Origin of the sequence: Methanobrevibacter sp. TLL-48-HuF1 (assembly GCF_023617305.1) — an archaeon.
Taxonomy (GTDB): Archaea; Methanobacteriota; Methanobacteria; order Methanobacteriales; family Methanobacteriaceae; genus Methanocatella; species Methanocatella intestini.
In genome coordinates this window covers 960858-1018528 of sequence record NZ_CP081485.1, presented here as the reverse complement: position 1 = coordinate 1018528, position 57671 = coordinate 960858, and the positions used below count along the sequence as shown (strand labels likewise).

Sequence of the window (57671 nt, the reverse complement as noted above, 5' to 3'; positions counted from 1 at the left end):
GTCTATTGTTAATAATGTACCATTTGTATATAGGTAAATATAGCTATTTGGAAGCTCTTTTCTAGCATATTCGGCATAATTATAGATTTCTTTATCAAGCAATGGTTCATTATTGGAATGGAGTGCAATAGCTCCATCATAATTAATTTCTTTTAGCTCTTTGATTATTTTTTCAAACAGTTCTTTAGGCATTTTTTTATATTCTCTAGGGTCTTGATTCTTGTTAACAGGACAAAAAGAGCATGTTCCGTTACATCTGTTAACAGTTTCAATTTCTATATTGTTAAATAATGGATTAGGAGTTGTTTTCATAAAATTATCAATTAAATTATAGATGTTCTGAAATATTTCTTCATCTTTTTGTTTGGTTTTTAAATTATAATCTGTTTCTTCAGTATTTTCAACTTTTGAAACTTTTTTATTTGTTGATGGTTTTTTTAATTTATTTATTAATTTTTTAATATTGTTTGAAAACATAATCTTTAACCCCTTTTGTTTAATGCTTTTGTTTTTGAGGTATTTTTATTTTTTGTGGAATGTCGATTTATTAAAAACTTTAAATATTATGTATAATAAAATACTGTTCATGAATAACTCATTCTTTGGACGATTTAAAAAAAATGATAATCAGGTTATTGAAGAACAACCTCCAGTTTGGGAGGATAGGATTTTTTGGGTAGAAACCTTGCAAAAGATTGCATTTCCAGTATTAAACAATCTTAAAAAGGAGTCTCTTAAGAAAAACATGTCTATTGAATCATTTAGCTCTGAAAGCAATAAATTTGCTCATCTTGGGGCATTTTCAAATGTTTTTAATGGAATTGCGCCGTGGTTAGAATTGGGACCTGATGAATCTGAAGAAGGTAAAATTCGTGAAAAGTATATTGTATTAACTTTAAAAGCTATTAGTAATGCAGTAAATCCAAATAGTAAAGATTATATTCTTTTTACAGAGCCTAAACAATCTTTAATGAGCATGGCTTTATTTGCTCAAGGTTTACTTAGGTCCAAAACTCAAATATGGAATAATTTACCAATGGATGTTCAAGCTAGAGTTATTTACGAACTTAAAAATACAAGGATAATTGCACCATTTGAAAATCACTGGCTGCTATTTACTTCCATGATTGAAGCTACTCTTTTAGAATTTACTGGTGAATGTGATAGGGAACGTTTAACTTATAGTATTCGTAAATTTAGAGATGAATGGTATCTTGGAGATGCAATTTATGCAGACGGTCCTGAATTTGATGTAAATTACTATAACAGTATTTTTATTCATCCTATGCTTAATGATATTTTAAAAGTAATGAGAAAATATGGTATTAACGAAGGAGAGTTATTGGATGTTCAATTAATGAGATCCAGCAGATATGCATCTCAATTAGAACGTATAATTTCTCCAGAAGGTACATACCCTCTTTTAGGAAAATCAATGGCTTATCGTACAGGAATTTTCCATTTATTAGCTCAAGCAGCATTATTTAAAATATTGCCAAGAAATATGGAAACATCACAGGTTAGGTCAGCTTTAACTAAAGTGTTAAGAACTCAATTTGGAGGCCATCAAAACTTTGATAATAAGGGATGGTTAACTATTGGATTAAATGGCTGCCAAGCTGAAATTGCTGAAAAGGATATCAATACAGGCAGTCTTTATGGATGTTGTGCAATATTTTTACCTTTAGGTTTATCTTTCAATGATTCATTTTGGGTAGGTCCTTTTGAAGAATGGACTACTTTAAAAGCTTGGAATGGTAATCCAGTAGAACCTGATCAATCAATTGATTTCTAATTTTTCTTTTTTTCTCTTTTTATTGTTTTTAAAGACTAAATAAATTTCCATAATTGTAAAGCTTAATGTCTTCAGGTACTTCTTTTATTATATTTTTAGTGTCGAATATAATTGCTTTTTCCATGTTTTCTTTGATTAAATCGTAATCAAGGTCTTTAAACTCATCATGGTCACATAATATTAAAATAAGGTTTGCATCTTTGGTAGCCTGCTTTAAATCAACATATTCTTCATTGGCTACATGGGGATCACAGATGCTTATTTCATAGTTGTCTTCTTTTAATTTAGCTATTATCTCATATGCCGGACTTTCCCTGTCATCACCAGTGTTTCCTTTATATGCAACTCCTAAAACTGCTATTTTGCCATTTGGTGTTATTTTTTTAACATTTTCATATACAAATTCGGGCATTGAGTTGTTGGTGTCTCTGGCTAGTTTTATTATTTTTGCATATTCCGGTGCTTTTGAATAAATGAAATAAGGGTCAATAGCTAGGCAGTGTCCTCCAACTCCAGGTCCTGGTGAGTGCAGGTTTACTCTTGGATGTTTATTTGCCATTTCAATTACATCCAATGCATTTACTCCTATTTTAGTACATATTTTTGTAAGTTCATTAGCTAGTGCAATGTTAACGTCTCTAAAAGTATTTTCCATACATTTGGATAATTCTGCAGTTTTTGCTTCTGTTTTCATTAATGCACCTTCAACAAACTGACCATAAACTTCACTGGCTTTAATTGAGCATTCAGGGGTTATTCCACCTACAATACGATCATTATGTACTAATTCATACATGATTTTTCCTGGAAGGACTCTCTCAGGGCAATGGGCAAGGTATAAGTCTTTTCCTATTGTGTAACCGGCTTTTTCAAAAATAGGTTTAACATAATCATCCATAGACATTGGAGCTATTGTAGATTCAACAATTACAGTATTTCCTTTTTCCAAATAAGGAAGTATGGATTCACATGCACTGATAACATAACTTAAATCACATGTGTAATTTTCAGCAATGTATGGTGTTGGCACAGTTATTATAAATGCATCAGCTTTTACAGGTGTTGTTGAAGCAGAATATACGCCTTTTTCAACAGCTTTTTTAATTATTTCACCAATTCCAGGTTCTTCAATATGAATTTTTCCCTGATTTAAAGTTTCAACAACCTTTTCATTAACATCTACTCCAACAACTTCACAGTGATTTTTTGTAAAAAGTGCAGCTGTTGGCAATCCGATGTAGCCTTGTCCAATAATACAAATTTTCATAAATAAAAAGCCCCTTTTATTTTTCAAATAATTAAATATATTATGTTTATTAATATAAATAATATTTAGTTTTTATTAAATAAAAATAGGGATAATTATGAAAGTTTTAATTACAGGATCTAATGGGATGTTAGGTCATGATTTGACAGATGTTTTAAATGACAAACATGAACTTATACTTACAACATCTAAAACATTGGACATTACTGATAAAGAGCATACAGTTGAATTTATAAAAGAAAATAAACCTGATATAGTTATAAATTCTGCAGCATACACCAATGTTGACGGATGTGAAGAAAACCAGAAACTGGCTTTCAGTGTAAATGGGGAAGGTGTAAGGAATTTGGCTATTGGATGCAGGGAAGCTGACTGTCCATTAGTCCATATCAGTACAGATTATGTTTTCAATGGCAAAAATGACACTCCATGGGTTGAAGATGATGAAATTGGTCCTATAAGTGTTTATGGAAAAAGTAAACTTGAAGGTGAAGAGGCTATTCAGGAAATACTCGATAAATTTTTTATTGTTCGTACAGCATGGTTATATGGAATTAATGGAGGCAATTTCCCAAAAACAATGCTGGAACTGGCTAAAACACATGATGAATTAACAGTAGTTTATGATGAAGTAGGAACTCCGACATACACTCTGGATTTAGCAGAAGCCATTGGAAAATTAATAGAAACTGATTATTATGGTATTTATCATATTACAAACTCCGGAAGCTGTTCATGGTGTGAATTTGCAAAATATATCTTTGAAGTAGCAGAAGTGGATGTAAAAGTCACTCCGGTAACAGCTAGTGAATTTGCAAGACCTGCACCAAGACCTAGCTATTCAGTTTTAAATAATAAAAGATGGGTCGATAATGGTTTTGAACCTTTAAGAAGCTATAAAGAAGCTATTAAAGATTATCTGTTTTGTTTAAAAAAATAAAAGAGAATTAGTTAATTCTCTTAAGATATTTTTATTGTGTTTCCTGTTTGGAAGTCGTTCCAGTAGGAAGTTATGATGTATTCACCGGCCATCAGTCTGATTCCTAATTTGGCAATACCGTTATTGTCTGTGAGTTTGTGGTAAAATACTCCGTTTACATTAAATGATACATTTTGGTTAGCTATTGGTTTGCCTTGACCGTCTAATGTTTGTGCAGTGAAGCTGCTTCCGTCCAGGTATTTCATGTTTAAGTTTTTAGTAATTAATGTCGGCAATACATTGACTTTGTTTCCTATACTTAATCCGTCAACCATTGTGGTTATTATGTATTCTCCAGGTCTTAAAGAGATTCCCAGGCTTGCAATACCGTTTTCATCTGTTTTTTTGTGGTAGAATACACCGTTGATGTTAAAGGTTACTTCCTTGTTTGCAGCTAATGATCCGTCCTTGTTGTAGATGGTTGTCTGGAATCTGGAAGCATTCAAATAGTATTTAGTTAAATCATTTTGAACAATCAGTGATTTTACAGTAATATTATTACCTGACTGCTCACCAGTAACAAGGTTAATTGCTGTTATAACATATTTGCCGGGATTTAAGTTAATACCCATCATAGCTATTCCTTTATCATTGGTGGTTTTAGTGTAAAAGACACCATTGATATTAAACTGAATATCTTTGTTTTTAAGAGGATTTCCCTGTGAATCAGTAAATATAGCATAATACTGAGTATTGTTTCTAAACATTTTAACAACGTCCAATCCTTTAACTGTCGGTTCAATAGTAACTTTCGCCTGCCTGGTTATCGGAGTATAGTTTAATAATCCTTTAAAGTTAACAGTTACTGTGTATATTCCACTGTCCAAGCTCAATCCTAAACTTACAACACCTTTTTCATCTGTTGTTTTAGTATAGGTTTTTCCGTTAATTGTTATTTCAATTGCAGCATCTCTTATAGGATTTCCCTGTTTATCAGTTAAAGTAGCTATAAATCTTGTACCGTCATGATAAATCATTTTAACATCAGGAGCATTTAAAATAACATTATACTCAACAGATTTGATTTCAAAAGTTCCGTTGTCAGTAGCTCGAGAAATTTTATCAGTTCCTTTATATGTTGCAGAATATGTGTATTTGCCCTCTGGAAGTTTATCAAAGCTTCTAAAACCAACACCATCAGTTATTACTATTTTATAGAACTCTTTATTAAGCTCTAAAGTTACATTACCTGTAATTGGTCTTCCATCTTCTGTTTTAAGAGTTGCACTAAATATTATTTCATTTTCACCTATTTCAACATTAACTTTCAATATACTTCTTGTTTGATTGATTACAAGTATTTTAGTTGTATTGGAACTTAAATAATTATTATCTCCATTATAATATGCATTTATGGTGTATGATCCACTTGTTAATGGTGAAATTAACCATGATGCATTACCGTTGCTGATGGTTTTATTTCTTGGTGAATATAATCCTAAAATTCTAAATGTAACATTACCTGTAGCATCATCATTTACTACTGCATATATTCTAATATTTTGGCCTTCTATGATTTCTGAAGTTATAATGTTTATATTTGAAGGTGCTTTAGCTATTTTAAATTCTTTGGTGTCAGAGGAGCCTTGGTAAATATTGTTTCCGTTGTAGGTTGCTTTAACATTTTTATTTCCTGCATTGACTTTATTGAATGTAACTTTGGCTACTCCGTTTACTATTTCAACAGTTTTTGAGTCATGGTCAATAGTAAAAGTAACGTTTCCATTTGCACCGCTTGTAATGTTGGCTGTTATAGTAATGGATTCACCATAGATACTGTCTTTAATTGTATTGATTGTAATGGAGGATAATGAGTTTTTAATATTGAATTCAACTTCTTTTGTGTTATTGGTATAGTTGGAATCTCCTGAGTAAATTACTTTTAATGTATGTTTTCCTAAGGTTAAATTAGCTATTTCAACACTTGCAGTTCCATTTTTCAATGTTTTACTGTAAGTTTTACCATCTATAACAAATAATATAGTTCCTGTTGCATTGGCAGGTAATTTAACAGTAATTACTTCAGTTTCTCCGGCTAAAATGTCTTTAATGTCAATATTTAAATCTGCTGGTTTTACAATAATTTTGTTTTTGGCTGTAATTCCATTGAATGTTGCTTTAAGGATATATTCTCCTGCTTTTAAATTTAAATTAAGATAACCTAAACCTTTAGAATTTGTCATTACTGTGTAATTTTTGTTATCTATGTTTATTTCAACTTTTGTATAGGTGTAAGGATTTCCTTGTTTGTCTGTTAAATTAAAGTGATATATTGAGTTATCCTGCTCTTTGATTGTTAAATTCTCACCAGTTAATATAAAATCAATGCTTGTTATGTTTATTGTGGTATTCCAGCTTGCAGATTCAAACTGTTTATCTCCAAGGTATAAAACATAAATGTAATTGCTTCCTTTTGTGAAATTAACATTAAATACAGCTGTTCCGTTTGTGAGAGTTAATTTATAGAATTCTTTATTGATATAAACTCCAACTTCGCCGGTACAGGTGTTGGGATTAGTTTTTACATTGATGATTCCGGTTAAATCATTGTTATATGTAATATTTACAGTTAGATTGCATGAATCTCTTAGAACTTTAAATGTTGTTGTTGCAGTTGATGGGGCGTATTTGGAGTCTCCGGGATAATAAACAGTTACATTATAACTTCCGCTAGTTAAATTGTGTAGTGTAATGTTTGTTACTTCTGATTTTAAAAATATTGTAGTATTTATGCCATTTACACAGAGTATAGCTTCTCCGCGAAGATTGCTTGGATTTACAGTTATTGTAGCTGTTGCATCTTCTCCAGCTTTAACATCATCTACATTTATTGTTAAATTAGTGTTAAATTTACTTACTTTAAAAATTGTACTTGCATTGCTGCTTTCATAGTATTTTGAATCCCATAAAACAACTGTAAGGTTATATTCTCCAACAGCAAAGTTTTTAAGTGGAATTGTAGTTTTTCCGGCATAAATGTAAATTATTTGTTTAAGTTCTCCATTGATGTAAAAGTAACCTTGTGTTTGGGAACCTTCAGGTTCAAGATTTATAATTAGTTCTCCGTTTTGCCCGATTTTAACTTCAGGTGCAGTAATATTTAATGTAGTTGGATGTTTATTTACAGTATAATTGCAGTAATAGAAGACTTTAGCATAATCTGAGTCGCCTTCGTAAATTATTTTAATACTATAAGTTCCAGGTGTTAAATTAGTGAGTGTTAAATTAGCTAATCCATTAGTTAAGTTTATGGAATATTTTTTATCGTTAATAATGACTGTTACATTTCCAGTTGGGATGTGTGTGTAGTTTCCGTTTACTTTAATTTTAAATATTGCATCTTCACCGTAGATAATGTTGTTATTGAAATCCACATCTATTTTTGAAGTTTCTTTTCCAACATCAAGAATTATTTCTTCTGTGTGTCCTCCTAAATTAGCATAAACTTTGTATTGGCCTTTTTGAGAAGTGTAATTATATTCTAATACGGTGGTTCCATTTATTAAAGGTTTAGTTATATTTACTTCTTTTCCATCAATTATAGTGGTAAATGTAACATTCATTTCAGGAAGTAAGTTATAATCTGTAAATAGTTTTCCATTAGCTAGTTTTAAATCTACTTTAAGTTGAATAGTATCTCCAATTTTTAAAGATTTATATTCTGGTTTAAATGTGAATATAAGATAATTGCCTATTTCAGTGTTTGAATCTTTTGGATAAGGATTAGTATTTGTACAAAAATAGTTGTAATCCATATTTATAGTACCTTCATTAAATAGGAATGCATATGGGTCTGTTGGGGTAATGTAGTAAACATGTGTTTTTACAGTTAAATGTTTTGTATTTATGAATATATTGTAAAATGCATTTAAAGTACCTTTATTATAAATATTAAATGCTCCTGAAAGATAATAGAAATCGTTATCTCCATTAATGTTGTTGTCAAAGATTGTTTTATTAATTGTTAAAATACCTGAATTTTCTATTGCGCCATAAAAAACTTTATTTGCATAGTTTTTTATTGAGTAAATTTTATTGTTTTTTATTATAGAATTGGTTATTAATAAGTTACCTGTTTCATCGTTATGTATTGCTCTATATCCAGTTATATTGTGGATTATAGTTTTGTTTAAGGTCATATTTCCAGTATTTTCAATTGCAGATCCGTAGATCTTAGTATTGCCTATTGATGTTTTACTTATTGATGAATTTAAAAGATACATGTTCCCTGCATTATATATTCCTCCACCTGCAGTATATGTTATGGCACCACTTTGTGTTGCTTCGGAAGTTGTTATCATAATATTTGTGGCATTTAAATCTCCTATATTATATATTCCTCCTCCATTGTTTCTTGTTTTTGAGTTGCTAATGTTTGTATTTATTATAATTAATTTCTCAGTATTTAATATGGAACCACCATTTCCAATTGAAGTCAAATTATTAAAATTTGAATTTTCAATAGTTCCAATTCCTGAGTTATAGATTGCCCCCCCAGTTTTTGTTTTTACATTGTTAAATGATGTATTTTTAATTTTAAAGTTTCCAATATTATATATAATTCCTTTATCACTTCCAAACCATCCAAAAGATCCAAAATAATCTGTAGGTGCAATATAAGAACTAAAATAACCCTGATTATTAGTAATATCCATGATATTTCTGAAACTTGAATTTTCAATTATCATTATATTTGAATTATGAATTATTGATCCATCTACACTTTTTATAGCTTTTTCCCTATATGACTGATATATATAATTATTTAATGTTTGATAAGTGGTATCATTTATTATCTGATTTATTTGAAGTTTTGTTTTATTTTCAAAAGAAGTATTAGTAATATTTATTTTTCCATTGTTTTTAATAGCTCTAAATTCAATATTTGTAAATTTTGAGTCGGCCATGGACAGTATACCATTTTCAGTATTATAAATTATTCCTATCCAGGTTATATTCTTATTTTTCATTATTATTTGATTTGGAATGTAAATATTATTAAATTTACAATTTGTTATATGTAATGTTCCTGCATTATAAATTAATCCATTATTTGTATTTTTGTTTAAATTAGTTACTTTGGGGTGTTGGTAGATAGAATCAGTGTTAAATAATGTATTAGTTAAATTTAGCATCCCAGTATTATTGATTGCTCTTCCAAGGATATTTTTAAATGTACAATTTATTAAATTAACTTTTCCTTCTGTATTTATGCTGTAACCTGTGGTATTTGTGATTGTTAAATTTACAAAAGTAACTTCTGCATTATTTGTTATATTGAAGAGGCTTTCTTTTTCAAATCCATTAAGAGTAACATTATTTCCAATTATTGTAACGGATTTATTTATTATAATACTTTCATTGGTGTCATGGATTATGTTAAAATTAGATAGGTATATTGTTCCTTTATTTTCAACTAACTCTAATGCCTTTTTAATAGAATTTATGGAATTTGTCCAGCTAATATTGGATTTGATTGTATTGTCTATAATTATGTTGTTATTTGTTAAATTTATTAATTGTAAATTGTTTAATTTTTCAAAAACAAGAGTATTGGAATATATTCCAAATGCATACACTTTTAAAATACTTTTATCTTGCACATGGTATGGAAAAGTTATATCGAATGTGTAATTTCCAGGTGTGGTATAATGTTGGTAAGGAGGTAGGTTTAATTCGCTTAGGTTTTTTTGTTTTATGATGGTGTCATTTTCATAAATTATTAAAGAAGTTTTGTTAAATTCGTCTTCACCCATTGTAAATTTGCCGGTTACATGAATATTTACAGTTATATTTCCCGTTTTGTTAAAATCATTTGTGTTATTAACTGTTATTGTAAGTTCAATAGACGAATATCTTGGACCGATAAATATGTTGTCTCCAATTTTATCTTCGGGTTTGATTTTAAAAAGTGCATTTTCTGAGTTATAATCATTTTTAACAATATTTTTGCTATTCTGATTCGATTCATCAATATCTGTCGAGCTGTCCTCTTCATAAATTTCAACATTGTTGATGTTAGGTTGATTTAAAGTGGCAGTTGAATTATCCTCAGCATTAACTGTGGTTAATGCTATAAAAAATAATCCTAGAATCAACAATATTAAAATTATTTTTTTTCTATTTTTCACAAAATTCCTCTCCTTATTATTTATATTAAATATATTAACAACTTATACTATAAATTTTATTTGATTTATAATCAGCACATATTGTTCCATAAATTTTATGAGATTGTTTATTTTTTTTTTAAATTATTAAATATATTTTACGTATATTGTTATTTTAGGTAATTTATAACTATATTTATATACTATGTTGATAAATAATTCAATTAGTTAAGACTTATTTAATAAATATCCAGTTATATTTACATTTGTTTTTTTTAAAGATGATTGGTATTGAATAATTTATTGAGTTTACTTAACTAGCATAATTTAATTGGGGGATTTAATATTAAATCAAACTATAAATATATTTTAATCGCTTGTTTAGTGATGATTTGTAGTATTGGTGCTGTTAGTGCAACTGATTTAAATGATAATTCTACTGTTGAAGTTACTTCAAGTGTAGATGATTGTATTTCAGTTGATGAAGCATCAATTATTGATGTTGGACAAAATCAGGAGGTGGCTAGTACAAGTGCAGCTACTTGGGATGAGTTAAAAACAGCTTGTCAAAGTAGTGGTGATAAAGTTATTACTTTAACTGGTCAGTCTTATAATGCAAATAGTCAAATTGTTTTTGGAAATAGTGCTACTATAATAGGTAGTTCTGATACTTATATCACAACTAATAATCCTAATCTTATTCCATTTTTTAATTCTAATTCTAATCTTAATATTACATTTTTAAATGTGAATTTTAAAGATAGTAATTGTAAAATTTTTATCCAGTCTGCTGGAAATAATGAATTAAATAACTGTATTTTTTCAAATATTACTACTGGTGCTGGTAAAACTTCTGTAGTTTATAATACTCAAGGCTTAATGAATCTTGACAACTGTACTTTTACTAATTGTCATACACAATATGGTACTATAACTAATTATGGTAGTAATGTTCGTATGAATGTGGATAATTGTAATTTTGTAAATAATAATGCAAGTGTAGAACCTGGAGCTATTAATAACTGTGGTATTTTAAATGTAACCAATTCAATGTTTGTTGGTAATAATGCTACTTGGTGGGCTGGAGCAATTCACACTCATTCTAATGCTCAAACTCGTATTAGTGGTTCTAAATTTATAAAAAATCATGCAGGATGGAATGGTGGAGCATTATTTACTTACAGTAAACTTGAAGTATATAATTCCACTTTTGATGAAAATATATGTGATACTACTACTGGTGGTGGAGCTATAGGATCTTATAATTTCGGATCTTCTTATAATATCACTATTGAAAATTGCAGTTTCAAAAATAATAAAAATACTGCAGTTGATGGAAATGGTGGAGCAATTACTGCATTAAATGGGGGATATTTAAATGTCCATGGTTCTAATTTCACTAATAATTCAGCAGGAAATGGATTAGCTATTTGTGCATTTAATGCAAACTATCCTAATGCTACTGGTGGAGTTCCATTTTTACAAGTGTATAATAATACTTTTAATAATCATTGGTCTAATATTACTGAAAACACCGTACAAATTTCTGCTGGTAATTACACGTTTGAAAATAATACTTTTATTAATTGTAATCAAACCATTAGAGGTGTAAATAATACTTTTATTAATTGCACTCCAGAAGATTCTAATTTATTAAAATCTTTAAATATTCAATCAATTAGATTAAACCAACCAATTGTAGCAAACCCTGATGATAATGTTACAAGCCCTCAATGGGCTATGACAGGGCATGATGCTCAAAATTCCGGACAATCTCCATATAATGGTATTAAATCTTTAAAAGTTCTTTGGAGCAATTCATTAGCTTTAATTTCAAGCCCTATTATAGATGAAGAGGGTAATATTTATGTTGTTTATGGCAATACTATTTCTTCTTTTTATAATAATGGTACTTCAAGATGGAAGGTTAATTCATGGATGCCTGCAGGTATAGCTCTTTATAATGATTATATTATTGCACCTGAATCTGGAAATAAATTAACTATTGTTAATAAAACCACTGGAAAGGAAGTTTCAGGCAATATTTGGCAATTATCAAGTGCTTTCACTCCTATTGTGGATTCAGAAGGTAATATATATGTTTCACATGAATATCCTTATAATGGTCCAGGGTCAGTGTCTGGTAGTCATTGGGTAGGAGTAGCTAGTTATAATAATGATACTACATCTCCTTCTTATGGGTATGCTTTTTCAGCAAGCTTGATAAAATTATCTAAAAATCCTAGTTATGGTAAGCCTGGAACTCTTTCAGCTCCTGTTTTAGACAAACTTGGTAATGTTTGGGTAAATACTATTGAAGGTATTATTGGTGCAAATATTAAATCTGGAGATAATATAGTTAAGATTTCAAATGCCGGTACTAGTGGACGTCCAGTTGTTGGAGACAATAATGTAGTATATTGTTTTGGTAATAATAATGTAATTTTTGCTTTAAATGCTGGAGGTATTATATGGAATACTACAGTTCCAGATGGAATTGGTAAAGTATTAGCTATTGATAATGAAAATAATGTATTATATACTGTAAATGCTAAAGGCATGGTATATAAAATTGATAGTTTAACTGGTAATATCTCTGAGTTTTATGATATTGAAAGCACAGTTTCTTCAGCAATTATGGTTGGTGCTGATGGTACATTATATTTAGGTGATGATAAAGGAACTTTCTGGATAATTGGTAGTGATGGTAAAGTATTAGATAGCTACAATTTTGGATCTGCTATTGTAGGTATACCTGCTATGGATAAAACTGGAAACATTTATATTGGTACTAAAAATACATTTTATGTATTAACATCCAAAATGGAGTCTAATATTTCAGTTGATGTACAAAATATTAATGTAGGTGACAATGCTACTATTATAGCTACTTTACCAGCTAATGCTACTGGAAATGTGACTTTTACAGTTAATAACAAAGAATATATTGTAGCTATTGAAAATGGTTCTGCTAAATTAAATGTTGAAAACTTACTTTCTGGAACTTATGAGGTACTTGTTAGATTTATGGGAGATAATAATTACTTACCTGGTGAAAATAATGCTTCTTTTATAGTATCTAAAATACCTACAAATATGATAATTGCTGTAGATGATATTAAAGTTGGTGAAGATGCTGTTATTAACATAACTCTTCCTAATGAAATTTCTAATGAATTGGTTAGTGTAACTATTGACGGTAAATCCTATACTGTTCTTATCAATAATGGTAAAGGTTCTTTAACTTTATCTAATTTGGTAGCTAATTCTTATCCAATTACAGCTAAATATGATGGAAATTACAAATATACTGAAGGTGAAAACAGTACTACTTTAACTGTTGCTAAAATGCCTTCAGCTGTAAATGTCACAGCTAATAACATCAAATTTGGTGAAGATGCTGTTATTAACATTGCTGTTCCTAATGTAGCTTTAGGTGTAGCTACTGTTGTTGTTAATGGTAAATCTTATAATGTAGCTATTGTTGATGAAAAAGGTGTCTTAATTATTTCTAACTTAGCTGCTAATGATTATGATGTAAAAGCAGTTTACTTAGGTGATAATAAATACTTATCAAGTGAAAATACCACTAAATTCACTGTTTCTAAAGTAGGTTCTTTTGTAAATGTTGCTGTTAGTGATATTAAAGTGGGTGATGAGGCTGTTATTAATATAGCTGTTCCTGATGATGCTACTGGAAATGTAACTGTAAACATTAATGGTAAATCTTATAATGTAACAACTAAATATGGTATGGCTTCTATTAAAGTAGCTGGTTTAGCTAATGGAACTTATGATGTAAAAGCAGTTTATTTAGGTGATAATAAATACTTATCAAGTGAAAATACTACTAAATTTACTGTTTCTAAAGTGTCTGATTATAATATGACTGTTGATATTGCAGATATTATTAAAGGTGAAAATGCTACAATTACTGTTACTGTTCCTAAAGACGGAACCGGTAGTGTAGTTGTAACAATAAACGGTACAGATTACAAAGGATCAGTCACTAACGGTACTGCTAAAGTTATTATTCCTGGTTTAGATGAAGGAACCTACAAAGTAGTAACCTTCTACACAGGAGATGCTAAATACGACTCCATGATAGTTAACGGAACAATAACAGTTAATAAAAACACTAAAACCACCTTAACAATGGACGATGTTGTAAAATACTTCAAAGGTGCTCAAAATCTCACAGCTAAACTTGTTGACGCATTTGGAAACCCAATAGCTAACGCAACTGTTTACTTCACAGTAAACGGCAAAGTTTATGCTAAAACAACTGATAAAAACGGCACAGCTTCCATGGGTATCGGATTAGTTCCTAACGAATACAAAGTAAATGCTGTATTTAACGGAACCAAAGACCATGATAAAGCAACAGCTAATGCAACAGTAACTATTAAAAACACTGTCTTTGGAAACGACACTACATTATACTTCTGTAACGGAACAAAATATGTAGCTAAATTCTTAGACAGCAACGGAAAAGCATTAGCAAACACAACTGTTAAATTCAACATTAACGGTGTGTTCTACACTCGCGTAACTGATGAAAACGGTACAGCTAGTTTAGGCATCAGATTAAATCCAAAATCATATGTTATAACAGCTTACAACCCGGCAACCGGTGAAGAAAGAGCTAACAACATAACTGTCATGCCAACTTTAGTAACTAAAGATCTCTCTATGAAGTACCTAGACGGCAGCAATTTCACTGCTTTAACTTTAGATGGTCAAGGTAAACCATTAGCTAACCAAAATGTATCATTTAACGTAAATGGTGTCTTCTATCACAAAGTTACTAATAAAGATGGTATTGCAAGCTTAGGAATCAGATTAATGAGCGGCGAATACATCATAACTTCCTACTGGAACGACTTCCAAACAGGAAACACAATAAAAATCAGTCCTTAAAGAGAATTCCCAATTCTCTTACTTTTTTTCTTTTTTTATACTTCTTTTATTTATAATCACAATTTTATTTTTAATAGGTATTTTAATTAATTAGAAAAAATATAATTTTAAACATTATAAAATTTATTAAAAGGGATATTTATGAAAGGAATTGTACTAGCTGGAGGATCTGGAACCCGTCTTTATCCAATTACAAAAGCAATATCTAAGCAATTAGTACCTTTATATGATAAACCAATGATTTATTATCCTATTTCTGTATTGATGCTTGCTGGAATCAAAGATATTCTAATAATATCTACTCCTAGAGATTTGCCAATGTTTAAAGAGCTTTTAGGTGATGGCAGTAGCTTAGGAATTAATTTCAGCTATGAAGTTCAAGAAGAACCTAACGGTCTTGCAGAAGCATTTATTGTTGGGGAAGATTTCATTGGTGATGATGATGTTGCTTTAATTTTAGGAGATAACATTTTCCATGGTCACAGATTTACTGAAATACTGGAAAGAGCAACCAAATTGGAAGAAGGAGCAGTAATATTTGGATATTATACAAACAATCCTGAAGCTTTCGGTGTAGTTGAGTTTGACGATGACTGGAATGTGCTTTCAGTTGAAGAAAAACCTGAAAAACCTAAATCTAATTATATAGTGCCGGGGCTTTATTTTTATGACAATGATGTAGTTGAAATAGCTAAGAATGTAAAACCTTCTGAAAGGGGAGAACTTGAAATCACTTCAGTTAATGAAGAATATCTCAATCGTGGAAAACTTAAAGTTGAACTTCTTGGAAGAGGAATGGCATGGTTGGATACTGGAACTCACACTGGTCTTTTAGAAGCATCTAATTTCATTGAAACCATACAAAAAAGACAGGGACTTTATATTGCATGTCTTGAAGAAATAGCGTATAATAAAGGTTATATTACTAAAGAAGAGCTTTTAAAAACCGCTGAAGAACTTAAAAAAACAGATTATGGACAATATTTATTTAATTTAGTTAAAGATGATTAATATGGGAAATTTTAAATTTACAAAAACTGATATTGAAGGAATGTTTGTAGTTGAACCTGCAGTCTATGGAGACAATCGCGGATACTTCATGGAAACATATAATGAAAAGGATTTCAAAGATGCAGGTTATGATTTAACTTTTGTACAGGATAACCAGTCACAGTCATTTAAAGGAGTACTTAGAGGACTTCACTTACAGTTAAAATATCCTCAGGGAAAATTAGTCCGTGTTATTAAAGGGGAAGTTTTTGATGTTGGAGTAGACCTCAGAGCAGATTCACCAACTTATGGAAAATGGTATGGGGAAATATTGTCAGCTGAAAATAAAAAACAGTTATATATACCTCCTAAATTTGCTCATGGATTTGTAGTATTGTCTGATGAAGCTGAATTTGTATACAAATGTACTGAATTTTACCATGGTGAAGATGAAGGCGGAATTATGTGGAATGACCCGGACATAGCTGTTGAATGGCCATTAGACGGAATTGATGAAATCACATTATCTGATAAGGATAAAAAATGGAAAACTCTAAAGGAATCACAAATCAGGTATTAGGTGCATTATTATGACAAAAATATTAATTACTGGTGGGGCAGGGTTTATTGGAAGTAACTTTGTAAAATATATGATTGATAAGTATCCTGATTATGAATTTACTAATTTGGATGCCTTAACATACTGCGGTAACCTTGAAAACTTAAAAGATATTGAAGATAAGGACAATTATGCTTTTGTTAAAGGGGATATCAGAGATAAGGAAGTTGTCAATAAATTAGTTAAAGATTCTGATTATGTTATTAATTTTGCAGCTGAAAGCCATGTGGACAGAAGTATAAGCGATCCGGTAATATTTATTAAATCAAATGTTTTAGGAACTCAGGTATTGCTTAATGCTGCCAAGGAATATGGTGTGGAAAAATATGTGCAGATTTCTACTGATGAAGTTTATGGAACATTAGGGGAAACAGGTTATTTTACAGAAACTACTCCTTTACAACCTAACAGCCCTTATTCTGCTTCAAAAGCCAGTGCAGATTTGGTTGTAAGAGCATATTATGAAACATTTAACTTGCCGGTTAATATAACACGCTGCTCTAATAATTATGGTCCTTATCAGTTCCCGGAAAAATTAATTCCTTTAATGATTTCAAATGCTCTGGAAGATAAAAAATTGCCGATTTATGGTGATGGTAAAAACATACGTGACTGGTTACATGTATATGACCATTGTACGGCAATAGATTTAGTTTTACATGGCGGAAAACTTGGTGAAGTTTATAATATTGGGGGACATAACGAAAGACAAAACATTCAAATTGTAAAATTAATATTGGAAGCTTTAGGTAAAGATGAGTCCTTAATTGAGTTTGTAGATGACAGATTAGGTCATGACAGACGTTATGCTATTGACTCAACTAAAATTAGGGAAAATCTCGGATGGGAGCCAAAATACACTTTTGAAACAGGTATTAAAGAAACTATCCAATGGTATTTGGACAATCCCGACTGGATGGACCAGGTTAAAAGTGGAGAATATCAGGAATACTATAAAAAAATGTATCTTAAATAAGGTGGAAATTTGCCTCAAATTTCAGTAGTTGTACCGGTTTATAATGTGGAAAAATATCTCAGGGAGTGTTTGGATAGCTTAGCTAATCAGACATTTGAAGATTTTGAAGTAATCTGTGTAAATGACGGATCTGACGATTCTTCAATTGATATTTTAGAGGAATATGCATCTGAAGATGAAAGATTTAAAATAGTTTCTCAGAAAAATAAAGGATTAAGCGGTGCAAGAAATACTGGAATGAATTATATTAAAGGCAGATATCTGCTATTTTTAGATTCTGATGACTGGTTAGAGTTAAATGCCCTTGAATTATTATATAATCAGACAAATAGTCTGGACTCTGAAATGGTGATTTTCCCATACAGATATTTTAATCAGGAAACTAAGCAATATGAGGAAAATGACTTTACAAAATTAAACATGTTTGATTCATCAGTTGACAATAAGAATTTTAACTATAAAAACATCCCTGAAATTGTATTTAGAATTCCTCATGAATCTATTAAATTATATGATGTCAAAACACTAAAGAAACTGGCTGTTAGATTTCCGGAAGGACTTAATTATGAAGATGCCTATTTCTTTTACAAAATCTTTTTTAAATTAAATAAAGTTTCAATTATCAGAACTCCAATTTATAATTACAGAATAAGAAATGATTCAATCTGCACAACAGGCACTGAAAAATCCTTTGATATATTTAAGATTTTAACTTCCATAGAAAATTTCTTAAAAGAAGATGAAATCTATGAAAGTTTTAAGGATGAATTTATTTTATTTGCAGTTATTAATCTCAAATTTGTTTATTTAAGATTGGATGAACGATTTAGAGACAGATATCTTGAAAAAATAAAGGAAAATTATGAATTTTTTTCCCTAAATCAGGTTAACAAGAATCATTTAGCTACCTGGCATTTTGATGACAGGGTATTTTATCAGGCAATAGATGTTTCAAACAATGGAATCGAGTTCGAATTAAATTATAAGAAATTGTACTATGAATTTTTAGCTAATCATTATGAAGGTGTAATAGAACAGTTGCGTCATGAAAATCAAGTTTTAGCACAAGAAAACAATGATTTAAAAGAACAGTCAGCTGATACTTCTATTAAAAGTAAATTTAAGAAAATCGTGAAATTATGAGTTATAAATTAAGTGTCATTATTCCTGTTTTCAATGCTGAGGATTATATTAAAGAATGTTTGGATTCTGTTGTTGACCAAAGCTTAGGAATAGACAATATTGAAGTTATAATAGTCAATGATAATTCCTGTGACAGTACGTTAGATATAATCAGCCAATATACTGATAAATATCCCTCTTTTAAATTAATTTCAAATAAAAGTAATCTGGGCCCCGGTGAAAGCAGAAATATGGCTCTTAAGGAAGTTAGCTCAGATTATGTAACTTACTTGGATGCAGATGATTTTATATCACAAAATGCATATGAAGATGCATTATCTAAAATAAATGAATTTAATGCAGATTTATTGATTTATAATTGGGAAACATACACTGGAAGCGATTATGTTGAACCGATAAATATCCACCAGCAAAATACTTTGGAAAATAAATTAATAACTGATATTAAGCAGAATCCTAAGCTATTTTTATCAACAGCTCCATGGAATAAGATTTATCATAGAAGCTTATTTAAATATCTGAAATTCTCCAAAGGTTTTTATGAAGACAATATTGTAGCTATTTTAGCTTTAATCAATGCTAAAAGGATATTTTTATCAAAAGATTCCATTTATTACTATAGAAAGAATTCTGATTCAACTACTGAAAACATTACAGTTGATAGTTCTATTCATCTTTCAAATTCAATAAAAGAAATATTTGATTTAAGATATGAATATCCGGAGTTTTTAAATTATCTTAAATTGCTTAACATTAATTTTATTTATGATATTCTATTTTGGACTTATTATTACAACTGGGCACTGGCTGATGAGCTTAAAATAATTAATAAACTTAAATCAGTTATTATTCCACTTAAAAAAGAAGACATTGACAGATTTAAACAACTTTTCCCAGATAAACTTAGCTATGAAAAGGATATTTTGGATTTGGATAAGTATGATGCTGAAACATTTTTAGCCAAATATAAATATTTTAACAGATTAAATAAAGTAAATTCACAAGCCAGTTTATATGTTGATACGGGAAAGGGTTTTAATGAATCTGATAAAGTAGCTATTGATTATTCGCCTTTAAAAAAGAATAATCTTGAATTCAGCCTGGAAAACTTTGGTAATATCTCTAAACTACGTTTTGACCCGCTGGAAGGCAGTTTTATTAAGTGTAGGATAACTAATAATTTACCGATAAGTGATGCAAATTGTGATAACTCAGTTGATGATGATTATCAAATATTTACTAATTTGGACCCTTGTTATGTTTTAGATGCTGATTTTAGTGATATTTCAAGTATTCAAATTAATTTTGATTTGGAAATCTTAACTAATAATGATATTGCTAATTTATTTAGACAAAAGGACAATATTATAAATGATTTGCAGGTAAAACCTAAAAAAAGGAAATTTAGCTTTTTCAATAAAAAGGAGTAATTTTCAATGTCTGATATTTCATATTCAAAATTTTTAATTAAATCCAAATTCAATCCAAAAAAAGCAAAAAAATACATGGAAAGCTATGATAAGATAATGGAATCAGGATTATTTGATAAAAATTATTATCTTAAGGCATATCCTCACATTGCTAAATCAGGAATGGATCCTTTAGTTCATTATTTATTTTATGGATATAAGGAAGATAAAAATCCTTCTGCTCAGTTTAATTTAAAAAGATATTTGGAAGAATATCCTGAAATTAAAAGAAAGGGTTTAAATCCTTTAGTTCATTATATTGACAATGATCATGAAGGTTTTACTTTAGAAGAAAATCCTTTTATTGCACGCAGAAAGAAAATATTGGATACCAACTCTTTATTTTTAGCTAATTATAGCTTTGATAGCGAACCTTTAGTTTCAATTATAATTCTAAACAGAAACGGTTTAGGACATTTGCAAAGATTATTTGCAGATTTTGATAAAAAAACAAATTATTCAAACTATGAAATTATTGTAGTGGATAATGCATCATGCGATGAGTCTGTTGAATATCTGCATTCCTTGGATTTGCCGGTTACAGTTATTGAAAACAGTGAAAATGTCAGCTTTTCAAAAGGAAACAATGATGCAGCTAAAATAGCTAATGGGGAGTATTTACTTTTATTGAATAATGATATTGAACCGACATATGGATGGCTTAATGAAATGGTTGGAACAGCCTTAAATAATGAAAATGTCGGATCTATTGGAGCTAAATTAGTATTTCCTTACTATGAAGATATGAAAAGTCAGGGTAAATCCTTTTCAATCCAGCATGCAGGTGTAAAATTTAGAGAAGAAAGAACTCCCTATATTTATGGCCCATATCATGAGCATATGTATTCAACAATGCTTTTTTCAGATGAGTTAAATCATCAAAAAGAAGTAATTTCAAATACTGCAGCATGTTTATTAGTTCCAAAAGATGTTTATTTTGAATTGAACGGGTTAGATGAACAGTATATTTACGGATATGAGGATATTGACTTCGCATTTAAGTTATACAAAGCAGGTTATAAAACAATTTACAATCCTGCAGTGTTATTGTTCCATCATGAATCTGCAACCAGACATGAAGATGATGACAGGAAAAATCAGCTGAATTATCAGAATATAATGCATTTTGTCGATAAGTGGGGAGACTTTATTTTTAAGGAAATTTTAAAGGATAAAATTGAGGCAAATAAGTTTTTCACAAATAAAAAACTGGATTTCTCGATTATAAGTAAAAATAATGATTTGATAAAAAAAGTAGTTTCCAAATTAAACAATGAATGCTATAATGTTAAATTGATTCCCAATATTGATGATTTGGATATTGGTCAGGACTGTGATATTTTAATATCAACTGAAAAGGAATATGATATTAAAAATGTAAGTTCAAGACTTAATTTAATAAAAATTTTAATATCTGATGAAAATAATAATGATTATGACATGGTTTTAAGTGAAAATGACTTTGAATTTAATCTTTTAGATAAAATTAAGGAAAAATATTTGTGATACTATGAGTTATGAGGAAATTTATGAAACATATCAGGAAGTTGCAAAGGAGCACATTAACAGGGATTTATTTAATCATTCCTCAGAAGATGCAGCCAAAACAATTGAAGATATTAAAAATAACAAAATAGCTATTTATACAGCTTTCACAGGGGATTATGATACTTTAAAAGAACCTGAAGTAATTGATGAAAACTGTGATTACATATGTTTTACAGATAATCCTAATCTGGAATCTGACACATGGAAAATTATTCAAATGGATGAAAGCACTTTAGATAACAATAGAAAAGCCAAACAGTACAAATTACTTCCTCATAAATATTTAAAAGATTATAAATACAGTTTTTGGTTAGATGGAACATTCAGAATAAAAGGAAGCATTAGGGAATATATCTACAAAAACATCAAAGCTTCCTCTCCAATGCTTTGTGTAGTTCACACAGAAAGGGATTGTGTTTACGAGGAATATGAAGCTTCTAAAATAATTCCAAGATATCCTCGTGCAGTAATGGAAGAACAGATTAATTATTATAAAAATCAGGGATTTCCAAAAAAATATGGATTGGGGGTAATGGGAGCTATTTTTAGAAAACACAATGATCCTGCAATCATTAAAGTCATGGAAGATTGGTGGGAGGAAAATATTAGGTTTACAAATCAGGATCAGCTAAGTTTTGCATATGTGTGCTGGAAAAATGATTTTCATCCGTCAGTTAGCTTAATTTATTACTGGGACAATGAATACTGGGCTAAAGATAAAGGTGATTATCACCATAAGGTAGTATTTTCAATGCCAATAACCAGTGATAACCTGAGAGCTAAAATAGGGGCTCAGGTAGAAAATATGGATTTTGGAGATACAATTGAACTTTCAAAAGAAGAAATGTATCTTTTAATCAATGATGTAAAAGGAATGGCAGGTTATAGAATAGATACTGCAGGCAGAGTGGGATATCTGCAAAATGAATACAATACTTTTTTAAATTCCAATTCTTTAAAGCTTACAAAACCATTAAGGGTAGCCGGTGATGTAGCTAGAAAAGTTAAGAATAATCATATCTTTGAATTCGTTAAACATAAACATGCAGAAGAAAATATCCATATTTATGATACTATAAAACATTTTGGCATTTTTGATGAAGCAGAATACAAAAAATTACACGGTGAGGTTGGAGATGCTGTTTTACACTTTATAGAGGAAGGTTCAAAAACAGACCATATTGATGATAAATTAAAATATATCAATCCGATATTTGATTTATATTATTATATCAGCTCAAATAATATTTCATCTGATGAAGACCCGCTTATTCATTATATAACTAAAGGGTTTAATAAAAAATTAGCTATTAATAGAAATTATCCTAATTTTGTCGAGTATTTGCATGGAAATTTACACGAGCAGTTAGATGCTTTTGTCACTAAAAGGATAAAAGAAAAACTGGCTGATGAGAGTTATATTTCAGATTCAAAAATTTTAATTGATTATATTCATACAAATCATGAATTTAAAACAGATACAATTAAAGTGGGAGTATTTTTAGAGGATAATTTTGATAATATGAATGCATGTCCATTTATAAGGATTCATTCATTGTTTAAAGAGTTAAGCAAAAGCGGAGACTATCATTTCTTTGTTTATGGTCAGGAAATTTTACCTTTAATTGATGTAAACCAAATAATCAAATCAAAAATCTTCGATGTAATTGTAATTCAAAGAGTAAATCCATATTCTACTAAAATAGCTAAAAAAGCTAAACAGCATGGAATTAAATTGGTTTATGAAACTGATGATGACTTTTTAGATATCAACCCATCTAATCCGTCATTTAATTATATTCAAGGTAATTTATCAAATATTAAAAAACTGGTTTCTGCAGCTGATGAAATAGTTGTAAGTACTTCAGAGCTTAAAAGACGTTTTGATAACCTGAATTTGTCAGGCAATGTAACAATCATTAGAAATTACTATCTTGATAATGTATTGCCGTTGAAAGGATTTTCATATAAAGGTAATAATTATGTAAAAATAGGTTACTTTGGAACAATGACTCATAATAATGATTTGGAGCTTATTCATAATGTTATATTAAGATTAAAGGATATTTTTTCTAAAAAAGGCATTCAGGTCGATTTGGAAATCATTGGAGCATCTATTGATGAAAATGCAGACTGGTTCAATGTTAAAAAAATACCATATTATCCGATGTCAATGGCTACATTCATGAAATGGATATCTGCTAGGGCAAACTGGGACATTGGAATAATTCCATTAGTTAACACAGAATTCAATAAATGTAAAAGTGAGTTAAAATACATTGAATTTACAGCTCTTGGAGTTCCAGTAGTAGCTAGTGATGTTGATGTATATAAGAATACTATTGAAGATGGAGTAACTGGATTTTTAGCCAATAGTGAAGATGAATGGGTAAATAAATTATCCCGATTAATTGAAGACCCAACGCTTAGACATGGAATATTAAACAATGCACGTGATGATATTTTGAAAAACTATGATTTAAGATCCCGTGCAAAACAGTGGGATGAAATTTTTAAGAGGGGATCCTGATAAAAAAGTTTTTTATTAATGGAAAATTGATATTATTTCGTAAAATTGTTTTAATTTCTTAAATAAAAGTTATATACAAAAAATATGATTTAAATGATAGACAATATAAACTTTTAGAAATACTTTCTCAAAATAATGAAAATATTATAAATAAAGAATATAGGGAATTATTTGGAGTATCAAGATTCACAGCAGCAAGAGATTTAAGAAGATTGGTTGAATTAAATTTGATTCAAAAATATGAGATTAGTGGCAAAGAAGTTATTTATTCAATTAAATAATTCTTAGGAATGATATGTTGATTAAAGTAAAAGGTTGGTTTATTATTTTTAAGTTTCTTTAAGTATCTGTAATATGATACACTCATGACACACTTAAATATTTTTTTTAAGTTTTATTATATTTGAATGGGGCTTTTATTATTGTGTGTTGTGTTGTGTTTTTTATTATTTTTTTGAAGTTTTCTTTCAGTATTTCACTTTGATGAATCATGGCACACTAAAATTCAAATCTTTTTTTTCAATCTCTGTTTTATATTTTTAGTTTTATACTTAAACCAGCCTTTTGTAGTTTGCAGATTAGCTACCTGCTGGGTTTTATGAGCCAATTCAACTTCCAGCTGGTGGATTCTATTTCTAAATAGCTGATAATCACCCATGAGACTGTAGGCTTCATCCAGATTTCTGGCTCTTATCTGAGTTATTATACTTTTAATTGCATTATTTTCAGGAGTCGGATTAATGTCATCCATTTCGTCAAATAATTTAAGGGACTTACTTACCAGCTCCTTCTTATCTTCAAAGTCAATTGTTTCACTTAAAGCCACATCACTAATCCAGCAGCTTAAATGCTGATTAAAAATAGTGTCGTAATATTTGCATGCATTGTTTTTCTTAAGTACATCTACTGTATTATTATATCCTTCAATTAATCCATCCAAATAATGCATTCCTTTAGATAAACTTGTTGAGCTGTTGTCACCGGTTCTTAATCTGAAATTATAAACAATATCATTTATAAAGACTATTTTTGAGGCATTTACGAAAGCATCAATCATAAAAGTTAAATCTTCAGCAAAAACTCCCTCTGGGAAAGTTATGTTATTTTCATTAAGGAATTCTTTTGGAAATATCATTCTCCAGATATTATTTATTGAAAAAAAGCGTAAATCTTCATCAATTGAATTTAAAACAACATCCTGTGTAATCCAGTCTTCAGGGACTATTTTTTGTTCTCCAAATGTTTGGAATTTACCGATAGCTACATCACATGAATTTTTAGTAACTGCATCGTATAATTTTTCAACACTTTCAGGCAGGTAATTGTCGTCATGATCAATAAACATTATATATTCTGCTGTGGAATTAGCTATTCCTATGTTTCTGGCTCTTCCTGGAGTTCCTGTTTTTTTACCTGATTCAAAGGTTTTTATATTTTCATATTTTTCACAATAGCTGTTTATTAACTCCTGAGTGTTGTCAGTAGAGTAATCATCAACAATAATCAGTTCTATATTTTCAAATCCGATGCTTTGGTTCATAATTGAAGCTATTGTTGAATCCAAAAATTCCACGCTATTGTATGTTGGAATAATTACAGTGACTTTATAAGACATAAATTTATTTTTATGTTAAGGTATTATATAATATATTATGAATTTGTCTAAATCCATTAAAAACAGTCCTTTAGCTTACATAGCTATGAAATCAAAAGCCAGCCCTAAAAAGATTTCAATGTATAAAAAAATTTATTCAAGGATTAAAAACCTGGAATTAATTGATAAAGACAAATATGTAGCTGTTCATGACGATTGCAAGGTTCAGAATATGGATGTTAATTTGCATTATCTGTATTATGGAGTTAAAGATGATTTGGCTACTCAGCAGTCATATATAACTGATGTATTTAATCTGGAATTTTATAAAAGCAAATATGAGGTTGAAAATCCTATTTTTGATTATGTTCTGGATGGTTTTTTTAAAAACAATCAGATTAATGTTTTTGACAATAATTATGTTAATACACTTGAAACTCCTATCTTCACTCAGTATTATAACGGTCAAAACACTAAACTCCATTTGGAAGTTAAAGATAATTGCTATATAACTGATAAACGTACTTTAATTCCATATATTCAGCTTGAAAAACCTATTGATTCAGATAAAATTAGAATTGGTGTTTTCACAAATGATCCTTTTGAAAATTTAGCTCCATGTCCATATATAAGACTTCATGGTCCATTTAATAAGCTAAGCAAATCTGATAAATACACATTTTTCATGTATGGTATGGATAGCTATGTTATGATGGATATAGACAATATTTTAAGGTCTAAACTATTTGACATTGTTGTTGTACAAAGAATTTTACCGTTTCTGGATTTATTATTGGCCAGATGCAAAAAATATGGCATTAAAGTTGTTTATGAAACTGACGATGATTTGTTGGGAGTTGAAAAAAACAGCCCTTCTTTTGAGTATGTTGACCGGGTCAGAAGTCAGATAACTAATTTCATTGATAATGCAGATGCAATAACTGTTACTACTCCTAATTTGGCTTCTAAATTTGATTCAAATAAAACTACGATAATACATAATTATTATGTAAATACAGTTTTCAATGTTAAAAAAGATATTAAAAGAGACGGTAAATTAAAATTGGGGTATTATGGAACACTAACTCATTCTAAAGATTTATTTTTAATTAAAGATGTTATTCTAAAGCTTAAAGAAAACTATGACTTTGATTTTGAAGTAATTGGAGGTTTTAATGCAGAAGATGATGTATGTGAAGACTGGTATGATGCTGTTGAGCTTCCTTTAAATAATATGTGTTTTGAGGTATTTATGCCATGGCTTTCAAAAGTAGCTAATTGGGATGTTGCACTGGTTCCTTTAGAGAATTCAAAATTCAATCTGGGGAAAAGCGAATTAAAATACATTGAATTGGCAGTATTGGGAATTCCAGGAGTTTATAGTGATATGCCGGTTTATAATACTGTTGTTAAAAATGGCGTTAACGGTTTGTTGGCTACTGATACAAAAGACTGGGTTTTAAAAATTGAAGAATTGCTTTCGGATATATCATTAAGGGAGAATATTCGTAAAAATGCATTAAATGATGTTTTGGAAAATTATTCTTTAGATGAAGTTGTAAATAAATGGGATGATTTATTTTCAAAATTAATTTAGTTTATTCAACTTTTTTTAAAATTTTATTAATATTGTTTAAAAAATTAGTATAATTGCTACTTCAGATATTTATTTTTAACTATTATTTATGATAACTGATAACAATAAAGTGTTTTTATATAATTCTTTGTTTAATATAGATTAAATTGTATATTATTGTACTATATTTTTAGTTAACTGTTTTAAACAATTGGGTTAATGTAGTTTTATGTATAACCTATTTTTATCTAACTTCTATTTTTATATATTTTTGGTGTTTTGATTATTAGAAGTATTTATTTTGAAGCTATTAATTTTTATAGTATTCCTTGTTCTAACAATTTGGTTAAAATTCTTAATTAAATTTCAATAAAAATTATAATATCTTATTTTATGTTTAAAGCTTTTTTAGTTTCATAGATTATTTTTAAATATATTAAAAAAATCAGTTACTGTATCTATACCATAATTTTATATACAATTAATTTTAAAGTTGATTAGTGTAGATTTTTTCATCACTGAATGTTATTCAAAATGGAAAAATTTACAATATGGAATATGGTGATTGGAATGTTAGAAGAATTTATACCTTTTATAGGTTTATTAATTTTCGGTAATATCGAAAACTTAGTATTGTCTTCACAAGGTGTGGTTGCTGGAGCAAATATTTTAAAATTAAGTATTTACAGTATTATTTGTGTTATTATCTGGTTAATTGTAGGAACTGTAGGTGCTACTGTTGCTTCTCAATATGCTAGTTTCATTGATTTTATCGGAGGACTTGCTATATTTATATTAGGTCTTCAAGCAATGTATGAATCCATTGCAAATAAATAAAAGGAGGATTAGAATATGGCAAATGAATTTAAACAATTTATGGGATTATTAATTTTTGGTAACATTGAAAATTTAATCTTATCTGCACAAGGTGCAACAGCACATGTTGATCCATTTATATTAGGTGGATTAAGTTTAATTTGTGTAATTATTTGGCTTTTAATAGGTACATTTGGAACCAAATTTGCTATTAAATATGCTAGGCATATTAACTTTATTGGTGGTCTTGCTATCTTTATTTTAGGTATTCAATCTATGGTTGGAGCAATTCCAGGCATATTAGAATTTTTCTAATACTTTTTTTAATTTAGTTTAAAAAAGTTTTTAATCATTAAGTGTCTTAAAAACTTTTTTAAGCTAATGGCTTTTTAGATATATTTAATTAATATTAAAATGAAAATTATTATCAGTTATTTTAATAAATTGTTTTGCTGATTTTTATGACTGAGAATAATGTTGACCCTTACGAAGTAGTTAAACAGAGATATGAATCAACAGTAGATAGTTTTATCTTAAGTGATTTATTTGACCCTACTTTAGAAAGCAATCAGGAATTAATAGATGATGTTAAAGATAACAGATTAGTTATTTATACAGCTTTCACTGGAAATTACGATGAATTAAAAGAACCCGAGTTCATTGATGAAAATTGCGATTATGTTTGTTTTACAGAAAATCCTGATTTGGAATCTGATACTTGGAAAATAGTTCAAATGGAAAAATCAACATTGGATGATAATAGAAAAGCAAAACAGTACAGATTATTCACTGATAAATATTTTCCAGATTATAAATACAGTTTTTGGTTAGATGGAACTTTTAAAATAGTTGGAAGTATTAGAGAATACATTTACAAGTATGCAAAGTCTAAAATGCTCGTTGTTGTTCATCCTGAAAGGGATTGTATTTATGATGAGGCAGTAATGTCAATGCCATTTCCAAGATATTCCAATTACACTATGACTAAACAGGTTGAAAAGTACCGTTCTGAAGGAATGCCTGAACATTATGGTCTTCCAGCTACTGGAGCATTATTTAGAGCACATAATGATCCGGAAATTATTTCGATAATGAGACAATGGTGGCGGGAAGTTGCAAACTACACTAATCAGGATCAATTAAGCCTACCTTATGTTATGTGGAAAAACAATTTTCATCCATCAGTTTCTGATGTTTATTATTGGGTTAATGAATACTGGTCTAAAGAAGGAAATTATCAGCATAATTTTGAAATTGAAGATTATATAACTAGTAGAAATTTAATCAAATCCTTGGAAGGCAATATTAAAGATAAAAACACTTTAACCAAAGAAGAAATTAATTTGTTATTCAATGATATTGATGCACTAAGAGACGAAGCTAATGCATTAAACATGGCTCGTGATCATTGGGATAGGCAAATCAGAGGAGTTAGAAATTCAACTTCCTGGAAATTAACTAGTAAATTACGTAATGCACGAAATAGGGGAGACAATGACTAAACACTTGATTAATTTCTTACTTAAATCTAATTTTGATTTTAAAAAAGCCATGAAAAATTACAAATATTATAATGCTATTGAAAAATCAGGGCTTTTTGATGAAAAATTTTATTCTAAAACTTATGAGGATGTTAATGGTGACAGCTTAACTCATTATTTAGTTAAAGGACATTTGGAAGGTAAACTTCCAAGCAGAGATTTTGATCCGGATTTTTATAATAATAATTATCCTGATGTTCACAGGGCTCAATTAAATCCTCTACTTCATTATATTGCACATGGGAAAGATGAAGGTAAAATATTTCAATATGCTTATCCAATTAGAAGAAAAGAGGAAATTTGTGAAACGAATTTAGCTTTCTTAACTAATTATGAATTTGACACAGAACCTTTGGTTTCTATTATTATACTAACAAGAAATGGTTTGGGTCACTTAAAAAGATTATTTAAAGATTTTGATAAGAAAACTAATTATTCAAATTATGAAATTATTGTTGTAGATAATGCATCAACAGATGAATCTGTCAGCTATTTAAAAAGTCTGGATTTACCTGTTAGAATAATTGAAAATGATGAAAATGTCAGCTTTTCAAAAGGGAATAATGATGCTGCTAAAATAGTTAATGGAGAATATATATTGCTTTTAAACAATGATATTGAACCTACTTACGGATGGCTTAATGAGATGGTGGGAGCTATTGTCAATAATGAAGATGTAGCTTCTGTAGGTGCAAAATTAGTTTTTCCATTTTATGAAGATAACAGGAGAAAGTCATTTAAAATTCAACATAGCGGGGATATTTTTGCAGAAAGGATGTATCCTTGCTGTTTATATGCAATTAATAAGGCTAATACTCATTTGGACCTTTTTGATGCTTCACTTACAAAAAATACTCAATGTATTGCTGTTACGGGAGCTGTTGATTTAATTGATAAAAAAGTCTATGATGAATTGGGAGGTCTTGATGAAGATTATATCTATGGACTTGAAGATGTTGATTTTTCATTAAAATTACATAAAAATGGTTATAAAACCCTTTTAGCTTCTAATGCTTTACTTTTTCATCATGAATCAAGTACTAGAGTTAAAACTAAAGATTATGCAGATAATGATAAACATAATTACAATGTATTTTGGTCTAAATGGGGAAATTATCTTTCTAAAAACTTACTTTTAGATAAAATCCATGATGGAAAATTTTTCACTCAAAAGAAACTTAAAATTACAATAATTGATGAAAATTATCAGGATAACTCTGATTTTTTATCTAAAATTTCTAAAGACTTTAATGACTTAGGTTTTACAGTTGAACTGATTTCTGATTTGAAAAATCTGTATATTGGAAATTCTTCAGATATTTTACTTTCTTTATCTTTGGATTATGATTTGGAAAATATGGTAGCCAGAGATGATATTGTTCGGGTATTTATTTCACAAAACGGTGAAGATAATCCGAAAGGTTATGACATTGTAGTATCTGAGGAAAATAAAGATTATGATTCCAAATATAATTTTGTAATTAAAGATAATTTTGTTAAAGAATTTTTAGATAACTTGGAAGATATTCTAATGAAAAGTGACGGATTTTTATGAGCTTTAAAAACAGGTTAATGAGTAAAATTCCAGCCAGCTATATTTTACATAAATCCTCCAGTAAAACGGAAGCTAAAGCAATTATTAAAGGATATAATGCAATTCGTAAAAATAAATTATTTGATGATGAATTTTACTTAAATAAATATCCTAAAATTAAAGCTTCTGAGATGGATCCTTTGCTTCATTATATTTTCTTTGGATTTGATGAAGGAAAAAAGCCAAATAAGGATTTTGATGGAGTCTTTTATAAACATCACTATGGGGATGTAGAGATTAATCCCTTAATTCACTATGCATTATATGGAATTAATGAAAATCGCCAAATTAAAGTAGCTAATAAAGATTTATCCACTTTCAATGATTTAAATAAAGTAAATATATTATTTGTTCTACATGAAAAAATAGGAACTATTGGAGGTACTGGTTTTACTAATCTGGATATTATTAATAGTTTGGATAAAAAATTTCAGGCATTTATTTTAACTTCTGATGGTGAAGACATTGAATTATGGAAATCTGATTCCTCTTTAGAAAAAATAGCTAATTTTAATTATCATCCTAAAGAGTATGAATTTTTGGACAGCAATTTAGCTAACATTTACGAAGAAATCCTATCAAAATTAGATATTAAAGTCATTCATATTAATCATTTAATCAATCATACTTTTGATTTGGTTGAAATAGCTAATAAAAAAGAAATTCCTTATATTACAAGTATACATGATTTTTATTATATTTGTCCGTCGATCCATTTAATCAATGAAAATTACAGTTACTGTGAGTTCAAATGCAATACTTGCAAATTTGAAAATATTTTAAAAGACTGGCAAAAACACGGATTTAAATTACTTGAAAATGCTTATTTAAATATTGTCCCATCTGATTCAGTAATTGAAATCTATAAACATGTATATTCGGATTTAAATAATTTTAAGTTAATTGAACATGGTAGAGATATTAAAAAATCAGATATTGAACCTGAATTATCTGTAAAACCAATTAAAATTGCTCTTCCAGGTCACATATCACAGCATAAGGGATCTTTATTAATCAAAAAAATAAAAAATTTAGATAAAGACAATGAATTGGAACTGCATTTTATGGGAACTGCAATTCCCAATTTAAATAAATATGGAATAAATCATGGAAGATATAAAAGAGGAGATTTTAACAAGATTATAGCTGAAATTAATCCTTCATTTATAGCTATTTTATCAACATGTCCTGAAACATTCTCACATACATTAACTGAAAGCTGGAAATCAGGAATTCCAGTAATAGCTACAAACCTTGGAGCACTAAAGGAAAGAATTAATAAGACAAATGGGGGATGGTTAGTGGACTATAAAGATCCTCAGGCAATATATGATAAGATTTTAAGTATTGACGAAACAGATTATCTGAAAAAAGTAGAAAGCATATCTAAAATCCGCTTTAAAAGCCTTAAAGAAATGACTGATGAATACAATCAGATATATGGAGAAATAGCTGATGAATTATAAAATATCTGTAATAGTAGCTACTTACAACTCTGGCGATTTTTTAAATGAGTTTTTAGACTCTATCATATCTCAGAGTTTAGGTTTTGAGGATATTGAGGTTATTTTTGTTGATGATGCTTCAACTGATACTTATACTTTAGAGTTATTGCATAATTTTGATGAAATGTATTCTAATGTTTTGGCTGTATTTTTAGATGAAAATTCAGGGTTTCCTGGAGCTGGCAGAAATAGGGGTTTGGATTTGGCCAGTGGTGAGTATGTTATCTTTGCTGATCATGATGATAGCTATGTAGAAAATGCTTTTGAAGTAATGTATGATAAAATAAGGGATAATGATGTGCTGATATCCAATTTTAATCAGATATTTGATGATAAAGCAGTTAAATTCAAATCATTATACAAAGACACACCAACAGTTAAAGTTAAAGATATTGGTGAAGACAGAAATCTTTTAAGAATTCCTGCAGCTATTTGGACAAGATTATTCAGAAAAGACTTCTTAATTGAAAATAATATCAGGTTTTTAGAAGGGATGCTTTGCGAAGATGTTTATGTAGCTACTTTAGGCTGCTTAAAAGCAAATGGAATAATTTATCTTAATGATTTCTATAGCTACAACTACAAAATTCGTGATGTTGAAGGAAACAAATCAACAATCCATATCAGAAACAGAAAATACATTGAAGCAATGTTAAATGGATATTATGAAATAGCTAAAATGCTTGAAAATGAAAATAAAACAGGTTATGGTAAAGAAATATTTAGACAACATTTAACATCATGGTTATATACAATTGTATTAAGTGAATTGGACTCCAGCGATAAAAAAGAGCTGTTTGCAAAGTCATATGATATTTTTAAAATGTATTATACACAAGATCCCTACTTTAAAAAAAGGTATAATAATCTGGTTAACAATATTTTAACTAAGGACTTTGATGAGGCTGTTGCTGAGGCAAACAAATTAGAAAAAACTCAGGAAAACATAAATAACAGAAGTTTTCTTTCAAGATTAAAAAACAAATTGAGAAGATAGAATGTATAAAATTTCAGTTGTAGTAGCTACTTATAATTCTGGTGATTTTTTAAATGAGTTTTTAGACTCTATCATGTCTCAGAGTTTAGGTTTTGAGGATATTGAGGTTATTTTTGTTGATGATGCTTCAACTGACAGTTATACTTTGGAGTTGTTGCATAATTTTGATGAAATGTATTCTAATGTTTTGGCTGTATTTTTAGATGAAAATTCAGGGTTTCCCGGAACCGGCAGAAATAGGGGTTTGGATTTGGCCAGGGGTGAGTATGTTATCTTTGCTGATCATGATGATAGCTATGTAGAAAATGCTTTTGAAGTAATGTATAATGAAATAACCAAAGAAAATGCTGATTTTTTAATTACTAACTTCTATAAAGTTTATGAAAATGAATCTGTTAAAGAAAAAACAGTTTTCAATAGGGAAAATATTGCTGTAAACAGTTTTAGAGAGGATTTACGGTTATTTGATATTGCTCCGAGTATCTGGACAAAATTATTTAAAAAAGACTTCCTGACTGAAAACAATATTAGATTTTTAGAAGGAATGCTTGCTGAAGACTTGTATGTTTATGTTTATGCACTTCTTAAATCTAAAAGAACAGTTTATCTGGATGATTTTTATAGCTATAATTATAGTATACGTGATGCTGACGGAAATAAATCTACAATTCATATTAGAAATAAAAAATACTTGGCCAGCATGGTTGATGGTTATTTTGAGATAGATAACTTGTTAAATAAACTAAATAATGAGGAATTCTTCTCAAATATCTTTAAAAGACATTTTGTTTATTGGTTAACAAGTTTGGTAGCTAGTGATATTTCCGATACTGAAAAAAGAGAGTTAGTAGCAGCTATTAATCCATTACTTAGAAAACAAGTAAATATAACTTCGGATTTTGATGAAAGAATTTATTCACCTTTGACTAAACCTATTTTAGCAGGGGATTATGATGAAACAGTCAGAAAAATAACTAAAATTAAAAAATCAAGAGCCAGGAAAGATAAAATCAAGTCTTTTTTTGGATTGGGATAATCCATTAAAGATATGTGTTTAATGTGTGGAGATAATAAGACTAAATAATCTTCGGATAAGCAATCTTTTTATAATTCTTTTATTAAAAATAACTAACAGTTTAAAAAAATTTATTTTAGAGAGTTCTTGTTCATGTTTGAAAACAATGTGTATGTACAAAATTTTAATAAGTATACTTTTCTGCTTACCGAATTAATTAAAAGGGATATAAGCGGAAAATATAAGGATTCTACTTTAGGTTTATTTTGGAGTTTTTTAAATCCATTATTATCTATGATTGTTTTAACAATGGTTTTCTCTTTAATATTTGCAAATACTATTGAGAATTTCCCAGTTTATTTGTTAAGTGGTAAATTAGTATTTGATTTATTTGCTAATGCTACTACTGGAGCCATGGATTCCATTAAGGCAAATTCTGAGATTATTAAAAAGATTTATGTTCCTAAATACATGTTTGCAGTAGGAATTGTCTGTTCAGAATTTATTAACTTTTTAATCTCTCTGGTGGTATTGGTTGCTGTGATGATAGTTACTGGCGCTCCATTCCATTTTGCATTAATATATTCACCAATTCCATTGTTTTTCTTATTGGTTTTAACAATGGGGGTAGGTTTAATCCTTGCAACAGCTACAACATTCTTTACAGATATTAAATATTTATACGGAGTTCTTGTAATGCTTTTATCATTTATGACTCCTTTGTTCTATCCGATAGATATTATTCCTCAACAGTACCTATTTGCATATAAATTAAATCCTTTATATTCAGCTGTTGAGTGTTTCAGAAACATTATACTTGGCGGGACTTTCCCAGATACCTGGCCATTCCTGTTTTTGGTTGTAACTTCAATAATTTCACTTATCATTGGTGTTTACATATTCTTCAAATATCAGGATAAATTTGTACTTAATATATAGGGAGGTTTTTTAGTTTGACTATTCAAGTAAGATATCCAAAAGTTATTACTCAAGAAGAAAATTCCAGTAAATCTGAATGGAATGATTTAGATAATGTTAAAATCGATGATTGGGATGAATTAGCTTCTACAGTAGTTGAATCAAATGAAGCTCCTCAGGTTATGTGTACAAGTCATTTTGATTTTAATATTCCTGATGATGCCAGAGTATCAGAAGTTATTGTAGAGCATGATTTTCATAAAGATTCTTCTGAAAATCCTATTAAAATGGATCCTCCTATGATTAAAGCAGTTATAGGAGACAGTGAATTTGAAAAAGAATCTTTTGTTCATGCAGATGTTTATCCTGCAGACAGGTCTGTAAAAATAATTGTTGATGACATAGAAGGTAAGGATATTAATAATAATTTCGCCATTAAAGTAGAATTTCCTAAAAACACCAGTGAAAATGACGGATTACTTTATTTTGATTATATTCGTGTCAAATTAGTTTTTGAGGTTAAAAGATATCTTATAACTTCCGGTGAAACTAACAATTATTTCCCAACAAAGGAAAAACCTATAAAAATAGCTGTAGGTGAAGAATTAAGATATTCTATTTACTTTAGAAATGTAAATGGTATTTCAAAAGAACCTCAGGAAGTTAAAATCAACATTCCTGAAGGTTTTGAACTTGTAAAATATTATTTCAAACCTAGGAAAGTTAATAAGTTATCTGAAAAAGATGTGGAGGTAGCTGAAGATATATTTGATGAAACAAATTATATTTGGACTCCTTCAGCACGTGGAAAAGGAATGTCTGGATTAAGATTAATTCTTAAAGCTACCTGTGAAGGATTTACTCATATAAATGCCTATACTAAAAATTATGGTGCAACTCCTAATTTTTATGTTGAAGTTCATCCTGAAGGATTTGAAAGTCCGGTCAATATGTTTGATGAAACTTCCGGAGTTTGGGCTTCTGAATTAGAAGATAATGAAGAATTTCAAAGATTAAATCAGGAAGTAGCTATTGATGTTGACAGTGTATCTATGGAATTTGATATGCCTCAAGAAAAAGTGGATAATCTAAAAGAGTATTGTATTAAATGGGTTAAAAGGGAACTTAAACCTAAAACAAATTTCAAAGCACTTAATGATTTATCATTTACTATTAACAAAGGTGAAAGGGTAGGAATTATAGGATTTAATGGTGCAGGTAAAAGTACTCTTTTAAAAGTATTGTCCGGTGTATTTAAACCGACTAAAGGTAAAATATACACTGCCGGAAAGATAGCTCCATTATTGGAACTTGGTGCAGGTTTTGACCATAATTACAGTGGAAGAGAAAACGTATTTTTAAATGGAGCAATATTAGGTTATTCCAAAGAGTTTCTATTAAGCAAATATGATGAAATTGTTGAGTTTTCAGAACTTGGTGACTTTATGGAAATTCCAATTAAGAATTATTCCTCAGGTATGGTTGCTAAACTCGGTTTTTCAGTAGCTACTGTTGTTGAACCTGATATATTAATTTTAGATGAAATTTTATCTGTTGGGGATGTAAAGTTCCAAAAGAAAAGTGGAGACAAACTTAAATCTATGATGGGGTCAGGAGTTACTGTTCTTTTAGTATCACATTCAACTGCCAAAATAAGGGAATTATGTACCAGAGCTATTTGGTTAGATAAAGGTAAGCTTATAATGGATGGTAATGTTGATTATGTCTGTGATGCATATATTGAAGCAGCTAAAAAAGCATCTGCAGATGAAATTAAAGATTTAGAGCTTGTATAAGTATGTATCTTAAACATAAAATTTATGGAAAACTCTTCAATTTATTTACAAAGTTTTCAATTAATGATAAGCAGATATCTTTTATTTTAGATTCTGCTGAATCATTTAAAGGAAATTTGGATTGTATTAAACAGGAATTTGAAAAAAGAGGAGATTTCCAGTTTAACTTTTTTTATAAAGACAAATTATCTTTTTTGGCTTTTAAAAAATTAGCCACTTCCAAATATGTATTTCTGAATGATAATTTTTTTCCATTAGCTTTTATGAACTTTAAAAAGGATACAAAGGTAATTCAGCTATGGCATGCTCCAGGAGCTTTTAAAAAATTTGGTGCATCAAGTGATGTTAAATCTAGAAATATTTTAGCTGAGATTAGTCAGAATATAGATTATTTGATTACCTCTTCAGAGGATATTGAAGATTATTATAGTGAAGCATTCCAAATAAATAAATCTAAAATTAAGTCTTTAGGTCTTCCAAGAGCAGATTATTACTTTAAAAATCATGACTTGGACAAATTAAGGTCAAATTTCAATTTCAAATACCCGATAGCTGAAAATAAAAAAATAGTTCTTTATGCACCTACATTTAGGGACAATCCTGAAGATAATAATGTTTTTAACTTTTTGGATTTGGAAAAATTCAATAAAGAGTTAGGTGAGGAGTATATTTTAGTTTTAAGGCTCCATCCTAAGATTAAAAAGTTTTTTAAAGATAAAATTGAAGTTAATCAGAAATATGTTGATTGCAGTGATTTTAAAAATGAACAGGAGCTGCTGTTAATTTCTGATATTTTAATAAGTGACTATTCATCAATAATGATTGAATTTGCCTTGTTGAATAAACCTATAATATTTTTCACTTATGATTATGATACATACATGTCTAAAGACAGGGGATTTTACTTTGATTTTAAAAAAAATGTTCCAGGTCCAGTTGTCTATACAACTGATGAGCTGATAGCTGAAGTTAAAAATAATGATTTTGATAAAAATAAAATTTCCGAGTTTAGAAAAACACAATTTAATTCAATTGATGGTGAAGCATCTAAAAGAGTAGTTGATTTCTTATTAAATGATGGTGGCAAAAATGGATAATATTAAAGTAAGTGTAATTGTTCCAGTGTATAATGATGAGGAATATATACAAACTTCCATATCTTCTATAATAAATCAGGAATTTAGTGAAACTTATGAAATAATCGTTGTAGATGACGGATCAACTGACAATAGTTTAGATATTGCACAGGAATTATTAAGTAAAGCTGATATTCCATATAAGCTGGTTCATCAAAGAAATTCCGGTGTAAGTGTAGCTAGAAATCATGGAATTGAAGTTTCAAGAGGAGATTATTTGGTATTTGTTGATAGTGATGACTACATCTTAACAAATCACCTGTCTGAATTGTATAATGGAAAAACAGATTTCACATTAACTCAAATGGCAAAAGAAGGTGTAAAATCAGCAGTCAATTCAATTAATTATCCGGAACTTCCGCTATCTGCTCATGATTTGATTAAAATGGAACTTCAGATGATGATTCCGGAATTTAGTTTTTGTCAGCTGATGTATAAAGCGGATTTGATTAAAGATAACAGTTTGAAATTTGACTCGAAAGCCGTTTATGGTGAAGATACTGAATTTGCCCTTAAAGCATTAAGCTATGGGAAAAGTGTAGCTATTGGTGAAGAAATAACTTACCTCTACATTCAAAGAAAAGATTCAGCTACAAGTAAGGCAGGTCTTAATAGATTTAATTTCATTGAAACCTTAGAAAAGCTTTCAGAATTTTATAAATCCCGTGGGCAGAATGAACTGGCAAATCTGGTAATTACAAGCAGGATTCCCAGAGCCATTTTTGGAAATATGAATTATTTTTTCTACCATAATTATGATTTTGATGAAGTAATTTCTAAAATGGAGGATTTGGATTTATTTTCAAAATTGTCCCGCTTCAAAGGAGATTCTAAATTTAAGTTTAAAATAAAGCTATTTTTATTAAATCCAAAATTATATTATAAAATGTGGAAAAAATTTAAAAATACTATCTGATTATTATGAAAGCTTCTGTAGTAACACCAAATTATAATGGGAAAAAATTTCTAAAAACATACTTCGATTCTTTAAACAGGAATAAAGATTCAGTCGGTGAAGTTATTTTAGTAGATAACGGATCAACTGATGGGAGTATTGAATTTATAAAAGATTACTCAAAAAATTTAGATTTCCCGGTTATTATGATTAGAAATGTTGAAAATTTAGGATTTGCAAAAGCAGTAAATCAGGGTATTTTAAAATCTAATTATGATTATATATTTTCTCTAAATAATGATACTGAAGTTGAAAAAGGAGCTGTTAAGTCATTAATGGATTTAATTTCTTCAGATGAGGATATTTTTTCAGTTGCTTCTAAAATGGTTAAATTTGACAATAAAACTTTGATAGATGATGCCGGAGATGAATACAATATTCTGGCATGGACTAAAAAAACAGGTGAAAATCAGCCTGCAGAAAATTATGATGAAATATATGAAATATTTTCCAGCTGTGCCGGAGCAGCTATGTATAATAAGGCTATTTTAAATAAAATAGGTCTTTTTGATGAAAATTTCTTTGCATATATGGAAGATGTTGATTTAAGCTACAGAGCGAAAATCAATGGCTATAAAAACCTGTTCTGTCCTGATTCTGTAGTTTATCATATTGGAAGTGCAACAAGCGGAAGCAGGTATAATAAATTTAAAGTTAAGCTGGCTGCAAGAAACAATGTGTGGACGGTTTATAAGAATTTTCCAGTCCCTCAAAAGATTTTAAATTTTATATTCCTCTTTTTAGGATTTTTAATTAAATATTTGTTCTTTGTTAAAAAAGGATTTGGCAAAACATATTTGGAAGGCCTTAAAGAAGGTTTAAAAACAAGAAATAAAATTGATAAAGTTAAATTTAACAGAAAAAATACCGGAAACTACTTTAAAATAGAATGGAAATTAATTGTTAACACTTTTAAATTTTTAAAAAAATAAAATTAGTTGAGAATTATGGATCTTTCAATTGTAATTGTAAATTATCAGACATTTGACCTGACAAGGAATACTATAAATTCCATATTAAAATATGAGTATCCTTTTAGCTATGAAATAATTGTAGTTGATAATGCATCAGCTGATGATAGTTTAAGTAATTTAAAAAATTATTTTAAAGATTCAGTTAAATTTATTTCTTCAAAAGAAAATAATGGGTTTGCAGCAGGTAATAATCAGGGTTTAAAGATAGCTAGTGGACAATACATTCTTTTATTAAATTCAGATACTATTGTTTGGGAAAATACATTGGAAAAAATTTATAGTTTCATGGAAAATAATCCTTTTGTGGGGGCATGTGGCTGCAGAGTTCTTTTAGCTGATGGAACTCTGGATAAGGCATGTAAAAGGTCTTTTCCAAATGTTAAAAATTCATTTTACAGATTATTTCACATTCCAACAAACAGCAAAGAGGATAATTATAATTTGGATAATCTGCCTGATGATGGAATTTATGAAATTGACTGCTTAACTGGAGCATTTATTTTTCTTCGTAAAAAATGTCTGGATTCCGTTGGATTACTGGATGAAACATTTTTCATGTATGGTGAAGACATTGATTTATGTTATAGGATTAAACAGGACAATTGGAAGATAGTTTACTTTGGCAAGGCTAAAATAACTCATTTTAAAGGAGCAAGCAGTAAAAAACAAAAATCTAAATTGCTATATGAATTTTATAGGGCAATGTATATTTATTATAAAAAACACCATGCAAACAACACTTCATTTTTTGTTAATCTGATTGTTTATTTGGGAATTGCTTGTTTATGCATTTTAAAATTGATTCTAAATTTCTTTAAAAAGAAAAATTAAATATTATAAGAAATTTAAAGATATACTTAAATCTATTTTTGTGATAAAATGATTAAGCAGAATCAGAGAGTATTAAATGTAGTTATGGTTTTAACGGATGCATTAGTTGTAACTATAGCTCTTTTCTGTGCATGGTGGTTACGTTTTAAAACCACTTTATTTGGTCCGATTGGAGGTCATTTAGGTTTACAAAGCTATGTTATTTTTTTAACATTTGCTGTAATACCAACATACTTAATATTGTACTTTTCTTTTGGTCTTTATAAACCCTACAGAACTCACAAAACAATTTTTTCAGAAGCAACTCAACTTATAAAAGTTAATATTGTTGCATTCTTTGTTTTAGTTGCTATTTTATTTATTGTTAACGAACCTAACTTTTCAAGAATCATGCTATTCCTTTTAGCTATTATAGCTACTGTTTTTGGAATAATTGAAAGATTTGTTATTAGGAGCTTCTTAAAAGAAATCAGATCTAATAACAAGAACTTAAAGCATATTCTTATTGTTGGGGATAATGATTTAGCTTATACTTTTGCACGTAGAATTAGAAATAATCCATATTTAGGTTTTGCTGTTAGCGGATTTTTAGGTAAAAGTAATCATGTAGGTTTGGAAATTGAAGGAAGCAAAATCATAGGCGCTTTTAAAGATTTAGATGAAGTTCTTGAGAAAAATAATTTTGATAGGGTTGTATTAGCTATTCCGTTAAAGTATTATTTTAAAATCAACGAGCTTGTGGAAAGCTGTGAAAAGGTAGGAATTAAAGCAGAGATTATTCCAGATTATATAAGGTATTTCCCGGCACAGCCATCAGTAGACATGATTGAAGATATTCCGATTATCAATATACGTTATGTTCCGTTAGATGATGCATTTAATAATTTTTTAAAATCCTTATCTGATTACATAATATCTGTTATAGCTATCATAATTACATCTCCAATTATGCTGATTACTGCAATAGCTATTAAACTGACTTCTAAAGGACCGATTATATTTAAACAGGAAAGAATCGGTTATCATGGAGAACCATTCATGATGTATAAGTTCAGAAGTATGAAAGTCCAAAATCCTAACGAAGAAAAATCAGAATGGACAACAAAGGATGACCCAAGAAAAACTAAAGTAGGTAATTTTATCAGAAAAACAAGCATTGATGAATTGCCTCAATTTTTTAATGTTTTAAAAGGAGATATGAGTGTTGTTGGTCCCAGACCTGAAAGGCCGTATTTTGTTGAAGAATTTAAAGAAAAAATTCCAAAATACATGGTTAAACATCAGGTTAAGCCAGGGTTAACTGGATGGGCTCAAATTCATGGATGCAGAGGTAATACTTCTATTAAAAAACGTATAGAATTTGATATTGAGTATGTAGAAAACTGGCATATGGGTTTGGACTTAGCTATAATGATTAAAACAGCTGTAAAGAGAAATCCTAATGCATATTAGATTTTACACATTTGCACTTCAGTGTAGTTTATTAAAATTTATATTCTATTTTTTTAATAATTATTTTAAAAATTACTTTTCAAATGCTGTCTCTAATAGTTTATATACATTTTAATTTAAAATAATAATTAACTTTCTAACGAGGGGTTTGGTATGGATAATGAAATTTTAGAATTATATGAACAAGTCAAAGATAAATTGACGATGGAAGAATTTCAAGCAAAAATAAATGATATTTCTAAAGAAAACGAAGATTTAGGTTTTGTGGATGATTATTATGCTGCTGAACAGGTGGTAAACAATATACTTGGAGCCAGTAAAGATGACCAAAAATCCAATGGTGAAATTTTGGATATTGGTGATTTGGAACCTGGATCCCAACCAGCTATTGTTGGAATGATTAACAGTATCTCAAATCCGAAATCTTTTAAAACCCGTAAAGGTAAATCTGGACAAGTCTGTAATATGGAATTAAAGGATAACACTGGTGAAATTAGAGTAGTGTTATGGACAGAAAATATTAAACTTCTTAAAAACTTTAAAGAAGGAAACATTGTTAAAATTACTGATGTTGATATAAAAGAGGGTTATAGGGGAGATAATGAAGCTAATTTAAGACCTAGATCAACTATAACTCATTTTAAAGAAGCAGATTTATCAAAATTCCCGACATACGAGGAGAATATAACTGATATTGAAGACCTTGTTCCCGATACAAAAGCAAATATTATTGCTAGAATTATAAGAATTCCAACTCCAAGAACTTATGAAAAAGATGGAAAAGAAGGAAAAGTCGCTTCTCTTGAGCTAAAAGATGCAACTGGTGAAATATCTTATACCTTGTGGAATAAAAATGTTGATTTGATTGAGGAATTAGGTTTGGATGCCGGAGATTCTGTAAAAATCTTAAGTGCACAGGTAAGAGAAAGAAACGGGGAATTGTCATTAACTCATTGGGACGGTAGGATAATCAAAGGAGATTTTGATGTTCCCGAATTCAGTCAGGAATTTATTAAAATTGGAAATATTACAGAGCAAAGTAATATAGCTATTAAGGGAGTTATTTCTAAATTGCAAGATGTCAGAACATTCACAAGAAAATCTGATGGCTCTGAAGGTAAATTAAGAAACTTTGATGTTACAGATGATACAGGTTCTATTAGAACTACCATATGGGGACATGATACAGATATTTTGTTAACTAAAGGAGACATTGTCAAGATTATAGGTGCTGATGCTCGTTTTGATGATTATACTGACAGTGGATATTCACTTAATACAAATTTCAACACTCAAATTTCAATAAATCCTGAAAACCTGTCTGATGAGGAATTGGATATCTTTAATGAAATCAAACAGAAAGTTTCTCAAATTAAAAGACTTAGTGAAGTTGAAGAATATGATGAAGACGGAATTGAAGTCGATGTTATAGGAAGAATGTTTGCTATTGGAGAAATAAACGAGTTTCAAAGAGATGATGGCAGTGTAGGATATGCACGTTCAGCTAAATTTTCTGACGGTGAAGGACGTGTTAATTTAACATTTTGGGATCAGAAAGCTAAACAGGAATACAAACCTGGCGGAGCATACAAAATTGAAAATGCAAAGGTTAGATTGGGAATGTATGAAGTCGAATTAAACATTGGAACTTCTGCACGCGTAATGGAATTGCCTGAAGACAGTGACCAAGCAAGATTCTTACCGTCATTTAAAACTATTGAAGCAATGATTTATACTCATAAATCAATATCTGATGTTGAAGAAGATGATGAAAATCTTATTGTTATGGGTAGAATAATTGATGCAAGCAATACTCGTGAATTTGATAGAGATGATGGAACTAAAGGATATGTTAAATCTTTAGAAATAGCTGATAATTCTGGTTCTATCAATGTTACTTTATGGAATGAATATGCTAAAAAAGATTGGAATGTTGGAGACGCTATTAAGTTCCAGGATCCTCAAATTTCATTTAGAAATGACAGTTTGGAAATTAATGTATCAAGATCCACTTCTATTCTTGAACCTGATGAATCAGAGATTAATGATTTGCCAACTTATGATGAATTAAAAGAATCAATTTATGTTCCTAAAACCATTGAGGCTTTAGAAGATGATGACAGAAACGTTCGTATAACTGGTACTCTTAAAGAAGTATTTGGCAATAAAATATTAATTACAAAATGTCCTAACTGTGGAAATACTGTAAATCAGTCATCAGAGGATTTTGTCTGTGAATTCTGCGGAGAAGCTGTAGATGAACCTAAATATCTTTTAATGATTCCGGCAAGACTTGAAGATGACACTGGCGAAATTTCAATTACTTTCTTTGATAACCTGGCTGAAGAACTTCTTGACATGAAAAAAGAAGAAATAATTAATCTTACTGATGATGGTTCCGATTTAGGACCTATGGAAGGTAGAATAGATGATTTAAACGGTTTAACTGTTGAAGTTATTACTAATGTTAGTTTTGATGATTATAATGAAGAAATTAGGCTTAATCCTAAAAGAATTTTATCTAAATATTACTAAAATAAAACAAATTAATGAGGCATGATTATTATGGTGGAATTAGAAGATTTACCAAGTGTTGGTGAAAAAACAGCAGAAAAATTAAGAGATGCAGGTTTTGCAGATATGATGAGATTAGCTACTGCAACCCCTAAAGAATTATCTGTTAAAGCAGAAATTGGTGAAGGTGTAGCTGAGAAGGTTATTGAAGCAGCTCGTAAATCTGAAAAAATAGACTTTGAAACAGCGTATGATGTTCTTGAAAGAAGAAGGGATGTAGGTCACATTTCTGTTGGAAGTGAAGGCTTCAATGATTTGATTGGTGGCGGAATTGAAACTCAATCAATTACTGAAGTATTTGGTGAGTTTGGTTCTGGTAAAAGTCAAATTTCTCATGAACTGGCTGTTACTGTACAATTGCCTCCTGAAAAAGGTGGACTTGATGGTGAATGTGTATTTATTGATACTGAAAACACTTTCCGTCCAGAAAGGATTGAACAAATAGCTAATGGTTTTGAATTGGATATTGAAGAAGTTTTACAAAAGATTCATGTAGCTCGTGCATTTAATTCTTCTCACCAGATCTTAATGGCTGAAAAAATTAATGAACTTATTCAACAAGGTAATAATATTAAATTAGTTATTGTTGATTCTTTAATGGCTCATTTCAGAGCAGAATATGTTGGAAGGGAATCTTTAGCTGTAAGACAACAAAAACTAAATCAGCATTTACATGCACTTCAACAAATAGCTAATACTTATAATGTAGCTGTTTTCATAACAAACCAAGTTCAAGCTAAACCTGATTCCTTCTTTGGAAGCCCTACTAAAGCTATTGGTGGACATGTTTTAGGACATGCATCTACTTATAGAATCTGGCTTAAAAAAGGTTTAGCAGGTAAAAGAATTGCTCGTTTAGTAGACAGTCCTCATTTGCCTGAAGGTGAATGTGTATTTAAAATTAAAACAGAAGGTATTGTTGATTAATTATACCTTTCAACCCCTCTTTTTTTACAGTTAAATATTAGTCACTATAACCTGTATAGGTTTCATAATCTACGTCATCATTTGATTCATAATCATCGCTGAATTCAGCAAAGCTAATTCCAGTTCCGCAATAAGGACACAGGTTATATTCTTCAGGAACTTCTTCTCCACATTTTGGACATATTCTCAACATTTCGCAATCCTCCTTTTGAATTTACATAACTATTTTTTGTTTTAGTTATAAGAAATATTTATAAATATCATAATTCAATAATTATACTTCGAGGTATTAATATGAATGCAATTGAAATTACAATTATATCTATTGTTTTAATGATTGGTTTAGGTTATTTTCTTAAAAGAATAGATTTTTTAAGTGAAAAGGATATTGATCCCTTAAATAAGATTGTAATGTATATCCTTATGCCTTGTATGATTTTTTCTGCACTTTATTCTGCAGATATGAGTCTGTTACCTACTTTAGGAATTTTACCATTTGTTATTTTAACAGCATCAATTGGTTCAGGAGTTATAGCTTATATTATTCTTAAAAGACTTCATTATGATGATAAAAAAATTTGGAGCGTTTTAGTAACTGTAATGATAGCTAATACAGCTTTCATGGGATATCCTGTCAATTTAGGTGTTTATGGTCATCCGGGATTTTTAAGAGCTATATTTTGTGATTTAGCTACAACATGTATGTTCTTATTATTGTCATTTGTCCTTGTTCTTAAGTTTGGAGGAACTGTTAAAAGGGCATTTAGGGAAATTTTACTGTTCCCGCCGTTATGGGCTGTTGTTTTAGGTATTTCATTTAATTTATTAAATATTCCTATTGGTCCGGTTTTAGATAAAACAGTTAATTATCTTGCTGATGGTGCTATTCCTTTAATTATGATTTCACTTGGTTTATCAATTGAGCTTGGTGGCCTTGCTAGAAGTAAAGCAATGGTTATTTTTACTTCAATTATTAAATTAGGTGTATTTCCGTTAATTGCTTTGATTGTTGTATCATTATTAGGACTTACTGGTTTACAACATGATGTAGGAATTATTGAGGCAGCTATGCCTTCTGGTATGTTGTCTTTATTACTGGCTATTACTTATAAATTAGATTATGAATTAACTTCAGATTGTATTTTAATAAATACGGTTATTTCATTAATAACATTACCAATCATAATGACATTTTTGTAAATGTTGATTTTTGAACAGTTTTTTTCTGTTCTATTCTTTTATTTTTTTCAATGATTGGTACTGAATATTTTCTTAAAGGAATTGATTTTTTAAGTAAATGGGGTATCGATATTTTAAGTTTATATTCTTTTGTTAGCTAGGATTAACCTGCAGCTGATATTTTAGTAAATGCTATTGATTTCATTAGTGGCTCTGCATATGTTGATATTGCTGTTATGAGCCCCAAAATTTCAAAATTTAACTTCGCCTAAATTTATTATTTTTCTTAAAGAATAATTTTTATTATTTTTTAGCTTTTAGAAACCTATTTTTAACAGCTTTTTAGCTTAACCAATGGGTTTAAAGTTTTTATTTTTTTATTATATATAAACTTTACTCACTAATTTCTATAGAAATCTTTATTAATGTGGGTTTACTACATATTTAATATCTAATTAATTTCTAAAAATTATAATAATTTTTTTTTGCATTAAATTTTTATTAATATAATTAGATTATTTTCACGACTTGTACAAGGTGAATTAAATATGGCAGAAGAAAAAAGAGATAATAATGAAGAATTAAGGATTGGTGTTTACGTCTGTCACTGTGGTGTAAACGTTGGTGGAGTTGTAGACTGTCCGGATGTCGCAGAATACGCAGGTAATTTGCCTGATGTTGTAGTTGCAAAAGACTACAAATACATGTGTTCTGACCCAGGTCAATTAATGATCCAAGAAGATATTAAAGAACACAACCTTAACAGGGTTGTTGTAGCTGCATGTTCTCCTCGTCTTCACGAACCTACTTTCCGTAGATGTGTAGAAGAAGCTGGTTTAAACAAATTCTTATTTGAATTCGCAAACTTAAGGGAACAAGACTCTTGGGTACACATGGCTGAACCTGAAGCAGCAACTGAAAAAGCTAAAGACTTAACTCGTATGGCTGTTGCTAAAGCAAGATTACTCGAACCATTAGAAGCTACTAAAGTAGCAGTAGATAACAAAGCATTAGTTATCGGTGGTGGAGTATGTGGTATTCAAACTGCTTTAGATTTAGGTGACATGGGCTTTAAAACTTACATGGTCGAAAGACACCCTACTATTGGAGGTAGGATGGGACAATTAGATAAAACTTTCCCAACTCTTGACTGTTCAATGTGTATTTTAGCACCAAAAATGGTAGACGTTTCCAAACATGAAAACATCGAATTAATTACCTATGCAGAAGTTAAACAAGTGGACGGATACATTGGTAACTTCCATGTAACTGTAGGTAAAAAAGCAAGATACGTAATCGAAGAAGATTGTACCGGATGTGGATCTTGTGTAGAAGCTTGTCCAATTGAAATACCTAACTACTACGATGAAGGTGTAGGTATGGTAAAAGCTGCTTACATTCCATTCCCTCAAGCTGTACCATTATGTGCAACAATTGATAAAGATTACTGTATTGAATGTATGTTATGTGACCAAGCTTGTGAACGTGGAGCTATTGACCACAATCAACAACCATCTGAAATTAAATTAGATGTTGGTACTATTATCGCAGCTACTGGTTACGATCCATTTGACCCATCAGGTATTTACCAATATGGATACGGACGTTTCTCCAATGTAATTACTGGTATGGAAATTGAAAGGATGATTAACGCATCTGGTCCTACTGGTGGACACGTTGTAAAACCATCTGATGGTAAAGAACCTGAACGTGTTGCATTCATCCACTGTGTCGGTTCTAGGGATGAACAAATCGGTAAACCATATTGTTCCAGAGTATGTTGTATGTACTCCATGAAAAACGCTCAATTATGTATTGACCACGAACCAGATACCGAAGTAACCTGTTACTACATGGATATTCGTGCATTTGGTAAAGGATACGAAGAGTTCTACAAAACCTCTCAAGAAAAATATGGTATTGAATTTATCAGAGGTAAACCTGCTCAAATCTTCGAAAACGATGATTTAACTTTAACTATCAGAGCAGAAGATACTTTACTTGGTAAAGTAACTGAATACACTTACGACTTAGTTGTTTTAAGTGTTGGTCTTGAACATCCTGAAGGTTCAGAAGAACTCAGACAAACTTTAGGTGTTTCCAAATCTTCCGACGGATTCTATATGGAAGCTCACCCTAAACTCAGGCCTGTTGACACCTTAACTGATGGTGTTTACATTGCTGGTGTAGCACAAGGTCCTAAAGATATTCCTGACTCTGTAGCACAAGGTTCAGCTGCAGCATCCAGGGCAGCTATCCCAATGGCTAAAGGTCAAGTAGAAATCGAACCTATTATTGCACGTACTGACGATGTAGTTTGTGGTGCTTGTGAAGTTTGTGTTGAATTATGTCCATATGGTGCTATTTCCATTGTTGGAGATGACAATGCTGCTCACGCAGAAATTAACGCTGCATTATGTAAAGGATGCGGTACCTGTGTAGGTGCATGTCCATCTGGAGCTATGGATCAACAACACTTCAAAACCGATCAAATTATGGCACAAATCAGTGCTGCTCTTGAAGACGTAGGTAAATAGATGCGGAGATTTTTATCTCCAATTCTTTTTTTTTAAAATTTTAAACTATTTTTAACACTTAATAACTTATTTTACTTCCTTAATTAGATGTTGGTAAGTGGATTATTGACATTTGAATTATATTATAATTACTGCAAAAATATTATATTATAAGATAAACATAATGTATTTGTGTATCGTTAATTTTTAATACTAATTGGATACTTAGGTGTAGTAAATGACTGATTATCAAAACGAAGTTTTAGAATTTGAAAGAATCATGAAAGAACACACTAATTATATGAGAAACAGTATAAATCTCATTGCTAGTGAAAATATTACAAGTTCAGATGTAACTGAGGCTGTAGCTTCTGATTTAGCTCATAGATATGCAGAAGGACAATCTCATGAAAGATTATATGAAGGATGTCAGTATATTGATGAAATAGAAGATCGTGTTATTGACTTATCTAAAAAATTATTCAATGTTGACTATGCAAATGTTCAGCCTATTTCTGGAGTAACAGCTAATTTAGCAGCATTTTTCGGTTATTCTAATTATGGTGACAAATTAATGGCATTAGATGTTCCTTATGGAGGACACATTAGCCATGCTAAAGTTAGTGCAGCAGGAATTGCTGGTTTAAAAACTATAAGTCAGCCTTTTGACAAAGAAGTTATGAACATTGACATTGATGCAATGAATAAAAAAATCCTCGAAGAAAAACCAAAAATAGTTCTTTTCGGAGGAAGTTTATTCTTATTCCCTCATCCTGTAAAAGAAGCTCGTGAAGCAGCTGATGAAGTTGGAGCAAAAATCATGTATGATGCAGCGCATGTTTTGGGACTTATTGCTGGTGGTCAATTCCAACAACCAATAGCGGAAGGAGCAGATTTAATGATGGGAAGTACTCACAAATCATTCCCTGGTCCACAAGGAGGAATTATTCTTTCTCATAAAGAAAACAAGGAAGTTATTGACAATGCAGTATTTCCGGGTGTTGTAAGTAATCACCATCTCCACCATTTAGCTGGTTTAGGAATTGCTTCTGCAGAAATGTTGGAATTTGGACAAGACTATGCTAAACAGATTGTTAAAAATTCCAAAGCATTAGCTCAAAGCTTATATGAGCGTGGATTTGATGTATTATGTGAAGAATTAGGATTTACAGAATCTCACCAATTAGCTATTAATGTTTCAAATATTAGAAGTGCTAGTGATATTGCACGTGATTTAGCTAATAATGATGTTATTTTAAACAAAAACCTTCTTCCTGGCGATGATGTAAATGATAGTGATAATCCTTCCGGTTTAAGAATAGGAACTCAGGAAATCACCAGAAGAGGATTAAAAGAAAAAGAAATGGATGAAGTAGCTGAATTCATTAAAAGAGTTGCTGTTGATAAAGAAAACATTAAAGACGAAGTACGTGAATTCATGGATCAGTACACTACTGTTCACTATTCATTCTCACAAAACGAAGGTTACAGGTTCCATAAACTTTAGATAATATGAGAATAGGATTTGCATTTACTGGAGCTGGTCATTTACTTAATGAGTCTGTTCAGGTAGCTGAAAAACTAGCTAAGGATCATGAATTAACTATATTTTTATCTGGTGCTGGTGAAGATGTTTTAAAAATGTATGGTCTTTATGAAAGAGTAGTTAGTTTAACTGGCGGAAAATATAGGGAATTAGCTACTGACAGGACTCAAAAATTTAGCTATCCAATTACTGGAAGACTTTCACTTGGTAAATATGATTTGCTGATTGTGACTCCAGCTACTGCCAATACAGTTGCAAAGATTGTTCATGGTATTTCAGATACTTTGGTTACAAATGCTGTGGCTCAGGCTGGTAAAGGAGCTGTTAAAACACTTATAGTTCCAGTAGATATTCATCCAGGTCCTATTGATACAGTTTTACCTTCAAAAATGGAAGTTTCTAAATGTGAGGCTTGCAGTGAGTGTGTTGCATCTTTGACATGTGAACAGAAAGCAATTATTCCTCACAAAGAAATTGACTTGTTAAAATGTATTGGATGTGGTCTTTGTAAAGACATATGTCCAAATGGAGCAATATCTGAAGGTAAAATCATAACAATGTATATGAGGAATATTGATATTGAAAATACTAAAAAATTAACTGGTATTGGAGATATTGAAATATTTGAAAATCCTAATGAGTTACTGGACTTTTTAAAAGATTATTAGATGAATTCTATTTCATCTCCTTTTTTTAATTTATTTTTCATTTTATTTTCTTCAAACTCAATTATGTAATCTGCTTTTTTTGAAGGGGTATATTTTTCCCAGGGTTTCAGAGTTTGAATATCAAAAATCTTTAAATTTTCATCTAAAAAGTACACATCTATGTTAAATTTCATAAATGATGTGTGAATTCCTGAATTAAATCTGCTTTTAGCTTTTATAATAAAAACCAGTCCGTAATCAATATTTTTTTTAAACATCAATCCTTTAAGCCGTTTAAAATATGTGTCTGCAAATTTAATTTTCATATTGATGTTTTGTTTAGTTGTTTTGTTGTAAATTCCTTTTTTCATTAGCTTAGCTTTTGTTTTTATTGTTTTTAAGTTTTTAGAATCTGATTAGGGAATATTGCTTTTGTTTTAAGAAATTTAGTTTGAAAGTTAAAATCCCATACATTTATTTATTAATTAAACTAAAAAAATATAATATAAATAACTGATATGTGTTGATAAAATGAGAAACATAATTGTAAAAGAATTAAATCAAACTTATATTGAAGATATCGATATTGAAATCGTTGAAAGAAAAGGTATAGGTCACCCAGACAGTATTAGTGACGGTATCGGTGAAACTGTAAGTGAAGCTTTATGTAAAATGTACATGGATGAATTAGGAGGAGTTCTTCACCATAACACTGACGAAGTTCAAATTACTGCAGGGGAATCCAATCCTGTATTCGGCGGAGGTAAAATCTTAAAACCTATTGATATCTTATTGACTGGTAGGGGAGTTTCAGAATATGATGGAGTTAAATTCCCTCTTGACAGAGTAGCTATTGAAGCAGCTAAAAACTTTTTAGATGAAACTATCATTAATTTAGATGTTGAATTGGATACTGTTGTTGAATGTAAAATTGGACACGGATCCGGAGATTTGGTAGATGTATTTAAAAGGGAAGGTGCACCTTCTTCAAATGATACCTCTTTTGGTGTAGGTTATGCTCCATTTTCAGAAACTGAAAATTTAGTTAAAGCTACTGAAGAATTATTAAACTCCAAAGCTTTCAAAGCTAAACATCCTGCTGTCGGTGAAGATATCAAAGTTATGGGTTTAAGAGAAGGAGAAAAAATTACCTTAACTATTGGATGTGCAATGGTTTCAAAATTTGTTGCAAACAGGGAAGAATACATTGCTGTTCGTGAAGAATTAAAAGATATTGTATCTGATCTTGCAACCAAATACACCAACAGGGAAGTTGAAGTATTTGTTAACACTGCAGACAATGATGATGCAACTGATGAATCAGGTTATTATTTAACTGTAACAGGTACTTCTGCTGAAATGGGTGATGACGGTTCTGTAGGTAGAGGAAATAGGGCTAACGGTTTAATCACTCCATGCAGACCAATGTCAATGGAAGCTAGTTCCGGTAAAAATCCTATTAACCACGTAGGTAAAATTTACAACATATTATCTAATGAAATAGCTAATGACGTTGTTGAAAATGTTGAAGGAATCAAACAGATGAATGTTATGATTTTAAGCCAAATTGGTAAACCTATTGACCAGCCGAAAGCAGCTTCTACTCAACTTATTTTAGAAGATGGCGTCAAACTTGAAGATGTTGATAAAAAAGTAGAACAAATTGTTGACAGGTGGCTTGAAGATATATCAATCATTACAGAAAATGTTGTTCAAGGAAAAACAAGAACCTTTTAGATTATAGGTATAATTTAATTATAGTTTGATAACTATATATTAAATTTCCTTTCTCGTTTTTTCAACTAAATTAAATTTCTATTCTTTAGAGATTTTTATTTTTTTTTAAATTATTCAACACAACATATCAATTAATTTCTTATTTAATATAGGGAGAATTATCATGCCAATAAAAGAGGCAGACAAATCATATGATCATAAAAAAATAGAAAAAAAGATTCAAAACTTCTGGGTAGAAGAAGATACTTTTTCTAAAGTAAATAAACTTAGAGCTAATGGTCCTCAATATTCCTTTTTAGATGGACCTCCATATTGTAGTGGTAAAATACATTTAGGAACTGCTTGGAATAAAGTTATTAAAGATTCTTACTTACGTTATAAAAGTATGAATGGATTTAGCTTAAGAAGACAGGCAGGATGGGATATGCATGGTCTTCCAATTGAACACAAAGTGGAAGAATTGATGGGTATTAAAAGCAAACAGGAAATTGAAGAAAACATTGGAATAGCTAAATTTGTTGATAAATGTAAGGAATTTGCAATAGACAATAAATTAGCTATGGAAAAAGAATTCGATGATTTGGGAGTTTGGATGGATTGGGAAGACCCATACATGACTTTAGATCCCAAATATATGGAATCTGCATGGTGGACATTAAAAAGAGCTAATGAACAGAATTTACTTGTAAATGATAAAAGAGTAATTAGCTGGTGTCCTCATTGTGAAACAGCATTGGCCGCAGCAGAAATTGATTATGAAGAAAAAGTTGACCCTTCAATTTTTGTTAAATTTCCACTTAAAACTCCATTGCTGGAAGACAGCGATTTGCCGGAATATTTCTTGGTATGGACAACAACTCCATGGACACTTCCTGCAAACCTTGCTATCTGTGTAAATCCTGAATTTGATTATGCATTTGTTAAAATTGATGGAGAAATTTTACTTCTTGCTCAAAACCTGGTAGAAACAGTTTTAGGTCCTGCTACCATTGTACATAAAACTAAAATACCTGCTGAAAATGAAGATGAAGAAGATAAAATCATAAAAGAAACTGAAGTTGTCTATGAGATAATTAAAGTTGTCAAAGGTGAAAGTTTACTTCATAAATCATACATTTATCCATTGGAAAAAGAAGTTTCAATACATGATGAATTTGATAAAAATGAAAATGTTCACACTATTTTGCCTGGAGATCATGTAGAACTTGGTGAAGGTACAGGATTCGTACATACAGCACCGGGACATGGTCCTGACGATTTTGAAGTAGGTAAAGCTTATGATTTGCCGATTTTCTGTCCTGTTGATGAAAGCGGTAATTTCACTGATGATGCTGGCAAATATGCCGGTGAATTCTGTAAAGCTGCTAATGATGAAATCATGGCTGATTTGCAGGACAGCGGTTTAATGTATAGAAACGAAACAATAGAACACAGGTATGGTGTATGTTGGAGATGTAAAACTCCTATCATATATTTAGCTACTAAACAATGGTTTTTAAAAGTAACAGACATTAAACAAAAAATGCTTGATGAAATTGACAAAGTGGAATGGGTGCCACAATGGGCAGGTCAGGGAAGATTCAGAGATTGGGTAGATAATGCTAAAGACTGGACAATTTCAAGACAAAGATACTGGGGTATTCCAATTCCTATTTGGGAATGTCCTGATTGCGGTGAATTAAAAGTAATAGGTTCTGTAGAGGAATTAAAAAACGAAGCTTTAAATGATATCTCTGTTGATGATGATGAGCTTGTTCACAGACCATATGTTGATGAAATCGTAATGAAATGTGATAAATGCGGTTCTGAAGTAAAAAGAATTCCTGATGTTTTAGATGTTTGGATTGACTCAGGAGTAGCTGGATGGGCTTCATTATATTATCCTCAGCAGCAAGATAAATTTAATCAGTGGTTCCCATATGACTTCATTACAGAAGGCCATGACCAAACTAGAGGATGGTTCTACTCACAGTTAGGTGCTGGTGTAATCTCCATGGGACAGGTACCATATAAGAAAGTACTGATGCACGGTTTTGTTTTAGATGAACACGGTAAGAAAATGAGTAAATCATTAGGTAATGTAGTTTCTCCTGAAGAAGTTATTGAGAAATATGGTGCTGATGTATTAAGATTCTATTTATTATGGGCAAGCAAGCCATGGGATGATTTAAAATTCGTATGGGATGAATTGCTTAATGTAAATAAGATGTTTAATATTTTATGGAATGTATATGTATTTTCAACTACTTATATGTCTTTAGATGAATTCAATCCAACTAAAATAACTGAAAAAGATATCATTTTAAGAGATGAGGACAATTGGATTATATCCAGAGCCAATACTTTAATAAAAGAAGTTGGTCAGGACTTGGAAGAGTTATCATTCCATAAGGCTACAAGAAAAATCAATAACTTTATACTTGAAGATTTAAGCCGCTGGTATGTAAGACTTATTCGTGGAAGAACATGGGTAGAAAGTGATGATCCGGATAAACTTGGAGCTTATTACAGTCTATACACAGCTATTTACAAACTGATTTCAGTTTTATGTCCGATAGCTCCTCATGTTTGTGAAGAAATCTATGAAAACTTAGTTAAAGGAGTTGATGAAAACGCTCCTGAAAGTATTCACATGCTTGACTGGGGATATGATGAATCTAAAATCAATTCTGATTTAGAGCAAAAAATGGATGTAGTAAGAGAAGTAATTGAAGCATCTGCAAGAGCAAGGGATATAGCCAGATACAAACTTAGATGGCCTGTATCTGATATTACTATTGTGTCTCAGGATGAAGATGTTCTTAAAGCTATTGAAGAGTTACAGGATATTATTAAAGACCAATCAAATACGAAAGAAGTGTTAACTGCTGCAGAATTTGAAAACTTGTCATTTAATGCAAAACCTAATCTTAAAACTTTGGGTCCTAGACTTAAAGGAGATATGGGTATTGTTAAAAAATATCTTGAAGAAGCTGACGGTAATCTAATTAAAAGCGAATTGGATGATACAGGTAAATTCACTGTTGAAGCAGATGGGAAATCATTTGAATTAGATAGTAATGATATACTATTTGATACAGAGCTCCCTGATGATTTTGTAAGTTCTGAATTTGAATTTGGTAATGTATTTGTAAATACTAATGTAACTACTGAAATTAAACAAGAAGCAATGGCTCGTGAACTTATTAGAAGAGTTCAGGACATGAGGAAAGATTTAGATTTAGATGTGGAAGCTAGTATTGATGCTGTTGTAAGTACTTCTAGCGAATTTAAAGAATTAATACTTCCACAATCTGAATTTATTGTTAATGAAATCAGGGCACGCAGCTTAATTAGCTCTGATGGAAAAGAATGTTTAGATGGCGAAGATATTTATACTAAAAATTGGGATATTGAAGGCGAGGAAGTCTGTATTTCTATAAGATTAGTGCAATAGGTGTTTAAAATGACTTTAACAGATTCTGAAATGGAATATATTGAAGGAATCCTTGGCAGGAAA

Annotated in this window: 41 protein-coding genes (2 of these 41 cut by a window edge); 35 read left to right on the top strand and 6 right to left on the bottom strand. The window is 29.9% G+C overall.

Annotated features, from left to right (window positions below; genetic code table 11):
- On the bottom strand, positions 1-477 hold the 5' portion of the coding sequence (locus K4897_RS04815) for a radical SAM/SPASM domain-containing protein (protein ID WP_011954424.1). It extends 525 nt beyond the left edge of the window; the window shows 477 of its 1002 coding nt (coding positions 1-477); its start codon is at positions 475-477; its stop codon lies beyond the left edge, outside the window.
- Between the two features lie 88 nt (positions 478-565).
- Here K4897_RS04815 and K4897_RS04810 point away from each other — a divergent pair, with 88 nt between their 5' ends.
- Positions 566-1795, top strand: coding sequence for a DUF2264 domain-containing protein (locus K4897_RS04810; protein WP_048058686.1), 1230 nt, complete (start codon positions 566-568; stop codon positions 1793-1795).
- Between the two features lie 28 nt (positions 1796-1823).
- On the opposite strand, the gene K4897_RS04805 is transcribed toward K4897_RS04810, so the two are convergent.
- Positions 1824-3062 carry a nucleotide sugar dehydrogenase gene (locus tag K4897_RS04805; protein ID WP_011954426.1) on the bottom strand — a complete coding sequence of 413 codons (1239 nt, stop codon included), beginning with the start codon at positions 3060-3062 and terminating at the stop codon, positions 1824-1826.
- 97 nt (positions 3063-3159) lie between these two features.
- On the opposite strand from K4897_RS04805, the gene rfbD reads away from it, so the two are divergent.
- The gene (gene rfbD, locus K4897_RS04800; RefSeq protein WP_011954427.1) at positions 3160-4002 is read left to right on the top strand and encodes a dTDP-4-dehydrorhamnose reductase; all 843 of its coding nucleotides are present in this window, start codon (positions 3160-3162) and stop codon (positions 4000-4002) included.
- A gap of 20 nt (positions 4003-4022) precedes the next feature.
- On the opposite strand, the gene K4897_RS04795 is transcribed toward rfbD, so the two are convergent.
- The gene (locus K4897_RS04795; RefSeq protein ID WP_250415647.1) at positions 4023-10172 is read right to left on the bottom strand and encodes an Ig-like domain repeat protein; all 6150 of its coding nucleotides are present in this window, start codon (positions 10170-10172) and stop codon (positions 4023-4025) included.
- A 366-nt stretch (positions 10173-10538) separates the two neighbouring features.
- Between K4897_RS04795 and K4897_RS04790 the strand changes: the two genes are divergently transcribed.
- The 9 genes from K4897_RS04790 to K4897_RS09155 all read left to right on the top strand — a co-directional run bounded on the left by K4897_RS04790 (position 10539) and on the right by K4897_RS09155 (position 24627).
- Complete coding sequence (locus tag K4897_RS04790) at positions 10539-15071, top strand: Ig-like domain repeat protein (RefSeq protein ID WP_250416950.1); 4533 nt, start codon at positions 10539-10541, stop codon at positions 15069-15071.
- 141 nt (positions 15072-15212) lie between these two features.
- Complete coding sequence (gene rfbA / locus K4897_RS04785; RefSeq protein ID WP_019265193.1) at positions 15213-16082, top strand: glucose-1-phosphate thymidylyltransferase RfbA; 870 nt, start codon at positions 15213-15215, stop codon at positions 16080-16082.
- A gap of 1 nt (position 16083) precedes the next feature.
- Entirely contained in the window at positions 16084-16641 is a 558-nt protein-coding gene (rfbC, locus tag K4897_RS04780; protein WP_019265194.1) for a dTDP-4-dehydrorhamnose 3,5-epimerase, read from the top strand.
- A gap of 10 nt (positions 16642-16651) precedes the next feature.
- Positions 16652-17656, top strand: a complete 1005-nt coding sequence (rfbB, locus tag K4897_RS04775) for a dTDP-glucose 4,6-dehydratase (protein WP_250415646.1) — start codon at positions 16652-16654, stop codon at positions 17654-17656.
- Positions 17657-17665: 9 nt separating this feature from the next.
- On the top strand, positions 17666-18799 hold the full coding sequence (locus K4897_RS04770; protein ID WP_250415645.1) for a glycosyltransferase family 2 protein: 1134 nt from the start codon (positions 17666-17668) through the stop codon (positions 18797-18799).
- Positions 18796-20229 carry a glycosyltransferase family 2 protein gene (locus K4897_RS04765; RefSeq protein WP_250415644.1) on the top strand — a complete coding sequence of 478 codons (1434 nt, stop codon included), beginning with the start codon at positions 18796-18798 and terminating at the stop codon, positions 20227-20229. Before K4897_RS04770 ends, K4897_RS04765 begins: the two co-directional genes overlap by 4 nt.
- Positions 20230-20235: 6 nt before the next feature.
- Complete coding sequence (locus K4897_RS04760; RefSeq protein ID WP_250415643.1) at positions 20236-21774, top strand: glycosyltransferase family 2 protein; 1539 nt, start codon at positions 20236-20238, stop codon at positions 21772-21774.
- A gap of 4 nt (positions 21775-21778) precedes the next feature.
- Positions 21779-24346: a glycosyltransferase domain-containing protein gene (locus tag K4897_RS04755; RefSeq protein ID WP_250415642.1), complete on the top strand. Its 2568-nt coding sequence runs from the start codon at positions 21779-21781 to the stop codon at positions 24344-24346.
- A gap of 62 nt (positions 24347-24408) precedes the next feature.
- Positions 24409-24627, top strand: a complete 219-nt coding sequence (locus tag K4897_RS09155; RefSeq protein WP_371921670.1) for a DeoR family transcriptional regulator — start codon at positions 24409-24411, stop codon at positions 24625-24627.
- Between the two features lie 224 nt (positions 24628-24851).
- Here the strand turns inward: K4897_RS09155 and K4897_RS04750 are convergent, their stop codons facing one another.
- Positions 24852-25961: a glycosyltransferase family 2 protein gene (locus tag K4897_RS04750; RefSeq protein ID WP_080565170.1), complete on the bottom strand. Its 1110-nt coding sequence runs from the start codon at positions 25959-25961 to the stop codon at positions 24852-24854.
- Between the two features lie 37 nt (positions 25962-25998).
- On the opposite strand from K4897_RS04750, the gene K4897_RS04745 reads away from it, so the two are divergent.
- The 17 genes from K4897_RS04745 (at position 25999) to radA (ending at position 46547) form a co-directional block, all read left to right on the top strand.
- A complete protein-coding gene (locus K4897_RS04745) occupies positions 25999-27537 on the top strand; it encodes a glycosyltransferase (protein WP_250415641.1) in 1539 nt (512 codons plus the stop codon).
- A gap of 549 nt (positions 27538-28086) precedes the next feature.
- Positions 28087-28353, top strand: a complete 267-nt coding sequence (locus K4897_RS04740; protein ID WP_019265203.1) for a hypothetical protein — start codon at positions 28087-28089, stop codon at positions 28351-28353.
- 15 nt (positions 28354-28368) lie between these two features.
- Positions 28369-28647, top strand: a complete 279-nt coding sequence (locus K4897_RS04735) for a hypothetical protein (RefSeq protein WP_019265204.1) — start codon at positions 28369-28371, stop codon at positions 28645-28647.
- A gap of 146 nt (positions 28648-28793) precedes the next feature.
- Positions 28794-29834: a glycosyltransferase domain-containing protein gene (locus tag K4897_RS04730; RefSeq protein WP_019266888.1), complete on the top strand. Its 1041-nt coding sequence runs from the start codon at positions 28794-28796 to the stop codon at positions 29832-29834.
- Complete coding sequence (locus K4897_RS04725) at positions 29827-31428, top strand: glycosyltransferase family 2 protein (RefSeq protein ID WP_019265206.1); 1602 nt, start codon at positions 29827-29829, stop codon at positions 31426-31428. Before K4897_RS04730 ends, K4897_RS04725 begins: the two co-directional genes overlap by 8 nt.
- Complete coding sequence (locus tag K4897_RS04720) at positions 31425-32933, top strand: glycosyltransferase (protein WP_250415640.1); 1509 nt, start codon at positions 31425-31427, stop codon at positions 32931-32933. Before K4897_RS04725 ends, K4897_RS04720 begins: the two co-directional genes overlap by 4 nt.
- Entirely contained in the window at positions 32923-33969 is a 1047-nt protein-coding gene (locus K4897_RS04715; RefSeq protein ID WP_250415639.1) for a glycosyltransferase, read from the top strand. Before K4897_RS04720 ends, K4897_RS04715 begins: the two co-directional genes overlap by 11 nt.
- Before the next feature lies 1 nt (position 33970).
- Entirely contained in the window at positions 33971-35005 is a 1035-nt protein-coding gene (locus K4897_RS04710) for a glycosyltransferase (RefSeq protein ID WP_250415638.1), read from the top strand.
- Positions 35006-35137: 132 nt separating this feature from the next.
- Complete coding sequence (locus tag K4897_RS04705) at positions 35138-35923, top strand: ABC transporter permease (protein WP_019265210.1); 786 nt, start codon at positions 35138-35140, stop codon at positions 35921-35923.
- A gap of 14 nt (positions 35924-35937) precedes the next feature.
- On the top strand, positions 35938-37698 hold the full coding sequence (locus tag K4897_RS04700; RefSeq protein ID WP_019265211.1) for an ABC transporter ATP-binding protein: 1761 nt from the start codon (positions 35938-35940) through the stop codon (positions 37696-37698).
- A gap of 2 nt (positions 37699-37700) precedes the next feature.
- Entirely contained in the window at positions 37701-38795 is a 1095-nt protein-coding gene (locus tag K4897_RS04695; protein ID WP_019265212.1) for a CDP-glycerol--glycerophosphate glycerophosphotransferase, read from the top strand.
- Positions 38788-39750, top strand: coding sequence for a glycosyltransferase family A protein (locus K4897_RS04690; RefSeq protein WP_250415637.1), 963 nt, complete (start codon positions 38788-38790; stop codon positions 39748-39750). The genes K4897_RS04695 and K4897_RS04690 overlap by 8 nt, the downstream gene beginning before the upstream one ends.
- Positions 39751-39755: 5 nt before the next feature.
- Entirely contained in the window at positions 39756-40721 is a 966-nt protein-coding gene (locus K4897_RS04685) for a glycosyltransferase family 2 protein (protein WP_250415636.1), read from the top strand.
- A 15-nt stretch (positions 40722-40736) separates the two neighbouring features.
- On the top strand, positions 40737-41594 hold the full coding sequence (locus K4897_RS04680) for a glycosyltransferase family 2 protein (protein ID WP_250415635.1): 858 nt from the start codon (positions 40737-40739) through the stop codon (positions 41592-41594).
- Between the two features lie 48 nt (positions 41595-41642).
- On the top strand, positions 41643-43046 hold the full coding sequence (locus K4897_RS04675) for an undecaprenyl-phosphate glucose phosphotransferase (RefSeq protein WP_019265216.1): 1404 nt from the start codon (positions 41643-41645) through the stop codon (positions 43044-43046).
- Positions 43047-43199: 153 nt separating this feature from the next.
- Positions 43200-45581: an OB-fold nucleic acid binding domain-containing protein gene (locus tag K4897_RS04670; RefSeq protein ID WP_250416940.1), complete on the top strand. Its 2382-nt coding sequence runs from the start codon at positions 43200-43202 to the stop codon at positions 45579-45581.
- A 30-nt stretch (positions 45582-45611) separates the two neighbouring features.
- A complete protein-coding gene (radA, locus tag K4897_RS04665; protein WP_019265218.1) occupies positions 45612-46547 on the top strand; it encodes a DNA repair and recombination protein RadA in 936 nt (311 codons plus the stop codon).
- A gap of 37 nt (positions 46548-46584) precedes the next feature.
- Here radA and K4897_RS04660 read toward each other — a convergent pair whose 3' ends face one another.
- Complete coding sequence (locus tag K4897_RS04660; RefSeq protein WP_019265219.1) at positions 46585-46740, bottom strand: zinc-ribbon domain-containing protein; 156 nt, start codon at positions 46738-46740, stop codon at positions 46585-46587.
- 101 nt (positions 46741-46841) lie between these two features.
- Between K4897_RS04660 and K4897_RS04655 the strand changes: the two genes are divergently transcribed.
- From K4897_RS04655 to K4897_RS04640, 4 genes are all read left to right on the top strand, one after another.
- Positions 46842-47747 (top strand): AEC family transporter, encoded by a 906-nt coding sequence (locus K4897_RS04655; RefSeq protein WP_019265220.1) that lies wholly within the window; start codon positions 46842-46844, stop codon positions 47745-47747.
- 527 nt (positions 47748-48274) lie between these two features.
- Complete coding sequence (locus tag K4897_RS04650) at positions 48275-50263, top strand: CoB--CoM heterodisulfide reductase iron-sulfur subunit A family protein (RefSeq protein ID WP_019265221.1); 1989 nt, start codon at positions 48275-48277, stop codon at positions 50261-50263.
- A gap of 217 nt (positions 50264-50480) precedes the next feature.
- Positions 50481-51749, top strand: a complete 1269-nt coding sequence (gene glyA / locus K4897_RS04645) for a serine hydroxymethyltransferase (protein WP_019265222.1) — start codon at positions 50481-50483, stop codon at positions 51747-51749.
- Between the two features lie 5 nt (positions 51750-51754).
- Complete coding sequence (locus tag K4897_RS04640; protein ID WP_019268114.1) at positions 51755-52456, top strand: dihydromethanopterin reductase (acceptor); 702 nt, start codon at positions 51755-51757, stop codon at positions 52454-52456.
- On the opposite strand, the gene K4897_RS04635 is transcribed toward K4897_RS04640, so the two are convergent.
- Entirely contained in the window at positions 52453-52806 is a 354-nt protein-coding gene (locus tag K4897_RS04635) for a DUF192 domain-containing protein (RefSeq protein WP_019265224.1), read from the bottom strand. The two genes, K4897_RS04640 and K4897_RS04635, sit on opposite strands and share 4 nt — an antisense overlap.
- Before the next feature lie 160 nt (positions 52807-52966).
- Here K4897_RS04635 and K4897_RS04630 point away from each other — a divergent pair, with 160 nt between their 5' ends.
- From K4897_RS04630 to purL, 3 genes are all read left to right on the top strand, one after another.
- A complete protein-coding gene (locus K4897_RS04630; protein ID WP_094516340.1) occupies positions 52967-54172 on the top strand; it encodes a methionine adenosyltransferase in 1206 nt (401 codons plus the stop codon).
- A gap of 163 nt (positions 54173-54335) precedes the next feature.
- Entirely contained in the window at positions 54336-57608 is a 3273-nt protein-coding gene (ileS, locus tag K4897_RS04625; protein WP_250416938.1) for an isoleucine--tRNA ligase, read from the top strand.
- Positions 57609-57617: 9 nt separating this feature from the next.
- Positions 57618-57671, top strand: the beginning of a protein-coding gene (gene purL, locus K4897_RS04620) for a phosphoribosylformylglycinamidine synthase subunit PurL (protein ID WP_019265227.1). It continues 2097 nt past the right edge of the window; 54 of the gene's 2151 nt are visible here — the first part of the coding sequence; the start codon lies at positions 57618-57620; the stop codon falls past the right edge of the window.

What these genes read in the sequence shown, in the direction of transcription:
- K4897_RS04810 (WP_048058686.1), top strand. Translation starts at nt 566, where the DNA reads ATGTATAATAAAATACTGTTCATGAATAACTCATTCTTTGGACGATTT.
- K4897_RS04805 (WP_011954426.1), bottom strand. Translation starts at nt 3,062, where the DNA reads ATGAAAATTTGTATTATTGGACAAGGCTACATCGGATTGCCAACAGCT.
- rfbD (WP_011954427.1), top strand. Translation starts at nt 3,160, where the DNA reads ATGAAAGTTTTAATTACAGGATCTAATGGGATGTTAGGTCATGATTTG.
- K4897_RS04790 (WP_250416950.1), top strand. Translation starts at nt 10,539, where the DNA reads ATGATTTGTAGTATTGGTGCTGTTAGTGCAACTGATTTAAATGATAAT.
- rfbA (WP_019265193.1), top strand. Translation starts at nt 15,213, where the DNA reads ATGAAAGGAATTGTACTAGCTGGAGGATCTGGAACCCGTCTTTATCCA.
- rfbC (WP_019265194.1), top strand. Translation starts at nt 16,084, where the DNA reads ATGGGAAATTTTAAATTTACAAAAACTGATATTGAAGGAATGTTTGTA.
- rfbB (WP_250415646.1), top strand. Translation starts at nt 16,652, where the DNA reads ATGACAAAAATATTAATTACTGGTGGGGCAGGGTTTATTGGAAGTAAC.
- K4897_RS04765 (WP_250415644.1), top strand. Translation starts at nt 18,796, where the DNA reads ATGAGTTATAAATTAAGTGTCATTATTCCTGTTTTCAATGCTGAGGAT.
- K4897_RS04760 (WP_250415643.1), top strand. Translation starts at nt 20,236, where the DNA reads ATGTCTGATATTTCATATTCAAAATTTTTAATTAAATCCAAATTCAAT.
- K4897_RS04755 (WP_250415642.1), top strand. Translation starts at nt 21,779, where the DNA reads ATGAGTTATGAGGAAATTTATGAAACATATCAGGAAGTTGCAAAGGAG.
- K4897_RS04750 (WP_080565170.1), bottom strand. Translation starts at nt 25,961, where the DNA reads ATGTCTTATAAAGTCACTGTAATTATTCCAACATACAATAGCGTGGAA.
- K4897_RS04745 (WP_250415641.1), top strand. Translation starts at nt 25,999, where the DNA reads ATGAATTTGTCTAAATCCATTAAAAACAGTCCTTTAGCTTACATAGCT.
- K4897_RS04740 (WP_019265203.1), top strand. Translation starts at nt 28,087, where the DNA reads ATGTTAGAAGAATTTATACCTTTTATAGGTTTATTAATTTTCGGTAAT.
- K4897_RS04735 (WP_019265204.1), top strand. Translation starts at nt 28,369, where the DNA reads ATGGCAAATGAATTTAAACAATTTATGGGATTATTAATTTTTGGTAAC.
- K4897_RS04730 (WP_019266888.1), top strand. Translation starts at nt 28,794, where the DNA reads ATGACTGAGAATAATGTTGACCCTTACGAAGTAGTTAAACAGAGATAT.
- K4897_RS04725 (WP_019265206.1), top strand. Translation starts at nt 29,827, where the DNA reads ATGACTAAACACTTGATTAATTTCTTACTTAAATCTAATTTTGATTTT.
- K4897_RS04720 (WP_250415640.1), top strand. Translation starts at nt 31,425, where the DNA reads ATGAGCTTTAAAAACAGGTTAATGAGTAAAATTCCAGCCAGCTATATT.
- K4897_RS04715 (WP_250415639.1), top strand. Translation starts at nt 32,923, where the DNA reads ATGAATTATAAAATATCTGTAATAGTAGCTACTTACAACTCTGGCGAT.
- K4897_RS04710 (WP_250415638.1), top strand. Translation starts at nt 33,971, where the DNA reads ATGTATAAAATTTCAGTTGTAGTAGCTACTTATAATTCTGGTGATTTT.
- K4897_RS04705 (WP_019265210.1), top strand. Translation starts at nt 35,138, where the DNA reads ATGTTTGAAAACAATGTGTATGTACAAAATTTTAATAAGTATACTTTT.
- K4897_RS04695 (WP_019265212.1), top strand. Translation starts at nt 37,701, where the DNA reads ATGTATCTTAAACATAAAATTTATGGAAAACTCTTCAATTTATTTACA.
- K4897_RS04690 (WP_250415637.1), top strand. Translation starts at nt 38,788, where the DNA reads ATGGATAATATTAAAGTAAGTGTAATTGTTCCAGTGTATAATGATGAG.
- K4897_RS04685 (WP_250415636.1), top strand. Translation starts at nt 39,756, where the DNA reads ATGAAAGCTTCTGTAGTAACACCAAATTATAATGGGAAAAAATTTCTA.
- K4897_RS04680 (WP_250415635.1), top strand. Translation starts at nt 40,737, where the DNA reads ATGGATCTTTCAATTGTAATTGTAAATTATCAGACATTTGACCTGACA.
- K4897_RS04675 (WP_019265216.1), top strand. Translation starts at nt 41,643, where the DNA reads ATGATTAAGCAGAATCAGAGAGTATTAAATGTAGTTATGGTTTTAACG.
- K4897_RS04670 (WP_250416940.1), top strand. Translation starts at nt 43,200, where the DNA reads ATGGATAATGAAATTTTAGAATTATATGAACAAGTCAAAGATAAATTG.
- radA (WP_019265218.1), top strand. Translation starts at nt 45,612, where the DNA reads ATGGTGGAATTAGAAGATTTACCAAGTGTTGGTGAAAAAACAGCAGAA.
- K4897_RS04660 (WP_019265219.1), bottom strand. Translation starts at nt 46,740, where the DNA reads ATGTTGAGAATATGTCCAAAATGTGGAGAAGAAGTTCCTGAAGAATAT.
- K4897_RS04655 (WP_019265220.1), top strand. Translation starts at nt 46,842, where the DNA reads ATGAATGCAATTGAAATTACAATTATATCTATTGTTTTAATGATTGGT.
- K4897_RS04650 (WP_019265221.1), top strand. Translation starts at nt 48,275, where the DNA reads ATGGCAGAAGAAAAAAGAGATAATAATGAAGAATTAAGGATTGGTGTT.
- glyA (WP_019265222.1), top strand. Translation starts at nt 50,481, where the DNA reads ATGACTGATTATCAAAACGAAGTTTTAGAATTTGAAAGAATCATGAAA.
- K4897_RS04640 (WP_019268114.1), top strand. Translation starts at nt 51,755, where the DNA reads ATGAGAATAGGATTTGCATTTACTGGAGCTGGTCATTTACTTAATGAG.
- K4897_RS04635 (WP_019265224.1), bottom strand. Translation starts at nt 52,806, where the DNA reads ATGAAAAAAGGAATTTACAACAAAACAACTAAACAAAACATCAATATG.
- K4897_RS04630 (WP_094516340.1), top strand. Translation starts at nt 52,967, where the DNA reads ATGAGAAACATAATTGTAAAAGAATTAAATCAAACTTATATTGAAGAT.
- ileS (WP_250416938.1), top strand. Translation starts at nt 54,336, where the DNA reads ATGCCAATAAAAGAGGCAGACAAATCATATGATCATAAAAAAATAGAA.